The 57,671-nt window shown below is 71.9% G+C and carries 43 protein-coding genes and 4 pseudogenes (1 of these 47 running past the window's edge); 27 read left to right on the top strand and 20 right to left on the bottom strand.

Features of this window, described 5'->3' with window-relative positions:
• Positions 1-558, bottom strand: partial view of a GNAT family N-acetyltransferase gene (locus ABD946_RS19525; RefSeq protein WP_345285289.1) — the 5' portion only. 219 nt of this gene lie to the left of the window's left edge; 558 of the gene's 777 nt are visible here — the first part of the coding sequence; its start codon is at positions 556-558; its stop codon lies off the left edge, out of view.
• A 257-nt stretch (positions 559-815) separates the two neighbouring features.
• On the opposite strand from ABD946_RS19525, the pseudogene kdpB (ABD946_RS19520) reads away from it, so the two are divergent.
• The 10 genes and pseudogenes from kdpB (ABD946_RS19520) (at position 816) to ABD946_RS19475 (ending at position 14,402) form a co-directional block, all read left to right on the top strand.
• Positions 816-2,949 (top strand): annotated as a pseudogene (gene kdpB / locus ABD946_RS19520) (potassium-transporting ATPase subunit KdpB).
• A gap of 124 nt (positions 2,950-3,073) precedes the next feature.
• Entirely contained in the window at positions 3,074-3,616 is a 543-nt protein-coding gene (locus ABD946_RS19515; RefSeq protein WP_345285287.1) for a universal stress protein, read from the top strand.
• Positions 3,580-3,972 carry a hypothetical protein gene (locus ABD946_RS19510; RefSeq protein WP_345285285.1) on the top strand — a complete coding sequence of 131 codons (393 nt, stop codon included), beginning with the start codon at positions 3,580-3,582 and terminating at the stop codon, positions 3,970-3,972. The genes ABD946_RS19515 and ABD946_RS19510 overlap by 37 nt, the downstream gene beginning before the upstream one ends.
• Before the next feature lie 243 nt (positions 3,973-4,215).
• Positions 4,216-6,199 (top strand): annotated as a pseudogene (locus ABD946_RS19505) (APC family permease).
• A 331-nt stretch (positions 6,200-6,530) separates the two neighbouring features.
• Positions 6,531-6,620: a K(+)-transporting ATPase subunit F gene (gene kdpF / locus ABD946_RS19500; RefSeq protein ID WP_345285283.1), complete on the top strand. Its 90-nt coding sequence runs from the start codon at positions 6,531-6,533 to the stop codon at positions 6,618-6,620.
• 2 nt (positions 6,621-6,622) lie between these two features.
• Positions 6,623-8,284: a potassium-transporting ATPase subunit KdpA gene (gene kdpA / locus ABD946_RS19495; protein ID WP_345285281.1), complete on the top strand. Its 1,662-nt coding sequence runs from the start codon at positions 6,623-6,625 to the stop codon at positions 8,282-8,284.
• Positions 8,284-10,395: a potassium-transporting ATPase subunit KdpB gene (kdpB, locus tag ABD946_RS19490; protein ID WP_345285279.1), complete on the top strand. Its 2,112-nt coding sequence runs from the start codon at positions 8,284-8,286 to the stop codon at positions 10,393-10,395. Before kdpA ends, kdpB (ABD946_RS19490) begins: the two co-directional genes overlap by 1 nt.
• 20 nt (positions 10,396-10,415) lie before the next feature.
• Entirely contained in the window at positions 10,416-11,066 is a 651-nt protein-coding gene (kdpC, locus tag ABD946_RS19485; protein WP_345285277.1) for a K(+)-transporting ATPase subunit C, read from the top strand.
• Between the two features lie 115 nt (positions 11,067-11,181).
• On the top strand, positions 11,182-13,734 hold the full coding sequence (locus ABD946_RS19480) for an ATP-binding protein (protein ID WP_345285275.1): 2,553 nt from the start codon (positions 11,182-11,184) through the stop codon (positions 13,732-13,734).
• Entirely contained in the window at positions 13,731-14,402 is a 672-nt protein-coding gene (locus tag ABD946_RS19475) for a response regulator (RefSeq protein WP_345285273.1), read from the top strand. Before ABD946_RS19480 ends, ABD946_RS19475 begins: the two co-directional genes overlap by 4 nt.
• Here the strand turns inward: ABD946_RS19475 and ABD946_RS19470 are convergent.
• From ABD946_RS19470 to ABD946_RS19450, 5 genes are all read right to left on the bottom strand, one after another.
• Positions 14,390-14,554 carry a hypothetical protein gene (locus ABD946_RS19470; protein ID WP_345285271.1) on the bottom strand — a complete coding sequence of 55 codons (165 nt, stop codon included), beginning with the start codon at positions 14,552-14,554 and terminating at the stop codon, positions 14,390-14,392. The two genes, ABD946_RS19475 and ABD946_RS19470, sit on opposite strands and share 13 nt — an antisense overlap.
• Positions 14,555-14,642: 88 nt before the next feature.
• Positions 14,643-15,596 (bottom strand): helix-turn-helix domain-containing protein, encoded by a 954-nt coding sequence (locus ABD946_RS19465; RefSeq protein ID WP_345285269.1) that lies wholly within the window; start codon positions 15,594-15,596, stop codon positions 14,643-14,645.
• A 50-nt stretch (positions 15,597-15,646) separates the two neighbouring features.
• Positions 15,647-16,267 carry a hypothetical protein gene (locus tag ABD946_RS19460; RefSeq protein ID WP_345285267.1) on the bottom strand — a complete coding sequence of 207 codons (621 nt, stop codon included), beginning with the start codon at positions 16,265-16,267 and terminating at the stop codon, positions 15,647-15,649.
• Between the two features lie 240 nt (positions 16,268-16,507).
• On the bottom strand, positions 16,508-16,681 hold the full coding sequence (locus ABD946_RS19455) for a hypothetical protein (RefSeq protein ID WP_345285265.1): 174 nt from the start codon (positions 16,679-16,681) through the stop codon (positions 16,508-16,510).
• Positions 16,682-16,689: 8 nt separating this feature from the next.
• Entirely contained in the window at positions 16,690-17,133 is a 444-nt protein-coding gene (locus tag ABD946_RS19450) for a hypothetical protein (protein ID WP_345285263.1), read from the bottom strand.
• Between the two features lie 10 nt (positions 17,134-17,143).
• Between ABD946_RS19450 and ABD946_RS19445 the strand changes: the two genes are divergently transcribed.
• Together ABD946_RS19445 and ABD946_RS19440 are read left to right on the top strand one after the other, a co-directional pair.
• On the top strand, positions 17,144-17,347 hold the full coding sequence (locus tag ABD946_RS19445; RefSeq protein WP_345285261.1) for a hypothetical protein: 204 nt from the start codon (positions 17,144-17,146) through the stop codon (positions 17,345-17,347).
• Between the two features lie 479 nt (positions 17,348-17,826).
• Positions 17,827-19,155 (top strand): thioester domain-containing protein, encoded by a 1,329-nt coding sequence (locus ABD946_RS19440; protein ID WP_345285259.1) that lies wholly within the window; start codon positions 17,827-17,829, stop codon positions 19,153-19,155.
• Positions 19,156-19,220: 65 nt separating this feature from the next.
• Here ABD946_RS19440 and ABD946_RS19435 read toward each other — a convergent pair whose 3' ends face one another.
• Positions 19,221-20,048: an aldo/keto reductase gene (locus ABD946_RS19435; protein ID WP_345285257.1), complete on the bottom strand. Its 828-nt coding sequence runs from the start codon at positions 20,046-20,048 to the stop codon at positions 19,221-19,223.
• A 255-nt stretch (positions 20,049-20,303) separates the two neighbouring features.
• On the opposite strand from ABD946_RS19435, the pseudogene ABD946_RS42805 reads away from it, so the two are divergent.
• Together ABD946_RS42805 and ABD946_RS19425 are read left to right on the top strand one after the other, a co-directional pair.
• Positions 20,304-20,830 (top strand): annotated as a pseudogene (locus ABD946_RS42805) (MmyB family transcriptional regulator).
• Positions 20,831-20,929: 99 nt separating this feature from the next.
• Positions 20,930-22,639: a sensor histidine kinase gene (locus tag ABD946_RS19425; RefSeq protein ID WP_345285253.1), complete on the top strand. Its 1,710-nt coding sequence runs from the start codon at positions 20,930-20,932 to the stop codon at positions 22,637-22,639.
• A gap of 37 nt (positions 22,640-22,676) precedes the next feature.
• Here ABD946_RS19425 and ABD946_RS19420 read toward each other — a convergent pair whose 3' ends face one another.
• From ABD946_RS19420 to ABD946_RS19405, 4 genes are all read right to left on the bottom strand, one after another.
• On the bottom strand, positions 22,677-23,093 hold the full coding sequence (locus tag ABD946_RS19420; RefSeq protein ID WP_345285251.1) for a pyridoxamine 5'-phosphate oxidase family protein: 417 nt from the start codon (positions 23,091-23,093) through the stop codon (positions 22,677-22,679).
• A gap of 109 nt (positions 23,094-23,202) precedes the next feature.
• Positions 23,203-23,898 (bottom strand): response regulator, encoded by a 696-nt coding sequence (locus tag ABD946_RS19415; protein WP_345285249.1) that lies wholly within the window; start codon positions 23,896-23,898, stop codon positions 23,203-23,205.
• Positions 23,899-24,000: 102 nt separating this feature from the next.
• Positions 24,001-24,993 carry an Acg family FMN-binding oxidoreductase gene (locus ABD946_RS19410; protein WP_345285247.1) on the bottom strand — a complete coding sequence of 331 codons (993 nt, stop codon included), beginning with the start codon at positions 24,991-24,993 and terminating at the stop codon, positions 24,001-24,003.
• 85 nt (positions 24,994-25,078) lie between these two features.
• Complete coding sequence (locus ABD946_RS19405; RefSeq protein WP_345285245.1) at positions 25,079-25,726, bottom strand: Rv1733c family protein; 648 nt, start codon at positions 25,724-25,726, stop codon at positions 25,079-25,081.
• A 274-nt stretch (positions 25,727-26,000) separates the two neighbouring features.
• Between ABD946_RS19405 and ABD946_RS19400 the strand changes: the two genes are divergently transcribed.
• Positions 26,001-26,783 (top strand): ribosome hibernation promotion factor, encoded by a 783-nt coding sequence (locus tag ABD946_RS19400; protein ID WP_345285243.1) that lies wholly within the window; start codon positions 26,001-26,003, stop codon positions 26,781-26,783.
• 149 nt (positions 26,784-26,932) lie between these two features.
• On the opposite strand, the gene ABD946_RS19395 is transcribed toward ABD946_RS19400, so the two are convergent.
• The gene (locus ABD946_RS19395; protein ID WP_345285241.1) at positions 26,933-28,444 is read right to left on the bottom strand and encodes a pyridoxal phosphate-dependent decarboxylase family protein; all 1,512 of its coding nucleotides are present in this window, start codon (positions 28,442-28,444) and stop codon (positions 26,933-26,935) included.
• Between the two features lie 129 nt (positions 28,445-28,573).
• Positions 28,574-29,446 carry a universal stress protein gene (locus ABD946_RS19390; RefSeq protein WP_345285239.1) on the bottom strand — a complete coding sequence of 291 codons (873 nt, stop codon included), beginning with the start codon at positions 29,444-29,446 and terminating at the stop codon, positions 28,574-28,576.
• Between the two features lie 243 nt (positions 29,447-29,689).
• Between ABD946_RS19390 and ABD946_RS19385 the strand changes: the two genes are divergently transcribed.
• The 9 genes from ABD946_RS19385 (at position 29,690) to ABD946_RS19345 (ending at position 44,411) form a co-directional block, all read left to right on the top strand.
• Positions 29,690-32,074, top strand: a complete 2,385-nt coding sequence (locus ABD946_RS19385) for a phosphoketolase family protein (RefSeq protein WP_345285237.1) — start codon at positions 29,690-29,692, stop codon at positions 32,072-32,074.
• A 34-nt stretch (positions 32,075-32,108) separates the two neighbouring features.
• On the top strand, positions 32,109-32,924 hold the full coding sequence (locus ABD946_RS19380; protein WP_345285235.1) for a universal stress protein: 816 nt from the start codon (positions 32,109-32,111) through the stop codon (positions 32,922-32,924).
• 272 nt (positions 32,925-33,196) lie between these two features.
• Positions 33,197-34,366, top strand: a complete 1,170-nt coding sequence (locus ABD946_RS19375) for a ThiF family adenylyltransferase (protein WP_345285232.1) — start codon at positions 33,197-33,199, stop codon at positions 34,364-34,366.
• The gene (locus ABD946_RS19370) at positions 34,363-34,965 is read left to right on the top strand and encodes a GNAT family N-acetyltransferase (RefSeq protein WP_345285230.1); all 603 of its coding nucleotides are present in this window, start codon (positions 34,363-34,365) and stop codon (positions 34,963-34,965) included. The genes ABD946_RS19375 and ABD946_RS19370 overlap by 4 nt, the downstream gene beginning before the upstream one ends.
• Before the next feature lie 524 nt (positions 34,966-35,489).
• On the top strand, positions 35,490-36,341 hold the full coding sequence (locus ABD946_RS19365; protein ID WP_345285228.1) for a universal stress protein: 852 nt from the start codon (positions 35,490-35,492) through the stop codon (positions 36,339-36,341).
• A 168-nt stretch (positions 36,342-36,509) separates the two neighbouring features.
• Positions 36,510-39,164, top strand: a complete 2,655-nt coding sequence (gene adhE, locus ABD946_RS19360) for a bifunctional acetaldehyde-CoA/alcohol dehydrogenase (RefSeq protein WP_345285226.1) — start codon at positions 36,510-36,512, stop codon at positions 39,162-39,164.
• Positions 39,165-39,258: 94 nt separating this feature from the next.
• The gene (gene pflB / locus ABD946_RS19355; RefSeq protein WP_345285223.1) at positions 39,259-41,544 is read left to right on the top strand and encodes a formate C-acetyltransferase; all 2,286 of its coding nucleotides are present in this window, start codon (positions 39,259-39,261) and stop codon (positions 41,542-41,544) included.
• Positions 41,545-41,559: 15 nt separating this feature from the next.
• A complete protein-coding gene (pflA, locus tag ABD946_RS19350; RefSeq protein ID WP_345285221.1) occupies positions 41,560-42,339 on the top strand; it encodes a pyruvate formate-lyase-activating protein in 780 nt (259 codons plus the stop codon).
• A gap of 203 nt (positions 42,340-42,542) precedes the next feature.
• A complete protein-coding gene (locus ABD946_RS19345) occupies positions 42,543-44,411 on the top strand; it encodes a PAS domain S-box protein (protein ID WP_425558661.1) in 1,869 nt (622 codons plus the stop codon).
• 45 nt (positions 44,412-44,456) lie between these two features.
• On the opposite strand, the gene ABD946_RS19340 is transcribed toward ABD946_RS19345, so the two are convergent.
• Both ABD946_RS19340 and ABD946_RS19335 read right to left on the bottom strand, forming a co-directional pair.
• A complete protein-coding gene (locus ABD946_RS19340; RefSeq protein ID WP_345285217.1) occupies positions 44,457-45,470 on the bottom strand; it encodes a zinc-dependent alcohol dehydrogenase in 1,014 nt (337 codons plus the stop codon).
• Positions 45,471-45,654: 184 nt separating this feature from the next.
• Positions 45,655-46,269 carry a hypothetical protein gene (locus ABD946_RS19335; RefSeq protein WP_345285215.1) on the bottom strand — a complete coding sequence of 205 codons (615 nt, stop codon included), beginning with the start codon at positions 46,267-46,269 and terminating at the stop codon, positions 45,655-45,657.
• Between the two features lie 208 nt (positions 46,270-46,477).
• Between ABD946_RS19335 and ABD946_RS19330 the strand changes: the two genes are divergently transcribed.
• Together ABD946_RS19330 and ABD946_RS19325 are read left to right on the top strand one after the other, a co-directional pair.
• Positions 46,478-47,149 carry a CBS domain-containing protein gene (locus ABD946_RS19330; protein WP_345285213.1) on the top strand — a complete coding sequence of 224 codons (672 nt, stop codon included), beginning with the start codon at positions 46,478-46,480 and terminating at the stop codon, positions 47,147-47,149.
• Between the two features lie 75 nt (positions 47,150-47,224).
• Entirely contained in the window at positions 47,225-47,929 is a 705-nt protein-coding gene (locus tag ABD946_RS19325) for a universal stress protein (protein WP_345285211.1), read from the top strand.
• On the opposite strand, the gene ABD946_RS19320 is transcribed toward ABD946_RS19325, so the two are convergent.
• Together ABD946_RS19320 and ABD946_RS19315 are read right to left on the bottom strand one after the other, a co-directional pair.
• Positions 47,880-48,581 carry a helix-turn-helix domain-containing protein gene (locus tag ABD946_RS19320; RefSeq protein ID WP_345285210.1) on the bottom strand — a complete coding sequence of 234 codons (702 nt, stop codon included), beginning with the start codon at positions 48,579-48,581 and terminating at the stop codon, positions 47,880-47,882. The two genes, ABD946_RS19325 and ABD946_RS19320, sit on opposite strands and share 50 nt — an antisense overlap.
• Positions 48,582-48,610: 29 nt before the next feature.
• Positions 48,611-49,654 (bottom strand): zinc-dependent alcohol dehydrogenase family protein, encoded by a 1,044-nt coding sequence (locus ABD946_RS19315; RefSeq protein WP_345285208.1) that lies wholly within the window; start codon positions 49,652-49,654, stop codon positions 48,611-48,613.
• Positions 49,655-49,894: 240 nt separating this feature from the next.
• Between ABD946_RS19315 and ABD946_RS19310 the strand changes: the two genes are divergently transcribed.
• Complete coding sequence (locus ABD946_RS19310) at positions 49,895-51,583, top strand: sensor histidine kinase (RefSeq protein WP_345285206.1); 1,689 nt, start codon at positions 49,895-49,897, stop codon at positions 51,581-51,583.
• Between the two features lie 7 nt (positions 51,584-51,590).
• Here ABD946_RS19310 and ABD946_RS19305 read toward each other — a convergent pair whose 3' ends face one another.
• From ABD946_RS19305 to ABD946_RS19295, 3 genes and pseudogenes are all read right to left on the bottom strand, one after another.
• Entirely contained in the window at positions 51,591-52,586 is a 996-nt protein-coding gene (locus tag ABD946_RS19305; RefSeq protein ID WP_345285205.1) for an Acg family FMN-binding oxidoreductase, read from the bottom strand.
• Between the two features lie 9 nt (positions 52,587-52,595).
• Positions 52,596-52,889, bottom strand: coding sequence for an SHOCT domain-containing protein (locus tag ABD946_RS19300; protein ID WP_345285203.1), 294 nt, complete (start codon positions 52,887-52,889; stop codon positions 52,596-52,598).
• A gap of 111 nt (positions 52,890-53,000) precedes the next feature.
• Positions 53,001-53,609, bottom strand: a pseudogene (locus ABD946_RS19295) (LuxR C-terminal-related transcriptional regulator).
• Positions 53,610-57,671 lie beyond the last annotated feature (4,062 nt).

Below are 57,671 nucleotides of genomic sequence, written 5' to 3'. Positions count from 1 at the left end.
GTCGCGGCCGACCAGGTAGCCGCAGGCGAGCGCGGCCAGGAAGGGGCCGACGAACGCGCCCCAGGCGAATCCGCCCGCCGCCAGGGCACCGTGGCCGCCCCAGGTCTGCGCCGCCCAGTGCGGGGTGGCCGGGTGCCGTCCGGGGGAGGAGCAGCGGACCGCGAAGCGGTCCAGGTACGCGGAGTCGCCCGGCTCCAACGGGCGGACCCAGTCGGCGACGTGAGGCGGTACCGGACGGGGCGGGCGGGTGTGGACGTAGACGGTGCGCACCCACGGGGTGACGGTGGTGAAGATCCGTCCGAGCAGCGGCAGGAAGTGGTCCGGAGCGGTGAACTGCCCCCGCCCGAACCGGCCCAGGAACGCCGGGTCGAGTCGTCCGGGATCTCCCCGCAGGAGCCGCTCGGGGCCGCAGTGCACCAGCACCGTCCGGGGAGCAGCCGGATCGTCCGTCCACCAGCCGCCGTGGCCGGTGCGGGCGACATGGGCGGCGATTGCCGCCGTTCCGGGTTCTTCGACGAGGAGGTGGGTGGCGGGCAGGAGGGAGGTCGAGGTGGGCATCGCCCCAGTGGGCCACCGAAGTGGGCCGGCCGGGGAATCGGTTGACGAAACCCTGGTGGCGGCCCGGGGCGTCCTGACGGATCCCTGATCCCGCGCCGCGCACCTGGCGGATTCCGGTGCCAGGGTCGCGTCAAGGATTCCTGGTGGTCCGTCAAGAAGCTGTCAGTGGGGGAGCAGTCCCATGCTGCCGGGCGGTTGGCTGGGCGCGCCCACACCGGTCCTCGCTACCGGTCATCCGCCTGCCGAAGGTTCGCCGCATGCCTCCCCTGGCTCCTGAGAAGGACCCCGTCACCGTTCCGAAGCCACACGTACCGACGGCCCGTCAGCACCGCGCCGCCAGTGGGCTGTTCGATCCCAAGCACCTGGTCGCCGCCTTCCCCGAGGCGCTGCGCAAGCTGCACCCCCGGGTGATGGTGAAGAACCCGGTGATGTTCGTGGTCGAGGTCGGCTCCGCGCTGACGACGCTGTCGGCCCTCTTGTCGCCCAGCGTCTTCGCCTGGCTGATCAGCGCCTGGCTGTGGCTGACGGTGGTGTTCGCCAACCTCGCGGAGGCGGTCGCCGAGGGCCGGGGGCAAGGCGCAGGCCGCTTCGCTGCGCAAGGCCCGCACCGGCACCACCGCCCGTCGGCTGGAGCACTGGCGGGTCGGGGAGCGGAACCTCCGTGAGGAGCTGGTGCCGGCCGAGCAGCTGGTGCCGCAGGACTTCGTGGTGGTCGAGGCGGGGGAGACGATCCCGGGCGACGGTGACGTGGTGGACGGTGTCGCCGCGGTCGACGAGTCCGCGATCACGGGGGAGTCGGCCCCGGTGATCCGGGAGTCGGGTGGGGACCGCAGCGCGGTCACCGGTGGCACCAAGGTGCTCTCGGACCGGATCGTCGTGCGGATCACCTCCCGGCCTGGCCTGACCTTCATCGACCGGATGATTGCTCTTGTGGAGGGCGCCGAGCGGCGCAAGACCCCGAACGAGATCGCCCTGAACCTGCTGCTGGCCTCGCTCACCGTGGTGTTCATCCTCAGCGTGGTCACCCTCCAGCCGATGGCCGTCTACGCAGGCGCCGAACAGAGCACCACCGTCCTGGTGGCCCTGCTGGTCGCGCTGATCCCGACCACCATCGGCGCGCTGCTGTCGGCGATCGGCATCGCCGGCATGGACCGCCTGGTGCAGCGCAACGTGCTGTCGATGTCCGGGCGTGCGGTGGAGGCGGCCGGGGACGTGGACGTGCTACTGCTCGACAAGACCGGCACCATCACCTTCGGCAACCGCCAGGCGGTGCGTTTCGTCGCCCTGGAAGGGGTGGCGGGCGGTCAACTGGCCGAAGCCGCCCAGCTGTCCAGCCTGGCTGACGAGACGCCGGAGGGTCGCTCGATCGTGGTACTGGCCAAGGAGCACTACGGGCTGCGCGAGCGCGCGCCCGGCGAGCTCGGCCGGATGGACTTCGTGCCGTTCAGCGCGCAGACCCGGATGAGCGGCGTCGACCTCAACTGGCCGGACGGCATCGGCATCCTGGTGCGCAAGGGCGCCGCGGCGGCGGTGGCGACCTGGGTGCACGAGCGCGGCGGCCAGGTGCCGCAGCAGGCCTTCGACATCGTCCGGGTGATCTCCGCCGGCGGCGGGACCCCGCTGCTGGTCGCGGTCCACGACCGGCACGGCGCAAGGGTGTTGGGCGTCGTCCAGCTCAAGGACATCGTCAAGGACGGTATCCGGCAGCGCTTCGAGGAGCTGCGGCGGATGGGCATCCGCACCGTGATGGTGACCGGTGACAACCCGCTGACCGCCAAGGCGATCGCGGAGGAGGCGGGCGTGGACGACTTCCTCGCCGAGGCCACTCCCGAGGACAAGCTCGCCCTCATCCGGCAGGAGCAGGAGGGCGGCAAGCTGGTCGCGATGACCGGCGACGGCACCAACGACGCCCCCGCGCTGGCCCAGGCCGACGTGGGCGTGGCGATGAACACCGGCACCTCTGCCGCGAAGGAGGCCGGCAACATGGTGGACCTGGACTCCAACCCCACCAAGCTGATCGAGATCGTCACGATCGGCAAGCAACTCCTCATCACCCGAGGGGCGTTGACCACCTTCTCGATCGCCAACGACGTGGCCAAGTACTTCGCGATCATCCCCGCGATGTTCGCCGCCGCCTACCCGGGCCTGGGGCACCTCAACATCATGGGGCTGCACAGCCCGCAGTCCGCGATCACCTCGGCGATCATCTTCAACGCCCTGATCATCGTCGCCCTCATCCCGCTCGCGCTGCGCGGTGTGCGCTACCGGCCCGCCTCGGCTTCCGACCTGCTCGGCCGCAACCTGCGGCTCTACGGCCTCGGGGGCCTGGTCCTGCCCTTCCTCGGCATCAAGCTCATCGACCTGCTGGTGCAGTTCGTCCCCGGTCTGTGAACGGGCCGTCAGGGACGCGTTGGGAACCGGGCTCAGGCCGTCAGGGAAGTGTCAACGGGCGGCCCCGGCAGGCGTGAGGGGGCTTGGCTGTTGCCACCAAGCGCAACGCACGAGGACGGACACGATGGACGGGTACAGCATCGACGGGCAGCGCAAGCAGCGGATCGTCGTCGGTGTCAGCGGATCGCTCGGCAGCCTGGCTGCACTCCACCGGGCGGCGGCCGAGGCCCGCCGCACCGACCGCGAACTGCTGGCCGTCCTCGCCTGGCTCCCGCAGGGCGGCGAGCACGGTTACCGCCTCGCACCGTGCCCGCCCCTGCTGCAGGTGTGGGAGGAGCGGGCCGCCGCGCGCCTGACCGAGGCCCTCGACGCCGCCTTCGGCGGCGCGCCCACTGTCCGGCTGACCTCCCATGCCCTGCGCGGCGAGACCGGCCAGGTCCTGGTCCGGGTCGCGGACCGCCCTGACGACCTGCTCGTGGTCGGCACGGGCACCGGCGGCTGGCTGCGGCGAGGACTGCGGCCCTCGGTGACGGCCTACTGCATCAAGCGCGCCACCTGCCCGGTGCTCACCGTGCCCAAGCCCGGATCCCCGGCGCGGTCACCCGCCAGCGCTCCCTGGTGGTCGTCCCGGTGCACGCCATCACCCGGCTCACCCGGGACGCGCTGAGCGCCGCCCTCTCCCTCGGCGACGAGGTACTCGCCGTCACCGTGGTGCACACCGTGCCGGATGCCGAGGACCGGCAGAGTGCCGAGGCCCTGCGCCGCGACTGGGAACTCTGGCACCCGGGTGTCCCGTTGGTGGAGGTCTCCGACGCCCACCGCCGCCTGGGCCGCCCGCTGATCGACTTCGTCAACCAGCTCGGCACCGAGCACGTCTACGACCGGATCACCGTGCTGATCCCCGAGGTCGAGCCCACCCGCCTGTGGGAGCGGGCCCTGCAGAACCAGCGCGGCGCGGTCATCGACCGGGCGCTGCGCCGCCACACCGACGCCGCCGTGTGCCGGCTCCGGCTGCGGATGTAGGCCGAACCGGCGGTGATATCAGCCGGTTCAGGCTGAATCCAGCGATCCGCCTCAGGTATCTTGACGATCCCTTAACGACCGTCTTTACGCGCCCCTAGCGGTAGTGGAGACCCCTCTGACCTGCTTAAATGCCGGATTGGAGGGGCTTCTCGCGTGGTTTTTGGGGATTCCGCCCCGCGTCCTACTCTCGCCCCTGTGTTCAATCTGCCCCAGGCGCTGAAGCGCCTCGTGATCGGCAAGGCCATGCGCAGCGAGGAGCTGGGCGAGACGCTGCTGCCCAAGCGGCTGGCACTGCCGATCTTCGCCTCGGACCCGCTCTCCTCGGTCGCCTACGCGACCCAGGAGATCCTGCTGGTGCTGACCGTCGGCGGGACCGCCTTCCTCTACCTCACCCCGTGGATCGCGGCCGCGGTCGTCGGGCTGATGGTGGTCGTGGTGCTGTCGTACCGTCAGGTCGTCCACGCCTACCCGAGCGGCGGCGGCTCCTACGAGGTGGCCTCGCGCAACCTCGGCCCGAACGCCGGGCTGGTGGTGGCCGCCTCGCTGCTGGTCGACTACGTGATGACGGTGGCCGTCTCGGTCGCCTCGGGCGTGGACAACATCATCTCGGCCTTCCCGGGCCTGGACGAGCACCGGGTCTTCCTGGCGGTCGGCTTCGTCGCGCTGCTCACCGCGATGAACCTGCGCGGTGTGCGCGAGTCCGGCAAGGCCTTCGCCGCCCCCACCTACCTGTTCATCGGCGCCATGCTGCTGATGATCGCCACCGGCCTGGTCCGGCTGGCCTTCGGGGACGCGCCGGTGGCGGCCAGCGCCGGGTACGGGATCACACCCGAACACGGCAAGGACGCGCTGGCCGGGATAGCCCTGCTGCTGCTCGGCCTGCGGGCCTTCGCCTCCGGCTGCACGGCGCTGACCGGCGTGGAGGCGATCTCCAACGGCGTGCCCGCCTTCCGCGCCCCGAAGTCGAGGAACGCCGCCACCACCATGGCCGCCATGGGCATCATCGCCGTGGTGATGTTCACCGGTGTGACGGCGCTGGCGCTGATCGCCAAGGTCCACATCGCCGAGGACGCCTGCCAGTTGACCGGCTTCGCGGACTGCGCCACCGAGCCCCAGCAGACCGTGATCGCCCCAGCTCGCGGCCGCCACCTTCGGCGGGGACGACTCGGTCCTGTTCTACCTGGTCCAGGCCGTCACCGCCCTGGTCCTGATCCTGGCGGCGAACACCGCCTTCAACGGCTTCCCGCTGCTGGCCTCGATCCTGGCCGAACACCGCTACCTGCCCCGCCAGATGCACACCCGCGGCGACCGCCTCGCCTTCTCCAACGGCATCATCGCGCTCGCCCTGGTGGCCGGCGGACTGCTCTGGCTCTACGACGCCGACGTCACCAGCCTCATCCACCTCTACATCCTCGGCGTCTTCACCTCCTTCACCCTCTCCCAGACCGGCATGGTGCGTCATTGGAACCGCGTCCTGGCCGGCGAGAGCGACCCGGCCGTCCGGGCCGGCGCCCGGCGCGCCCGGGTGATCAACGCCCTCGGGGCCGTGGTCACCGGGCTGGTGCTGGTGATCGTGCTGGCCACCAAGTTCACCCAGGGCGCCTGGCTGGCCGTCCTGGCCGCCGCCGCGCTCTGGATGATGATGCGCGGCATCCGCCGCCACTACGACAGCGTGGCGGCCGAGCTGACGGTCGAGGACCCGCGGGCGGAGTCGGGGCGGCCCTCCAAGGTGCACGCCATCGTGCTGGTCTCCAAGCTGCACAAGCCCACCCTGCGCGCCCTCAGCTACGCACAGGCCTTCCGGCCGGACACCCTGGAAGCGCTGACGGTGGAGGTGGAGAAGGAGTCCACCGACGAACTGCGAGCCCAGTGGGACGCGTTCGGCATCGAGGTGCCGCTGAAGGCGCTCAACTCGCCGTACCGGGAGATCACCAAGCCGGTGACCGCCTACGTCCGCTCGGTCCGCCGGACCAGTCCCCGGGACGCCGTGGCGGTCTTCATCCCCGAGTACGTGGTCGGCCACTGGTGGGAGACCCTGCTGCACAACCAGTCCGCCCTCTGGCTGAAGAGCCGCCTGCTCTTCACCCCCGGCGTCATGGTCATCAGCGTCCCCTGGCAACTCTCCTCCGCCCCGCGGGCCGACCGCCCGGCTCGCCGGGCACCCGGCTCCGTCCGCCGAGGCGAACCGGCCAAGGCCGAGGACGTCCAAGCGTCGGAGAAGATCTGACACACCGTCGGGCCCCGGGACAGGCAGCGCCGTCCCGGGGCCCGACACGTTCCGGCCAAGGGCCGGTCTCGTCTGTATGAAGCGGATATCAAGAGCGCGTCAATGTAGCCGATTCATCCGTATGGAGGGCGTCAGGGCGCCTTAACCCGCGCAGACCGGCTGGTTTGCTGTGCGAGCCGGTCTGCCACCGGTGCCGTGAGGAGCCGATCAGGCCATCCGCGGCCAGGTCCTGAACCACTCTGGTGGAGCCCATGTCCGATCTGATCTACGTCGGTGTCACGGTCGCCGTGTTCGCCGTCATCGCCCTCATCGCACGGGGGGTGGAGAAGCTGTGAGCGCCGAGAACATCGCTGGTCTCATCGTCGCCGTCGCGCTCGTCGGCTACCTCATCGTGGCGTTGATCTACCCGGAGAAGTTCTGACCATGAGCTCCACTCTCGCGGGCTGGTTGCAGGCCCTCGCCCTCGTCGGCGCACTGGCCCTGTGCCACCGCCCCCTTGGCGACTACATCGCCAAGCTCCTCACCACCGCCAAGCACCTCAGAGTCGAACGCGGCATCTACAAGGTGATCGGCGTCGACCCGGAGGCGGACCAGCGCTGGCCCGTCTACCTGCGCTCGGTGCTGGCCTTCTCGGCCGTCTCGGTGCTCTTCCTCTATGCCCTGATCCGCCTTCAGACGCACCTGCTCCTCAGCCTCGGGGTCCCCGAGATGGAGGCGCACCAGGCCTGGAACACCGCGATCTCCTTCACCACCAACACCAACTGGCAGTCCTACAGCGGCGAGTCCGCGATGGGCCACCTGGTGCAGATGGCCGGCCTCGCGGTGCAGAACTTCGTCTCCGCCGCCGTCGGCATCGCCGTCGTCGCCACCCTGATCCGCGGCTTCACGCGGAACAAGACCGACCGCGTCGGCAACTTCTGGGTCGACCTCACCCGGATCAACCTGCGCCTGCTGCTGCCGCTCGCCTTCGTGTTCGCCCTCGTCCTGGTCGCCAACGGCGTGGTGCAGAACTTCCACGGCTTCCACGACGTGGCCGCCCTGACCGGGGGTCAGCAGTCGGTCCCGGGTGGGCCGGTGGCCTCGCAGGAGGTCATCAAGGAGCTGGGCACCAACGGCGGCGGCTTCTTCAACGCCAACTCCGCCCACCCGTTCGAGAACCCGAACGGCTTCAGCAACCTGCTGGAGGTCTTCCTGCTGCTGCTGATCCCCTTCGCCCTGCCGCGCACCTTCGGCAGGATGGTCGGCGACAACCGTCAGGGCTACGCGATCCTCTCGGTGATGGCGATCTTCTGGATCGCCTCCACCGCGCTGATCACCTTCTTCGAGTTCCAGCACTCCGGCCTCGCCTCGCAGGCCGCCGGCGCCGGGATGGAGGGCAAGGAGCAGCGCTTCGGCATAGCGGCCAGCTCGTTGTTCGCCGCCTCCACCACGCTGACCTCGACCGGTGCGGTGAACTCCTTCCACGACTCGTACTCGCCGTTCGGCGGCGGTCTGACGATCTTCAACATGATGCTCGGTGAGATCGCGCCCGGCGGTACCGGTTCCGGCCTGTACGGGATGCTGATCCTGGCGATCGTGGCGGTCTTCGTGGCGGGTCTGATGGTCGGGCGCACCCCCGAGTACCTGGGCAAGAAGCTCGGCGGGCGGGAGATGAAGTTCGCCTCCCTCTACATCCTCACCACCCCGACCCTGGTGCTGGTCGGCACCGGTGTCGCGATGGCCCTGCCCGACCAGCGCGCCGGGATGCTCAACTCCGGGGCGCACGGCTTCTCCGAGGTGCTGTACGCCTTCACCTCGGCTTCGAACAACAACGGCTCGGCGTTCGCGGGCATCACCGTGAACACCACCTGGTACGACACCGCGCTCGGTCTGTGCATGGTGCTCGGCCGGTTCCTGCCGATGGTGTTCGTGCTGGCCCTGGCCGGTGCGCTGGCCAAGCAGCAGCCCGTCCCCGCCACCCCGGGCACCCTGCCCACCCACAAGCCGCTGTTCGTGGGCCTGCTGTCGGGCGTCGTCCTGATCGTCGTCGGCCTCACCTACTTCCCGGCCCTGGCTCTCGGGCCGATCGCGGAAGGTCTCCACTGATGTCGTCCACCCTTACCCCCACTCCCGCTCCGGCCGGGCAGCCGCAGGCTCCGCACAGAGTCTCCGCCGGTCTGCTCGACCCGAAGCTGATCGCCGCCTCGCTGCCGGACGCGGTGAAGAAGCTCGACCCGCGCGTCATGGTCAAGAACCCGGTCATGTTCGTGGTCGAGGTCGGTTCGGTGGTCACCACCGTCGCCGCGATCGCGGACCCGTCCGTCTTCGCCTGGGCCATCACCGTCTGGCTCTGGCTCACCACCATCTTCGCCAACCTCGCAGAGGCCGTCGCCGAGGGCCGGGGCAAGGCCCAGGCCGACACCCTGCGCCGCACCAAGACCGAGACCATGGCCCGACGCCTCGTCAACTGGCCGGGGAGCCAGGCCGAGGAGGAGGTGCCCGGCACCGCGCTCCAGCTCGGCGACCACGTGGTGGTCGAGGCCGGGCAGGTGATCCCGGGCGACGGCGACGTGGTCGAGGGCGTCGCCAGCGTGGACGAGTCGGCCATCACCGGCGAGTCCGCCCCCGTGATCCGCGAGTCGGGCGGTGACCGTTCCGCGGTGACCGGCGGCACCAAGGTGCTCTCCGACCGGATCGTGGTGAAGATCGCCTCGGAGCCCGGCAAGTCGTTCATCGACCGGATGATCGCGCTGGTCGAGGGTGCCGCCCGGCAGAAGACGCCGAACGAGATCGCGCTCAACATCCTGCTGGCCTCGCTGACGATCGTCTTCCTGATCGCGGTGGTCACCCTGCAGCCGATGGCCACCTACGCGGGCGCCCCGCAGTCGATGATCGTGTTGGTGGCCCTGGTGGTCGCCCTGATCCCGACCACCATCGGCGCGCTGCTCTCCGCGATCGGCATCGCCGGCATGGACCGGCTGGTGCAGCGGAACGTGCTGGCAATGTCAGGGCGGGCCGTCGAGGCTGCAGGCGACGTCAACACCCTGCTGCTCGACAAGACCGGCACCATCACCCTCGGCAACCGCCAGGCCGCCGAGTTCCTCTCCGCCACCGGGGTCTCCACGGACGAGCTGGCCGACGCGGCCCAGCTCTCCTCGCTGGCGGACGAGACCCCCGAAGGCCGCTCCATCGTGGTGCTCGCCAAGACCGACTACGGCCTGCGGGCCCGCGCCCAGGGCGAGTTGACCCACGCCACCTGGGTCCCGTTCACCGCCCAGACCCGGATGTCGGGTGTCGACCTCGACGAGGCCGACGGCGTCCACTCGGTGCGCAAGGGCGCCTCCGGCTCCGTCGCCCAGTGGGTGACCGACAACGGCGGCACCGTCGGCACCGACGTGACCGACCTCGTCCAGCAGATCTCGGCCGCAGGTGGCACCCCGCTGCTGGTCGCGTCCAGGATCGGCTCCGCCCCTGCTCGCGCCCTGGGGGTCATCCACCTCAAGGACGTGGTCAAGGAGGGCATGCGGGAGCGCTTCGACGAGCTGCGCCGGATGGGCATCAAGACCATCATGATCACCGGCGACAACCCGCTGACCGCCAAGGCGATCGCGGAGGAGGCGGGCGTGGACGACTTCCTCGCCGAGGCCACCCCCGAGGACAAGATGGCGCTGATCAAGAAGGAGCAGGCGGGCGGCAAGCTGGTCGCGATGACCGGCGACGGCACCAACGACGCCCCCGCGCTGGCCCAGGCCGACGTCGGCGTCGCGATGAACACCGGCACCATGGCGGCCAAGGAGGCCGGCAACATGGTGGACCTGGACTCCAACCCCACCAAGCTGATCGAGATCGTCGAGATCGGCAAGCAACTCCTCATCACCCGCGGCTCGTTGACCACCTTCTCGATCGCCAACGACGTGGCCAAGTACTTCGCGATCATCCCCGCGATGTTCGCCACCGTCTACCCCGGCCTCGACAAGCTCAACATCATGGACCTGCACAGCCCGCAGTCCGCCATCACCTCGGCCATCATCTTCAACGCCCTGGTCATCATCGGGCTCATCCCGCTGGCCCTGCGCGGCGTCAAGTACCGCCCCTCCGACGCTAGTTCGCTGCTGCGCCGGAACATCGGGATCTACGGCCTCGGCGGTCTGGTGGTGCCGTTCATCGGCATCAAGCTGATCGACCTGGTCGTCCAGTTCATCCCCGGCCTGAGCTGAAAACGGAGGAAAGAGCAATCATGTCCAAGCCCCTGCCCGCCTCCGTGCGCAACCACTGGACCGCGCTGCGGATGCTGCTGGTGATGACCGTGATCCTCGGCATCGCCTACCCGCTGGCCGTCACCGGCATCAGCCAACTCGCCTTCGCCGACAAGGCGAACGGATCGATCGTCAAGTCGGACGGGAAGGAGGTCGGCTCCAGCCTGCTGGGCCAGACCTTCGACCTCCCCAAGAAGGCCGCCCCTTCTGATTCGACCACGGGCGATGACGCGGACGAGGCCGCCCAGCCGGACCCGAAGTGGTTCCAGCCCCGCCCCGCCGCCTACCCCTACGACCCGAAGAGCTCCGGCGCCTCCAACCTCGGCCCCAACAGCGACAAGCTGCTCAAGGACATCGAGGACCGCCGCGCCGCGGTCGCCGCCTTCGACGGCGTCGACCCGTCCACCGTCCCGGTGGACGCGCTGACCACCTCGGGCTCCGGCCTCGACCCGCACATCTCCAAGGCCTACGCCCAGCAGCAGGTGGCCCGGGTCGCCAAGGAGCGCAAGCTCTCCGCGGACACCCTGAACAAGCTGATCGACAAGTACACCGAGGGCCCCACTCTCGGCTTCCTCGGCCAGGAGGGCGTCAACGTCGTCCTGCTCAACAAGGCGATCAGCGAGCAGAAGTGACCCCATCTCAGAGTTCTGACTAGCCGAACCGGCCCGGACGCGGGGAGTACACCCGCGTCCGGGCCGGTTCGCCCGCGTTCCCCGACCGTCGACCTCGCAGGAAAGAGCAGCGCCCATGCCCCGCGACCTCACTCCCGGCACCGCGCACCGACGCGGCCGGCTGAGGGTCTACCTCGGTTCCGCCCCCGGTGTCGGCAAGACGTACCGGATGCTGGACGAGGCCCGCAGACGCCAGGAACGCGGTGCGGACGTGGTGGTGGGCTACATCGAGTGCCACGGCCGGCGGCACACCGAGAACATGCTGCAGGGCCTGGACGTCATGCCCAGGGTCCAACGGACATACCGGGGAACCGAGTTCACCGAGATGGACCTCGACGCCGTACTGGAGCGCGGCCCTTCGGTGGTGTTGGTGGACGAGCTCGCCCACACCAACATCCCCGGCGGGCGGCACGCCAAGCGCTGGGAGGACGTCGAGGAGATCCTCGCCGCCGGGATCGACGTCATCACCACCGTCAACGTCCAGCACCTCGAATCCCTCAACGATGTCGTCCAGAAGATCACCGGCATCCCCCAGCGGGAGACCGTCCCGGACGAGGTGGTGCGCCGGGCGGACCAGATCGAGCTGGTCGACATGGCCCCGCAGGCGCTGCGCCGCCGGATGGCCCACGGCAACGTCTACAAGGCCGAGAAGGTGGACGCCGCGCTCTCCAACTACTTCCGGGTCGGCAACCTCACCGCCCTTCGGGAGCTCGCCCTGCTCTGGGTGGCCGGGCGGGTCGACGAGGGCCTGCGCGACTATCGCGCGACCCACAACATCGACCGGGTCTGGGAGACCCGCGAGCGCGTCGTCGTGGCCCTGACCGGCGGCCCCGAAGGGCAGACGCTGATCCGGCGCGCCGCCCGGATCGCCGACCGCACCGCCGGGGGTGAGCTGCTGGCCGTGCACATCTCCCGCAGCGACGGCCTGGCCGGTGCCTCACCGGGTGCGCTGGCCGAACAGCGCCACCTGGTGGAGACCCTGGGCGGCAGCTACCACGTGGTGGTCGGCGACGACATCCCCACCGCGCTGCTGGCCTTCGCCCGGGCCCACGACGCCACCCAGCTGGTGCTGGGCACCAGCCGCCGCGGCCGGGTCAACCGCTTCCTCACCGGCCCCGGTATCGGCGAGACCACCGTGGACGCCTCCGAGGACATCGACGTCCACATGGTCACCCACGAGTTCAGCGGGCGCGGCCGGCTGCCTTCGCTCGGCCGACGCCACTCCCACCGGCGCACGGTGGCCGGCTACACCGCGGGACTCGTCCTGCCGGTCCTGCTCACCGTTCTGCTCTCGTACACCTCGCTGAACCTCACCACCGACGCGCTGATCTTCCAACTCGGCGTGGTGGCGGTCGCGTTGCTCGGCGGGGCGGTCTCCGCCCTGCTCGCCTCGGTGGTCGCCTCCCTGCTGCTGAACTACTACTTCATCCCACCCGTCCACACCTTCACCATCACCGAACCCAACAACGTCATCGCCCTCGCGGTCTTCGCCGCCGTGGCCCTCACCGTCTCCACCGTGGTCGACCGCGCCGCCCGCCTCACCACCCGCGCCGCCCGCGCCACCGCCGAGGCCGAGACCCTCTCCACCCTGGCCGGCAGCGTGCTGCGCGGCGCCGACGCGCTGCCCGCCCTGCTGGAGAAGTGCCGCACCGCCTTCGGCATGGACACCGTCGCCCTGCTCGAGCGCACCACCGGTGACGTCCTGGCACGCAGCGACTCCCACAGCCAACCGGCCGAGGGCAGCGAGACGACCGAAGTCCCGGTCGCCGAAAGTGCCCTGCTCGTCCTGACGGGCCGTCGGCTGCCCGCCGCCGACCAGCGCGTCCTCACCGCCTTCGCCGCCCACGTCGGCGCCGCCCTGGAGCGCGACCGCCTCGCCACCGCCGCCGCCGAGGTCGAACCCATCAAGGCCGCCGACAAGATGCGCACCGCCCTGCTCGCCGCCGTCAGCCACGACCTGCGCACCCCGCTCGCCGCCGCCCTCGCCTCGGTCGGCTCACTGCGCAGCCCCGACGTCGAGTTCTCCGAGGAGGACACCGCCGAACTCCTCGCCACCGCCGACGAATCCCTCCTCAAGCTGACCCGCCTGGTCGACAACCTGCTCGACATGAGCCGCCTCCAGGCCGGCGCCCTCACCCTGCACCTCGCCCCCACCCACCTCGACGAGGTCCTCCCGCGCGCCGTCGACTCCCTCGCCGACCCCGACGCCCCCGTCCAACCCTGGGGTCTCACCGACGCTCCGCCCGTGCTCGCCGACCCCCCGCTGCTGGAGCGCGTGCTGGCCAACGTCATCACCAACGCCCTGCGCCACAACGCCCCCGGCGCCCCCGTCCTGGTCACCGCCTCCACCCACGCCGGACGGGTCGAGATCCGCGTCGTCGACCGCGGCCCCGGCATCCCGCCCGAGGACCGCGACCGCGTCTTCCTCCCCTTCCAACGCCTCGGCGACACCGACAACACCACCGGCACCGGCCTCGGCCTCGCCCTCTCCCGCGGCCTCGCCGAGGCGATGAACGGCACCCTCGACGTCGAGGACACCCCCGGCGGCGGCACCACCATGCTGCTCACCCTCCCCGCCGCCGGACCCGAATCCGACCCTGACACCGATCCGCAGGAGGCGGCACCGTGAGCCAGATCCTGGTCGTCGACGACGAACCTCAGATCCTGCGCGCACTGAAGATCAACCTGCACGCCCGCCGGTACGCGGTCCGCACCGCCGCGACCGGTGCGGAGGCCCTCGACCTGGCGGGGCGTCAGATGCCGGAAGCGGTCCTGCTCGACCTCGGCCTGCCCGACATCGACGGCATCGACATCATCCGCGGCCTGCGGGCCGGAAGCACGGTGCCGATCATCGTGCTCTCCGGCCGGGCCGACCCCGCCGAGAAGGTCCGCGCCCTGGACGCGGGCGCCGACGACTACCTCACCAAACCCTTCGTCATGGACGAGCTCCTCGCCCGGCTGCGCGCGGTGATGCGCCGCCCTGCCATCGGACAGCCACCCAGGGCCACCGTGGGCACCCACGTGGTCGATGTCGCGGCGGCGACCGTCACCGGCCCCGAAGGGCCCGTCCGGCTCACCCCGACCGAGTGGAAGATCCTGACCATCCTGCTGGCCAGGCCGGGCCGCCTGGTCCCCGGCCGGGAGATCCTGCGCGAGGTCTGGGGCCCCGACCAGGAACACCGCTCGAACTACCTGCGGGTCTACTTCGCGGGCCTGCGCCAGAAGCTGGAGCCCGACCCCGCCCGCCCCCGCCACCTGGTCACCGAACCGGGCATCGGTTACCGCTACGAACCCTGAACGCCCGGAGGTCGAGGCCTGGTGGCGAAGGCGGAGGGGGCGGAGACGCTTCGGCTGCGGGTGAGGCCGTGGGGGTAGGAGTCGCGCAGTGCGCGGTCGACGGTGGTCGCGAGCTCGACGTCGAGGGCGAGCAGGGCTCGGCTCCGCTGCACGCCGACGTCGGCCGGCGGGCCCGGCTGGGTGACGTCGGCGATCAGCAGCGGGACCTTGAGGCTGGTGGCGAGCGCAGACCGGCCGGGATCAGATCCAGCCCTGTTCGCGGGCCTTCAGAGCGGCCTGGAAGCGGCTGTCCGTTCCCAGACGGCGCATCAGGTCCGCGATGCGGCTGCGGTAGGTGCGGACCGAGATGCCGAGGGCCCGTGCTCCGGTTTCGTCCTTGCCGGCGCCGGCCATGGTCCGCAGCACGTCGCGGTCGGTGGCGGTCGGCCGTGGCGCCAGCAGGGGACGAGCGCACTCCCAGTGCTGTTCGAAGAGGTCCAGCAGCTGTGCCACCAGGCCGGGGTGACGCACGATCAGGGCGGCGGCGGTGATGTCGCGCGGGTCGGCGGCGACCAGGGCGGTGGTCCGGTCGAAGAGCACGATCCGGCCCAGCGGGCGGTCGGTGGCGCGCACCGCCGCGCCCAGTCCGGTGAGGTCGCCGGCGTGGGCGCGGACCCGCTCGTCGTCGAGTGCCGCGGTGTGCAGGACGGTGCGCATCCGCAGGCCGCGGCGGAGGTGTCTGCGGTTGGAAGCACTGACGGTGTCGAGGGCGGCGGTGATGATCGGCCCGGGGTGGGTGGTCAGGCACTCGTCGTGGGCGGAGAAGGCGAGGGCGTCGATGCGGTCCAGGATCTGCTCGAGGCCCTCGATGCGCTCGACGTCACGTTCGGGAGCGCGCCGGTCCGGCAGGAGGCTCCCCATCAGCGAATGTGCTGCGGCGATCTGCCGGATCTGGGACTGCAGTCGCACGAGGCGGCGCTGGCTGAGGTGGTCGAAGACGGTGTGCGGATCGGTGCCGTGGAAGGTGTCCTGGCCTCGGCGGGTCACCACGCCGAGGTGCTGGAGTCGTTCCAGCACCTGGTGGGCGGTGTCGAGGGGGAGACTGCAGGCGGACGCGACCTCGGGCGCCGCGATGCCGGGAGCGCGGAGCAGTGTGCGGTAGACGCGCTCGTCGTGGGCGTGCAGGCCCAGGACCGCGAGGGCGTTGTCGTTCATCGGCTGTTCCAGGATGGGCTGGCGAGGGGCGTCGGCTGTGGCGGTGGGATTCAGGTCCCCGGCAGGTGGGCGAAGAGCACGGGTGCGGCGAGGACGGCTGTCGTCGCCGCGATCGTCAGAGGCAGGGCCAGGGCGGCCGCGCGCAGCCGCTCGGTTCGGGCACGGCCGCTCTGGAGGGCGGTGGCGGCGGCGCAGCCGAGGCCGAGCGCGAGGGCGAAGGAGGGTTCCTGGCGGTGCAGGGCGGGTTCGGCGAGGAAGAGGGCGGAAGCGGCGGCGGTGGTCGCGGTGGTGCGGGCGGGGGTGGTGGCGGCGCGGGCGGCGGTGGCGGCGAGGGCTCCCGCGGCGGCGGCCAGCACGATGAGCCAGACCACGGCAGGCCAGGAGAGGGTGCTCCGCCCGGTCAGGGTGTCCGGTGCGAGGTAGCAGGTGGCGGCGGTGGCCAGGCAGCGGGCGCCGAAGGCCGCGCCGGTGCCCCGCGCGGCACGGTGGTTTCGTGCGGTGAGGCCGACGAGCAGCAGCCACATCATGCACCACGGTGCGAGGGGCCTGGTGATGGGGCCTAGGTGGGACAGGGTTTGGGAGAGGAAGCCGATCGTCGCGAAGGTGGCCGGGCCCGAGACGAGCCAGCGGCCGGCGGGCGGCTCGGCCGCAGTGGTGTGGCCTGCGGTCATCGGGGTGAGCCGACCGCTGCGGACGGAGTGTGATCGGGAGCGACGCAGGGGCACGGGGGGCTCCGGGGCGGGAGGGTGCGAGTGGAAGGAGGGCGCCGGCCGGGTCCGCAGCCCGGTGGCTGCGCGCCCGGGTCCGGCTGACGGGAGGGCGGTCAGTGGCCGGTCGGCGACCGCCCTCCCGTCACCTGGCACCCGCCGGACGGGGCGGGTGCCAGGAACTGTGGTGCGGGTGTGAGGGGTTCAGTCGCCGAGGGCCAACCAGCACAGGGTGGCGACGCCGAGGGCCGTGTTGACGGCGATGAGCGCGGCCGTCCACGCCGTGCCCGAACGGCCCTCGCCCTCGCGTCGGGTGACGATCGATCCGGTCACCACCACGATGTCCAGTACGGCCAAGCAGGCCAGGAGCTCTCGCATGCCGGGGCTCAGCAGATGTAGGTGGAGACGAGGGCGGAGACACCGGAGCCCACCGCGAGTGCGGAGGACAGCGCTCCTGCGGCTTCGGCGGAGATCGCGATGCCGACCACCGTGATGCCGCCGGCCAGTGCCGCCGCTCCGAAGACCGCCGCTCCGATGGCGGACACGGCGGACATGGCCGCGACGTGGCAGAACCCGCGCGGCTCGGGGCCGGTGTCGCCCCGCAGGACCAGGGTGCCGTCGACGTTGTCCAGGTACACCGTGACCCCGGCCGACGCGTGGACCAGGGTGGACCGGCCCGGTTCCAGCCGGTCGCGGGCCGCTTCGACGGCAGCCAGTATCTGCTGGGTGACGGCTCGCTGAGTGGGGTCGGCCTGGGCCACGGCAATGGTTTCGGGATCGCGGTGGGGCGCGGTGGCGGCCGAGGCGGTGCCGGCGGCGGCCAGAAGCATGGAGCAGGCGATGGTCGCGGCGACCGTGACCGAGAACGGCCGGGACAATCGAGAATTCATTTCTTCCCTCCGATGGGTTATTTCCGGTTCAGGCGGCGAGGAGCAGGCCCCGGACGGGGCGATTCAAATCTATCCGCCACCGCAGGGCAAACCGGTCGGATTTGGTGCAGGTTCCTGCGCGCCTCGCTGCATCTTCCTGAATTGCGACCGGTGATTGCCGTGGCCCTGGTGCATGCGAATGGCCCGGGGCGTGCGTGCCTAGCGGAATTCCAGGAGTCACTCGGCCTGCTTCGCCTTCTTGGGCCGCCGACGCCGGGCCGGCGCGGCGGCCTCCACCGGAGTGGCGCCGCGCTGACGCGCCAAGGCGATCTTGCCTCCGGGACTTTGGCACACATGACGGCAATGCGAAAGCGGCCTTTCCGGTGTCCGTGGAAATCAGGACCTAAGTCCCGCGACCTCGGACCGTTGGTCCTTCTTCCGAGGGTCGGCATTCGGCTGCTGGTGTTGAATCCACCCCCCATAGGTCATCTCTATGGGGGGATAGGCCGGTAATGCCTACCCGGGCAGATCCACGGAGTGAAGGGTGAGGTCGGAAAGAAATGCTGTTCCGTGAAGACCGGGGCCGGCAGGCCCCTCATGTAGGAGACGACCTCGCAAGTGAAGTGGAAATGCACAAACCGAACGGCCACCGTTGTGCTCGCGACCGGGTTGCTGGCCGGAGGCGGCTTCGCACCAGCAGCGGCCACCGCGGCGGACGGTCGCCCGAAGGGGCCGACCGAGGCGGCGGCAGGAACCCTCATCACGACCGTCGAGCTCACCGAGAACGACTACATCCGCCTCAGTGGCGAGAAGGACGACGGCGCACCCGGTGGCCTGGTGAAGGTGACCACCTCGGACGGCAGCACGTTCCTCGTGTACTGCCTCGACGCCAGGAGCGATCTGCGAACGGGATCGCTCTACCGGGAGACGGCCCCGTCCGCCGTGCCCACGCTGAAGGGCAACTCCGATGCGGGGAAGGTCAACTGGATCCTCCAGCACGGCTATCCGAACGTCACCGAGGGCGAGCTCGGCGAGCTGGTCGGCGGCACGCTGTCCAAGAACGCGGCGGCCGGCGCGACCCAGGCCGCCATCTGGCGCATCACCAACCACGTCACGGGCGTGCCGTGGGACTCCGCGGGGGCCGAACTCGCCGACTACCTGGCCTCCCACGCCGTCGACGCTCCGGAACCGGCGGCCCCGCTCTCCCTCGCCCCCGACACCGTGACCGGAAGGGCCGGGGAGGTGCTCGGCCCGATGGTGATCGCCTCCACCGGCGACGAGGTCCACGCCTCCCTCGACCCGGCCGCAGTCAAGGCCGGCGCCGCACTGACCGACCGGACGGGCAGGGTCCTCTCCGACGGCGAGGGCCGACTGACCCACCCCGCCGGCAACGGTGAGCAGCTGTTCGTGAAGGCCCCGGCCGACGCCGAGGCGGGCCGGGCAGGCATCACGGCAACAGCCTCCGTCCCGGCGACCAAGGGGCGAGCACTGGTCAGCCCCGACAGCCAGGACCTCCTCCTGGTACGCGGTGCCGGCCGGATCCCCGTCACCGCGACCGCGGAGGCGGGGTGGACCGCGAACGACGCCACACCACCGCCCTCCGAGAGCCCCGAAGAACCCGGCACCCCGGAGGACCCCGGCAACCCCGAGGAACCCGGCGGCAGCGGACCGGAACAGCCCGGGGGCGGAGCGAAGCCGGAACAACCGGGCAGCGATGGATCCGGATCGGTGCCGTCCCCCACCCCCACTGCGTCCGGCTCCTCCGAAATCCCCAAGCCCGACGAGACACCGAGCCGCGAAACCGACACCAAGCCGACCGGAACGACAACCGGACCGGCCGGGCCCAGCGGTACTCCCGTGGCTGACGGCGAACTCGCCCACACCGGCGCGAGTGCCGTCACCGCCGCCGCCTCGGCGGCCGTTGCTCTCGGCGTCGGCACAGCCCTGGTCCTGATCGGCCTGGCCCGGCGACGGCGCCACTGACCGCCCCGGCGCGCATGCGCCCGGTTCACACCTGAGTTGCCTGGTCAGGGCATTGCCCAGGGCCTTCACCCAAGCCGGTACGTTCGGTCCCCCGTCAAGGTGACGGGAGACCGAACGCCTGCGTGGTGGTCGAAGAACAGGGTCCGGCCGGTGTCGAGGGTCGCGATCTGCTTCATCTGCCCGTCGGTGAGCTCGAAGTCGAAGACGTCGATGTTCTGCGCCATCCGGCCGGGGTCGACGGACTTGGGGATGGTGACGATGTCGCGCTGGATCAGCCAGCGCAGCACCACCTGCGCGACCGACTTGCCGTGCGCCACGCCGATCGCGGCGAGCACGGGGTGGACGAACAGGTCGTTCCTGCCTTCGGCGAAGCCGCCCCACGCCTGGTGCTGCACCCGGTGCTCGCGCATCAGGGCGTGGTCCGCGTCGCGCTGGTAGAAGGGGTGGGTCTCGATCTGGTTGACCTGCGGGGCGGTCTCGTTGTTGAGGATCAGGTCCAGGAGGCGGTCGGGGTGGAAGTTGGCGACGCCGATCGCCCGGGTCAGGCCCTCGCGCTGGGCCGTCTCCATGGCGCGCCACTGGCCGTAGACGTCGCCGTAGGGCTGGTGCATCAGGTACAGGTCGACGTGGTCCAGGCCGAGCTTGGCCAGGGAGGTGTCCAGGGCGCGGCGGGTGTTGTCCTGGGCGGGGGAGTCCTGGACCCACAGCTTGGTGGTGATGAACAGGTCCCTGCGGTCGATACCGCTGTTCTTGATCGCGTGGCCGACGGCTTCCTCGTTGCCGTAGGCGGCGGCGGTGTCCAGCAGCCGGTAGCCGGCCGCGAGGGCGTCGGTGACGGCCTGCTCGGTCCGGTCGGCAGGGATCTGGTAGACGCCGAAGCCGAGGACCGGCATCCGGACGCCGTTGTTCAGGGTGACGTGCTGAACGGTGGTGATCCCTCTTCGTTCGAGTGCGTGGTGAGTCCGTCCGGCCGGGGCCCGGGGAAGGGCGCTCCCAGCGTGGCCCGCATCCGTGGCCGCCGCCCGGTGGCGACGAGGCCCGAGCGGTCGGGATGCTGCTTCCGGGCGGTGGGCCCGCACTCCGGGGCCGCAGCGCCGTCCCGGCCCGCCCGCCAACCCGTCCGCCCCGGGCTGCACAACCTCGTCGAGATGATCAGCGGCGTCCCCGCCCACCTCCGCAACGCCCGCCTCGACCTCCTGCCCGCCAACACCCTCGCCCGCGCCCTGTTCGCCCCCGTCTTCGACAGCCCCGCCCGCCCGGCGAACGCCGCCCGCTTCACCTTCCTCGACCCCGGCGCCACCGCGTCCTACCCCGACTGGGACACCGTCGCCGACCAGAACGTCGCCACCCTGCGCGCCGAAGCCGGCCGTACCCCCACGACAAGGCCCTCTCCGACCTGATCGGCGAACTCTCCACCCGCGGTGGCGACGCCTTTCGCCGGCGGTGGGCCCGCCACGACGTCCGCCACCACCGCGCCGGCGCCAAGCGCATCCACCACCCCCTCGTCGGCGACCTCACCTTCAGCTACGAGACCACCCGGCTCACCGCCGACGACGGCCTCCACCTCATCCTCTGCGCCGTCCCACCCGGCAGCCGGGACGCGGAAGCCCTTGACCTCCTCGCCAGCTGGAGCACTCCAGCACCGACACCCTCCAGCACCACCAGATCCGGGTGAGCGTGACGACGGTGGCCGCCCCCGGCGACAGCTCGCCGGCCGTCGTGGGCAGTCGGTGTCTGGAAGAATCGTGCGGCCGGTGACGACGAGGAGGCACGTGTGGGGGACGATCTGCGGCCGCGGATTCCACAACTGCGGCTGGACGAACTGCTCGAGGAGTTGCAGGCGCGGATCGACGCGGCCCGCGGGACCAGGGACCGGGTGCACAGCCTCTTGGAAGCCGTGTTGTCGGTCGGCCGGGAGCTGGACCTCACCCAGGCGTTGCGGCGGATCGTGGAGGCCGCCGCCCTGCTGGTGAACGCCCGCTATGCGGCCCTGGGGATCATCAGTCCGGACGGGGAGCGGCTCTCGGAGTTCCTGACCGTCGGCATGTCGGCCGAGGAGGTGGCCGCGATCGGCCCCCACCCGACCGGGAAGGGGCTGCTGGGTGAGCTGATCAGCCACCCGGAGGCGCTGCGGCTGGGTGATCTGTCGCAGCATCAGGCGTCCTACGGGTTCCCGGCGAACCATCCGCCGATGAAGACCTTCCTCGGCGTGCCGGTCCGGGTCCGGGAGAAGGTGTTCGGGAACCTCTACCTGACCGACAAGCGGGGCGGCGAGGAGTTCGACGCCGACGACGAGTCGGTGATCGCGACGCTGGCCGTGGCGGCGGGGGTGGCGATCGACAACGCGCGGCTGTACGAGGAGGCGCAGCGCCAGCAGCAGTGGCTCAGCGCGAGTGCGGAGATCACCCGCAGTCTGCTGTCGGGCAGTCCGCGCACCCAGGTGGTGGAGTTGATCGCGCAGCGGGCCCGGGAGATCACCGGTGCGGAGCTGGCGGACATCGTCCTGCCGGAGGCCGACGGGGAGACGCTGAGGGTCGAACTCGCGCTGGGCGGGGACGTGGGGAAGAGGACCGGCCTGGTCGTGCCGCGGGAGGGCACGCTCTCCGGTGCGGCGCTCACGCAGGGGGCTCCGGTCAGCACCTTCGACGTCGTCGCCGATCCGCGCCTGGTGGACGATCCGCGGCGGACGGAGCGGTTGGGCCCGGCCGTCGCGGTCCCGCTGGGGCGGACCGGAGGGCACATCGACGGTGTCCTGGTGTTGGCGCGCCGTGCTGGGGAGGCGGCGTTCACCGAGCAGGAGACCGGACCGCTGCTGGGTTTCGCGGACCAGGCCGCGCTCGGGCTGGAGTTGGCGTCCCGCCGCCGGGACGCCGAGCAGTTGGCGATGCTGGAGGACCGGGACCGGATCGCCCGGGACCTGCACGACCTGGCGATCCAGCGGTTGTTCGCCACCGGAATGACCCTGCAGAGCGCGGCGCGCTTCATCGACCATCCCGGGGCGTCGGACCGGGTGATGCGCGCGGTGGGGGACCTGGACGAGACGATCAAGATCATTCGCTCGACGATCTTCGGACTGCGGGCCCGGGAGGACAGGGCGGAAGGCGGTCTGCGGGCCCGGGCGGTGAAGGTGGTCGAGGAGGCTCAGGCGGCACTGGGGTTCGCGCCCCGGCTGAGCATGGAAGGTCTGCTGGACACCGATGTCCCCACGGCTGTGGCCGACCACGTGGTGGCGGTCCTGGGCGAGGCGTTGAGCAACGCCGTACGGCACGCGAACGCCGGACGGGTCGAGGTGGTGCTGCAGGCGACGGGTACGCAGGTCGTGCTCACGGTGCAGGACGACGGCGTGGGGATTCCCGAGCAGGGAAGGCGCAGCGGCCTCCGGAACCTCGCGGAGCGGGCCGAGGGCTTGGGCGGCACGCTCGAGCTCGCCGTTCCGCCGGGCGGAGGCGCGAGGTTGGTGTGGTCGGCACCGCTCGGTGGTTGAACAGCCCTACAAAACAGCGGAGTCAAGGAGGTCGGCCTCACCTGGCGCAGCTCGGTGAGGCAGCCAGGAGGCGTCCGGTCACCAGCTCCGCGTGGATCAGGACGGTGACCTGTTCGTGCTGCCGGGCCGGGGCGAGGTCGTCCGGTGCCGGGCCGTCGGTGACCTCGGCCCTGCCGAGCACGGTGACGGTCCAGCCGCTGCCGTCCGACTGGCGGACCTCGCCGGCCTCGAAGGCCACCAGGGAGCCGGAGATGGCGCGGACCAGATCGGACCCGGCGGCGGCGCGCAGCAACACACCGCCGCCGCCGAGGCGGTAGCGGGTCGGCAGCACGGCGGGCAGGGCACCGACCGTGTAGACGACTCGGCCGACGGCCGCCGTGTCGAGCAGGCGCAGGCACTCCGCCTCGTCGAGCGGCACGGGATCGGCTGGTGCTGGGATCTGATCGGGCTTCATGTCATCGATGTTCGCTCGGGGCGGCCCCCCTGGTGAGGGGCCGATGGTCCCCGAGGGTCCGCCGGACGGTCCCGGAGCGGATGGGCGGTACGCGTACGTACCCGGCTGCTCAGCCGGGGCGGCCGGCCGGGTGCCGGTCCGCGCCGAGTGCCTGGGTGGCGATGACGGCTGCCTGCACGCGGCGTTCCACCCCGAGCTTGGCGAGCAGCCGGGAGATGTGGTTCTTGACGGTCTTCTCCGCGAGGTAGAGCCGCTCCCCGATCTGACGGTTGGTCAGGCCCTCGCCGATCAGTGCGAGGATCTCGTGCTCGCGGCCGGTGAGTTCGGGGAACGCCGACACCTGAGGGGTGCTGTCACCGCGCATGCGGGCCATCAGCCGCGTGGTGGCCCCGGGGTCGAGCATGGACTGCCCGGAAGCGACGGTGCGGACGGCGGACACCAGGTCGGTGCCGCTGATCTGCTTGAGGACGTACCCGGCGGCACCTGCCATGATCGAGTCGAGCAGGGCCTCCTCGTCGTCGAAGGAGGTCAGCATCAGGCACGCCAGGCCCGGCATCCGCGAGCGCAGTTCCCGGCAGACCGTCACGCCGTCACCGTCGGGCAGCCGCATGTCCAGTACGGCGACGTCGGGGCGGAGCGCGGGGACGCGGGCGATCGCCTGCTCCGCGGTGGCGGCCTCGCCGACCACCACGAGATCGGGCTCCGAGTCCAGCAGGTCGTGCACCCCTCGGCGGACGACCTCGTGGTCGTCGAGGAGGAACACCTTGACCGGGGCGCCCGCCGTGGCTTCCGCGCTGTCCGCCATCACGTCTCCGCATTCGTGGACCCGCCGGCCCGGCGGGTCGGTCCTGGAACCTGACGGGGAGTCTGACGGACGGACAGCGGCCACCGGTAGGGCCGGACGGCCCTATTCTCCGCCCGAGGGCGCACCGTCGATCAGTGCGGTGGTCCGCAGGCGCGGGGTGGGGAAGCCCGTGGGCCCGTAGCCGATGCGCAGCAGCATCTGGGGCGCGCACCGGTCGGGGTGGCCGGCGGTCATCAGGGCACGGAGGTCCGGCCACTCCAGCGCCTGGTGCAGCATCGAGGCGCGCAAGCCGTGGAGGGTGAGCAGCAGGAGCACGTGCTGCAGGGCCTGACCGGCGCGAAGCCAGTCCGCACGGAGGTCGTGACGGGTGGTCAGCAGGAGGAGCCGGGGCTCGGGTTCGAACGGGGCCCGGTCCCGGGACGGCCGGTCCCGGGGGTCGCCGAAGGACCGCATCGGGAGCAGTCCGGCGGCGTCCAGCGGCCCGGACGCGTAGGCGGGGACCCCGAGGGCGTCGCCCGGGCGGGCGGCCCGGGCCAGGGTCTCCGCCGTGCGGCCGGGGTCGAGGGCGTTGCGGGTGTCGGCCGCTGCGGTGAGACGGAGCAGCCGGGCGCTCTCGGCCGGGGCCGGCCGGTGGAGCTCCGCGCCGTCCAGCCGGGCGGCCTCGGCGAGTTCGTCGATGACGCTCTCGGGCACCGGCGTCGGGGAGAACGGCAGCCGGCAGCTGCGGCGGCGCCAGATCGCCCGGTAGAGGTCGGGGTGGCGCAGCAGGCCGAGGCGCGGGCGACCGGCGAGGCGCACCGTGGCCAGCTGACCGGGGGCGTCCGGGCGGGGCAGCAGCCTGACGACGGGCTCCCGGCCCAGGTGGACCGCGGCCGCTCTGAGGTTGCAGAGTGCGGCGCCGACCGACACGTGCAGCGCCCGGGTGTCGGGATCGGTGAGCGGAAGGGCACGGTGCGGGACCGCGTGGACCGTGAGCGTGCCGGTGCCCGGGGCGAGGCTGAACCGCCAGGGCTGGGTGTTGTGGATCGACGGGGCCGCCGCAGCCGCGGTGACGAGGAGGTGCTCCGTGGTGCAGGCGGTGAGCGTTGACGTCATGGACGTGGTGCCTTCCTGCCGAGGTGCGGTGGGCGGACGGTACGGGCGGAGCAGCACGTGGTGGTCGGTGTCCGGTGACGGGGGATCAGCCGAGCCTCGGGTCAGGGGAGCCGGGACTGCCGGAGGAGCGCCCGGTCCAGCTCGGCTCCAGGCGCGCCCAGGCGTTCTGCCACTCCGCGGCCGCGGCACGGGCCAGGCGGTGCAGCCGGACGGCGAGGCCGGAGGCGATCAGGACCGACAGGGCCCCCAGGGTGAACAGACCGACGCAGACGGCCTGGCCGGCGGTGTCGGCCGCGCTGGCCGGCGCTGGGGAGACCCGGCCGGTGTCGCTGACCCAGATGCGGGTGGTGGTGCCCGATTTGGTGGGGCGGGCGAGTTCGATCGTGCCGGTCCGGTCCTGGCCGCTCGGATCGGTCCAGGCGGCCTCGGCCTGGTAGCCGGCGCTGCTCAGGGTGGTGCCCCGACCGGTGCGACGAGCCGTGGTGAGCACCACCGCGTCGACGCGGTGCAGGCCGGCCGCCGCGACGGTGGCCTCCCGCTGGGCGGAGTCGAGCTCGACCAGGGCGGCCGCGGTGCCCGACAGGACGGCCACGGCGAGGCCGAGCGCTCCGAGCAGCAGGGCACGGCTGCGGGCCCGGTCCAGGGAGCGGCAGAGCGCGTTGTGCTCGAGGCCGAGGGCCCGGCGCAGGTGGCGGCGCCACGCTCGGACGGCGGTGCGGGGAGTGGCGGACATGATGGGCTGCTCCTTCGAGGGTGGTGGGTCCGGTGCGGGGCGGCGGCCGCCCGAGTCGTTCCCTCACCCTTCCGGCCGCCGGCCCGGGGGACATAGGGACTGACGGGACCGCACCCGAGGCCGGTGGTCCCGGGTCGGACGGCTTCGGCGCCACCGTCGGCCCGGCCCAGAACGTCGGAACTCCGGGCCACAGGGCCCGACTTGAGGGACCTTCGGCCCTCGGTGCGTCCGGTGGCCACACGGCAGGCTGGTCCCGACCAGGAAGGAACCCCTGATGAACCGTCTGCAGAGCCCGCCCGTCGACCTCCAACTGGAGACCAGGGGCGAGGTGTCGCTCGGCGCACCCGCCTATGCGAAGGCCAAGGTGCTGGCCGTGCTCGAGCGGCTCGACACCCCGGTGCTCGCGGTGAGGGTGAAGCTCACCCAGGAGGCCAACCACGCGATCCTCAAGCCGGCCCTGGCCCAGGCCGTCGTCGACCTCAACGGCCGCCCGGTCCGGGCCCACGTGGCGGCCGCGACGATGCGGGAGGCCGTCGACCTGCTGCAGGAGCGCCTCACCAGCCGGCTCACCCGGATCCGGAAGCACGGGGACCGTCACCGGTCCGGCGTGCCGGCCGGGTCGGAGGACTGGGACGGAGGCCGTGAGCACCGCCCGCAGCGGCGGGGGCGCCCGCCCCGGGAGCGGCGCATCGTGCGGCACAAGTCCTACAGTCTGCCCCGTCAGACGGCCTGGGCGGCGGTGTTCGAGATGGAGACGATGGACTACGACTTCCACCTGTTCACCGAGAAGTCGGCGGGTCGGGAGAGCGTGGTCTTCCACGACGAGCACACCGGCGCCCTCCATCTCGCCTGCGCCGGACCGGCGCCGGAGCCGCGCGAGCCGGGCCTGACCACCAGCACGGCCGAGGTACCGGAACTCGCGGTGGCCGATGCGGTCTCGCGGCTCGACCTCACCGGCGTCTCGTTCCTGTTCTTCACCGACACCGCCACCGGGCGCGGCAACGTCCTGTACCACCGCTACGACGGCCACTACGGCCTCATCACTCCTGCGACGTAGGGGTCGCAGGTCCGCCCGGGACGGCTGTGGGGGCACGTCCGGGCGAGCGGCGCGGAGCCGGGGACGGGTGGGGCCGTCCCCGGCTCCGCGCCGCTCCGTCTCCCTCGGGGCACGGCCGGAGTCGGTGCTTCGAACGGGGCGCCGGCCGGTCAGCCGGTCCGGAGGTGGTCGGCGGCGGCCTGGACCTCCCGGAGCAGGGTGTCCACGTCGTCGGTGGTGGTGAGGTAGTTGCAGACGCAGGCGCGCAGGACCGTTTCTCCTTCGTGGCCGACGGTGGCGAGGTAGGCGTGGCCGCGTGCCTGGACGTGTGCGGCCACGGCCGTGTGCAGGTCCGCCCGCGAATCCGCAGAGCCCGTACCGGAGTTGACGGCCAGGCGGAAGCAGACCACGGGCAGCGGGCCGCCGGCGCACAGTTCCAGTGCGGGGTGCTCCTGGACGCGTCGGCGCAGGTAGTGGGCGAGGTCCTGGTAGTGCTGGAGGAGGGCGATCACGCCGGAGCGGCCGAGTTGGCGCAGGGTGGCCCAGAGGGTGAGGGCGCGGGTGCCGGGCCGGGTGAGTTCGATCGTGTAGTCGGACATCCAGGGCCAGTCCTGGTCGCCGTCGAGGTAGGAGGCGCGGAAGCCGAACGCGTCGCGCAGCAGGGAGGGCTCGGTGACGAGGGCGGCGCCGCAGCCGACGGGGACGGACAGCGTCTTGTGCGGGTCGACGGTGAGTGAGTCGAGGTCGGCGACACCTCGGTAGAGGGGCGCCAGTTCGGGGACGAGGGCGCCGAGCCCGCCCCAGGCGCCGTCGGCGTGGTGCCACAGGCCTCGGCCGCGGCACACCCGGGTGATCGCCTCGATCGGGTCGACGGCGCCGCTGGCGGTGCTGCCGAGGTTGGACACGACGCAGAACGGCAGCAGGCCGCTCGCGCGGTCGGAGTCGACCATCGCCCGCAGGGCTTCGACGTCCATCCGCCGCTCCGCCGTGGTGGGCACCGCACGCAGCCGCCACGGCGGCAGACCGATCACGGCGGCGGCCTTCGCGACCGACATGTGGGCCTGGTCGCTGTGATAGACCGTCAGACGCGCGTGGGCCTGGTCGTGGGCGGGGCCGTCGGTGGCGCCGTGGCGGCGGAGGAACCAGGCGCGGGCGGCACTCAGGCAGAGGAGGTTGGCCATCGAGCCGCCGCTGGTCAGCACTCCGCCGGTGGTCGGTGCTATGCCGGCCAGCGAGGCGAGGTCACGCACCACGCCGCGTTCGAGGTCCATCAGGGCGTGCTCGCCCATGCCGCAGGTCGCGTTGACCGCGGTGGCCAGCAGTTCGGCGATCACCCCGGCCGGGGACGGCGGTGAGTTGATCCAGGCGAAGAAGGCCGGATGGCCGTTGCCGGTCGGGTACGGGGCGATCGCCCGGTCGACGAACTCCAGCAGGGCGCCGAGGTCCTGGCCCTCGTCCGGCAGTGCTCCGGCGGCCAGGGCCTGCCGGTGCGCCGCCGGGAGGGGCCGGGCCACCGGCTGCTGCGGGATCTGCCCGAGGTAGTCGGCGACCCAGCCGGCGGCGGCCGCCAGTTCGTCACGGAACACCTTCGGGTGCACGGCCAGCGGCCCGGTGCCGCCACCGGGCCCCGGCCGGTCCGAGGACGGGCGGGGCGGGCGGCTGGTCTTCGGTGGTGTCGGCATCGGGTGGTCGCGCTCTCGCTCGGGAAGTCGGCCGGACGGCCGTGTTCCTGAACGACTGCCGCCCCCGTCGGTCACGGTCCCGGCCCGGCCCGAGTCCGCCGACCCGGGCCGGCGGACCCGGCAGCAGGCTCAGTCGTGCGGCACGACGGCGACCGGCGCCTCGGCGTGGTGGAGGACGGCGTGGGCGATCGGTCCGAGCCTCATCCCGACCTCGTGGCGGCGCCGGCGCCGTCCGACCACCACCAGGGCGGCACCGGCCGACACGTCCACCAGGACCGACGAACCGGTCCCGATCCGGCAGTCCTCGACCACGGTCACCTCCGGGTACTTCTCGCGCCGGCCGGCCAGGGCCTCCGCGAGCAGCTCGGCCTCGATCGCGCGGAACTGCTCCGCCTCGGCCATCGGGGGCACCCAGCCGGCGTAGCCCCAGACCGGGGGCGGCGTCCAGCCGTGCACCGCCCGCAGAGTGGCTCCGAGCCGGGCGGCCTGCTGGAACGCGAAGTCGACGACCTCGTCCGAGGGGGAGCGGGTGTCGACGCCGAGCACCACCTCCGTGCGGTCGGGACGGCCCGTGCCCTCGGCACCGGTGGCGCGGACCAGCACCGTGGGCACCTCGCAGCGGGCGGCGACGGCGAGGCCGAAGGAGCCGACCAGCAGGCCCCGGAACCCGCCGAGGCCGCGCGAGCCGAGCACCAGCAGCTCGGCCGCGGTCGCCGCCTCGACCAGGGCGTCGGTCGGCTCCCCGTCACCGACCAGCTCGGCACGCACCTCCAGACCGGGGTGGGCGGCCAAGACCTCCTGGCGGGCGTCCTCGAGCATCCGCCGGGTGAGGCCGCGCACGTCCGTGGGCCGGACCTGGTCCGCGTGGACGTCGTCGAGCCAGGTCTGCGCGTGGACCAGCCGCAGGCCGACCCTCCGGCGGGCGGCCTCGTCGGCCGCCCACCGGGCGGCCGCGGTGCTCTCCGGGGAGCCGTCGACACCGGCGAGCAGGTACTGCGTCATGGGAACCGTCCCGGGGGAGTGGATGGTGGCGCCGGCCGGTTCGGCCCGGGGCGCCGGGTGCTCCACCAGACTCCGCCGTCCGGCGTGCGGCGGGTTAGGGCCGAGCAGTCCCGGGAGCAGGGCCGCAGGTCCCGGATCGCACCGCTCGTCCGGGGCCCGGTCGGCCCTGTTCCGGACCGTGCCCGGAGCGTGACGATGAGTCAGGAACCGGCAATGCCCGACGAATCCTAGGAGAGCGCCGCCATGCCCGCCGCCCCCTGCCCGCCTTCCGCACCGCTGTCCGACCAGGAGCTCCGCTCGCTCGACGCGCACTGGAGGGCGGCCAACTACCTCGCGGTCGGCCAGATCTACCTGCTGGCCAACCCCCTGCTCAGCGCGCCGTTGACGCCCGGTCAGATCAAGCCCAGGCTGCTCGGCCACTGGGGCACCTCGCCCGGCCTCAACCTCGTCTACACCCACCTCAACCGGGTGATCAGGCAGCGTGACCTGGACGCCGTCTGCGTCTGGGGCCCGGGACACGGTGGTCCTGCCGTGCTCGCCAACTCCTGGCTGGAGGGCAGCTACACCGACACCTACCCGAGCATCACCCGTGACGCCGACGGCATGGCCGCACTGTTCCGGCAGTTCTCCTTCCCCGGCGGCGTCCCCAGCCACGTGGCCCCCGAGACGCCCGGCTCGATCCACGAGGGCGGCGAGCTCGGCTACGCGCTCTCCCACGCCTACGGCGCGGCGCTGGACAACCCCGGCCTGCTGGTCGCCTGCGTGATCGGCGACGGAGAGGCGGAGACCGGACCGCTGGCGGCCTCCTGGCACGGCAACAAGTTCCTCGACCCGGCGCACGACGGCGCCGCGCTGCCGGTCCTGCACCTCAACGGGTACAAGATCGCCAACCCCTCGCTGCTCGCCCGCCTGCCCGAGGCCGAGCTCGACGCCCTGCTCCGCGGCTACGGCCACGAGCCGCTGTACGTCGGCGGCGAGGACCCGTTGACGGTCCACCAGGACCTGGCCGCTGCCCTGGACACCGCCCTCGACCGGATCGCCGCGGCCCAGCGCGCCGCCCGCGAGGACGGCGTCCGCGACCGCCCGGTCTGGCCGATGATCGTGCTGCGCACCCCCAAGGGCTGGACCGGCCCCGGCGAGGTGGACGGCGTACCCGTCGAGGGCACCTGGCGTGCCCACCAGGTCCCGCTGGACCAGGTCCGGGACGACCCCGCCCACCTGGCGCAGCTGGAGGCCTGGCTGCGCTCCTACCGCCCCGAGGAGCTCTTCGACCGGGACGGCCGCCCCACCGAACAGGTGCTGGCCTGCATACCCGAGGGCACCCGCCGGCTGGGCGCCAACCCGCACGCCAACGGCGGGCTGCTGCTGCGCGACCTGCCGCTGCCGCCCCTGGAGCGCTACGCGGTGCCGGTCGACAAGCCCGGTACGACCCTGCACGAACCCACCCGGGTACTGGGCGACCTGCTGGAGCGGCTGATGGCGGACACGGCGCAGCGCAGGGACTTCCGGCTGGTCGGCCCGGACGAGACCGCCTCCAACCGCCTCCAGGCGGTCTACGGAGCCACCGGCAAGGCCTGGCAGGCAGCCCTCCTGCCCACGGACGAGCACCTCGCCCACGACGGCCGGGTGATGGAGATCCTCTCCGAACACACCTGCCAGGGCTGGCTGGAGGGCTACCTGCTGACCGGCCGTCACGGCCTCTTCTCCTGCTACGAGGCCTTCGTCCACATCGTCGACTCGATGGTGAACCAGCACGTCAAGTGGCTGCGCACCACCCGCCGCATCCCCTGGCGGGCCCCGGTCGCCTCGCTCAACTACCTGCTCACCTCGCACGTCTGGCGCCAGGACCACAACGGCTTCTCGCACCAGGACCCCGGCTTCGTCGACCACGTCCTCAACAAGAGCCCCGAGGCCGTGCGGGTCCACTTCCCGCCGGACACCAACACCCTGCTCGTCGTGGCCGACCAGGTGCTGCGCAGCCGCGACCGGGTCAACGTGATCGTGGCCGGCAAGCAGCCCGGCTTCGACTGGCTCTCCCTGGAGGAGGCCCGGGCCCACTGCGCGCGCGGAGCGGGCATCTGGGAGTGGTCCGGCACCGACGACGGGATCCGGGAGCCGGACGTGGTGCTCGCCTGCGCCGGGGACGTCCCCACCCAGGAGGTGGTCGCCGCCGCCGATCTGCTGCGCCGTCACCTGCCGGACCTGCGGGTGCGGGTGGTGAACGTGGTGGACCTGGTCCGGCTGATGCCCGCGGAGGAGCACCCGCACGGGATGCCGGACCGGGAGTTCGACGCCCTGTTCACCCGGGACCGGCCGGTGGTGTTCGCGTACCACGGCTACCCGTGGCTGATCCACCGCCTGGCCTACCGCCGCGCCGTCCACCCGTACCTGCACGTGCGGGGCTACAAGGAGTCCGGCACCACCACCACGCCCTTCGACATGGTGGTCCGCAACGACCTCGACCGCTACCGCCTGGTGATGGACGTCATCGACCACACTCCCGGCCTCGCCGCCCGCGCCGCGGCCCTGCGCCAGCAGATGGCCGACACCCGTACCCGGCACCACGGTTGGATCCGCGCCCACGGCACCGACCTGCCCGAGGTCACCGACTGGAGCCGGCAGACCTGACACCCGATCAGCCGACAACGAGGAGCTGAGCACCATGGACCTGCCCGTCGCCGTGGGAGTGGACACCTCCGCGGCCAGCCTGGCGGCCGCGCACTGGGCCGCGGAGGAAGCGGCCCTCCGGGACCGGCCGTTGCGCGTCCTGCACGCGCTGCCCCTGATGCCGCACCTGCTCCCCAGCGGCACCGCCCGCTCACCGTTCGAGGGGAGCGCCCTGCTCCACGCCGTCCGGCACGTCCTGGCGGTGCGGCACCCCCAGCTGCGCACCCGCACCGACGAGGTCCACGACGTCGCCACCGCGGCGCTGGTGGCGGCCTCCGAGGACGCCGAACTCCTGGTCCTCGCCGTGCGCGGCGACGGCGGCTTCCCCGGACTGCGGGTCGGATCCACCGCCCTGCACGTCGCCGCGAGGGCCGCCTGCCCGACCGTCCTGGTCCCCGCCGAGGAGGCGGACGCGGGCCTGCGGGACCGGATCGTCGTCGCCGTCGACGCCCGCCGCCCGCACGGTGCGGCGCTCGACTTCGCCTTCGACACCGCCCGCCGGCACGGCCTGCCGCTGCGCATCCTGCACGCCTTCCCGGCGACGGGGGTGCCCGGATGGGACGGACGGGCGAGGGAAGCGGACCTGCTGGCAGCGGCCCTCGGACCGTGGCGGGACTCCCACCCGGAGGTCGAGGTCACCGAGGTCGCCGAACCCGCAGGCCCGGGGCTGCTGTTGGTCGAGGCCTCGGCCAAGGCCCGGTTGCTGGTGCTCGGGCGACGACCCGCGGCCTCGCCGGGGCGGATCGGCCCCGTCGCGCACGCCGTACTGCACCATGCCGTCTGCCCGGTCGCCCTGGTGCCGGGCACCTGAGGCCGTGCGTCGGGACGTCGGGCTCCGTCCACCGTCTTCGAACGGTGGCTCGACCGGGCCGCCGGCGTTGCCGGCACTTGGGAGCAGGCGGTTCTGACTGATCGGCAGGTGATTGCGGCCCGTTGCCTCATGCACGCGCCCGGTCCTCGCTCACGGGTACGACCCGGATCACCCGATCGGACAGATCTTCCCGTGTACGGAGTGATTGGTATGCTGCCGGGCGGGTGAAGGCGCCACGGCTGACGATCTTGGCGTTGCTAGCGTCAGCCGACGTGACACACACCCCCTCTCCCTCCCTCGCCCGCGCCACGATCGGCGGTCCGCTGCACCCGGACGACCCCGCCGAATCGTTCCGTCCCGTCCTGCTCGATCCGGCCTCGGCGGACCACGTCGGCGTGCTGAAGGAGCTGTTGGAATCCCCGGCGCTGCGCGAGGTCCACGACCGGGTCGACGAGCAGTTGGTCGAGCTGGTCCGCTGCCTGAACCCCGGAGAATCGTTTCCGCCTGCTGTGCTGGAGCGCGCCCTGGACGAGGCCCGCGGCGGCCTGCTGCCCGACGAGTACGGGACCTGGGCCTGGTACCCGTGGTCTGGCCGCCTGGTACGGGTCCTGCCCGAGGCCGCGTTCCGGCTGGTGCGCACCGACCGCAACCGCGACAAGATCACCCGCGAGGAGCAGCAGCACCTGCTCAGCCGCCGGATCGGGGTGATCGGCCTGTCGGTGGGCTCCAGCGCGGCGTTGACCTGTGCGATGGAGGGTGTCGGGGGCTCGTTCCGGCTGGCCGACTTCGACCGGCTCAGCCTGTCCAACCTCAACCGGTTGCGCGCCGGGGTGCACGAGATCGGCCTGGAGAAGACGGTCATCTGCGCGCGGCGGATGTACGAGCTCGACCCCTACCTCGACATCACCGTCCACCGGTACGGAGTGACCGAGGAGAGCATCGAGGAGTTCTTCGCCCCGGGCGAGGACGGGGAGCGCGGGGTGGACCTCCTGGTCGAGGAGTGCGACACCCCCTGGGTGAAGACCGCGGCCCGCGAGCACGCGCGGCGCCGGCGGGTGCCCGTGCTGATGGACGCCAACGACCGCGGTCTGCTGGACGTCGAACGCTTCGACCTGGAGCCCGGCCGGCCGCTCTTCCACGGCCGGGCCGGGGATGTGACGGCCGCGGACGTGGCGGCGATGGACCCCGCCCAGCAGCTGAGCTTCCTGCTGCAGGTCGTCGACCGGGACCGGCTGAGCCCGGCGATGACCGACGCCCTCACCCGGATCGGCAGCAGCCTCTCCAGCTGGCCGCAGCTGGCCAGCGGCGTCATGCTCGGCGGGGCCCTGGTCACCGACACCGCCCGCCGCATCCTGCTCGGCCGGCCCGTACCGTCGGGGCGTTCCTATGTCGACCTCGAAGCCCTGATCCCCGCGCCGAAGCGGAAGGAGCCGGCGCTGTGAGCCGGGTACCGGACCTGCGCGGCGAGCACCTGCGCCTTCGCGAACTGCGCCCCGCCGACTACCCCGTCCACGAGCGGATCGTCACCAGCCGCATGCTCACCCGCTACCTCGGCACCGACCGGATGGACACCGGACAGGCCCGGGACGCCTTCGCCTCCGCCCTCGCCCAGCCCCTCACCCGTCCCCGCCGCAAGTACACCCTCGCGGTCTGCGCGCCCGAGGACGACACCATGCTCGGCACGGCGGGCCTGCTGATCGAGGACTACGGCAGCAACGCCATGCTGACCGGCGTCGTCCTGATCCCCGGGTCGCCCGTCGTCGGCCACGCCCACGAGACCGGCCGGCTCCTGATGGCCTACGGCTTCGGCCCGCTGGGCCTGCACCGCATCTGGGCCGGGCACCGCACCGACCACGACCACATGCCGCCGGTGATGCACGCGGCGGGACTGACCCGCGAGGCGACGCTGCACCAGCTCTTCCGGACCCAGAGCTGCTGGCACGACGTCAGCACCTACACCGCCCTCGCCCCCGACTGGAAGCGCCAGGCCACCCCCGGCGAGCTCGCCATCCTCGACGCACCGGCCCCGGCCGCCGTCTGACACCGCACTCCGGAACCACGCTTCGGTGGGGCCGCCCTGGTGCCGGCCGAGTCGCAGCCGTTCGGCTCGGCCGGCACCAGGCGGTCGCCTCGCTGCCGGTGCGGGCGGTTCGTCGGAGGGGGCGTCGCGCCCTCGTCCTCACGTTCGTCCGCACCGGATCGGCCGGGGCGGGGCCGCAGTTGGTGGCGTAACCGAGCCACCGCGGTTCCCGGTCCTGCCCTCCGCCGGCAGAAGTCCGTCCGCGAGGACCCGCCCGTCGGTGAGCAGCACGGTTCTGCGGTGCCCCTACAACCGGTGCGCCGCACTCGGAATCGGCGCGTGCGCTGGGTCGCCCGTGCCGTGCTGCACCACGCCGCCCGCCCGGTCGCCCTGCGGTCCGGACGGGTGAGCCGTAGCCGGGACCTTCGGGACCGCGTCGGGGCTGATCGGCCCTGGGCCGGGCCGGTGAGGCGGCGGGAGAGTGTCGGAAGGCGACGGCCGCGCGAATCCGCGTCGCGGCCGGCCTTGATGACGGAGGTTCAGCCGTGAAGCGCTTCGTGGTGGTGGGGATCGACGGCTCCGTGCAGAGCGAGTCGGCGGCGCACTGGGCCGCCGAGGAGGCCCTGCAGAGCGGACGGGCCCTGCGCATGGTCCATGTCGCACCGGGCGAGCGCGGTGGGCTCGCGCCGGAGGACGCTCCGGAGGAGCGGCTGCCGGCCCCGGTGGCCGCGATCCGGGACCGGGTGGTGGCCGCGCGGCCGGGAGTGGACGCCTCCTGCGATCGGACCACCGGGAACCCCGCGTACGTCCTGGCCGCCGCAGGGGAGCGGGCGGGGCTGCTCGTCGTCGGCTCGCGGGGGTTGGGCGGGGTCGTCGGTCGGCTCGTCGGCTCGGTCGGGCTCCGCGTGGCGGCCCACGCCCGCTGCCCCGTCGTCCTGGTCAGGGACGGGGACGCCGGGACTCAGGGCGAGGTCGTGGTGGGAGTGCAGGGTGACCGGCCCTGTGACGCGGTGCTCGCCTTCGCCTTCGACCAGGCGGCCCGGCGGGGAGCCGCCCTGCGGGCGGTGGAGGCCCGGACCCTCGCCTCCGGGCCGTACCTGACGGAGGCTCAGGTGGAGCAGGCGGACATCCAGGAGGGGCTGGCGGCCGACCGGCTGGTGCACCTCGAGGACGCCCTGGGCCGCTGGCGGGAGAAGTTCCCCGGGGTCACCGCCCGGGCCGAGGTGGTGGTCGGCGGCGCGGCCGACGTCCTGGTGGCCGCCGCGCACGGCGCCGCCCTGCTGGTGCTGGGCCGACGGTCGCCCGCGCACCCCATGGCCGCCCCTCGCCTGGGGTCGGTGGCGCACGCCGTCCTGCACCACGCCCACGGCGCGGTCGCCGTGGTGCCGCACGACTGAGGACCCGGAGCGACCGGCACCGGCCGTGCCGAGGACAGGGGACCTTCGGCCCGAAGGACTACCCCGAACGGCCGACCGACGGAGGCCCGGACGGCGGGAAGCTGTGTGCCGGGTGCCAACGACAACAGAGCGCGCGACCCCGCGCGAAGACCTGAGAGGTGGTCCGCGATGTCCCGTCGCCCACAGACCGTGAGTCGCACCGAGTCGACCGAGACCCCTGCCCCGTCCGAGGCCGCGGCAGCGGTCGACATCCTGGTGACCCGTGGTCAGGAGGCCCTGCGGGAGTACGCGGGCTTCACCCAGGAGCAGGTCGACCACATCGTCAAGAAGGCTTCGCTGGCCGCGCTGGCGGCGCACACCCGGCTGGCGGTGATGGCGGTGGAGGAGACCGGGCGCGGGGTGTTCGAGGACAAGGCCGTGAAGAACATCTTCGCGTGCGAGCACGTCACCCATTCGATGGCGGACATGAAGACCGTCGGGGTGGTGCGTCGGGACGAGATCGACGGGATCGTGGAGATCGCCGAGCCGGTCGGCGTGGTCGCCGGTGTCACGCCCGTCACCAACCCGACGTCGACCACCATCTTCAAGGCGCTGGTGGCGCTGAAGACCCGCAACCCGATCGTCTTCGGCTTCCACCCCTCGGCGCAGGGCTGTTCCGCCGAGGCGGCCCGGATCGTCCGGGACGCGGCGGTCGCGGCGGGGGCTCCGGCGCACTGCGTGCAGTGGATCGAGCAGCCGTCGATGGAGGCCACCGGCGCGCTGATGAACCACCCGGGGGTGGCGACCATCCTGGCCACCGGCGGGAACGCGATGGTGAAGGCGGCCTACTCCTGCGGCAAGCCGGCCCTCGGGGTCGGGGCGGGGAACGTGCCCGCGTACATCGAGAGGAGCGCGGACCTCAAGCGGGCCGTCAACGACGTGGTGGTCTCCAAGTCCTTCGACAACGGCATGATCTGCGCCTCCGAGCAGGCGGTGATCCTGGATGTCGAGATCCGTGACGCTGCGATCCAGGAGTTCCGCAGACTGAAGGCCCATCTCGCCACTGGTGAGGAGAAGATCCTGCTGGAGCGGCACCTGTTCGGCGTCGGTGAGGACCGCAACTGCGCGGGGGCCAAGCTGAACGCCGCAGTGGTGGGTCGCTCCGCCGCGCAGATCGCCGATGCAGCCGGGTTCTCGGTTCCCGCCGACACCTCCGTCATCCTGGTGGAAGCGGAACACGTCGGGCCGGACGAGCCGTTGACGCGCGAGAAGCTCTGCCCGGTGCTCGCGGTGCTCACCGCCGATTCGCGTTCACGTGGGGTCGAACTCGCCGTTGCCATGGTGGAGTTCCACGGGCTGGGCCACTCGGCGGCCGTGCACACCGAGGACGAGGCCTTCGCCGAGGAGTTCGGACACGCCGTCAAGGCCTGCCGGGTGATCTGGAACGCGCCCAGTTCGCAGGGCGGGATCGGCGACGTCTACAACGCCTTCATGCCCTCGCTGACCCTGGGCTGCGGCAGTTACGGGGCCAACTCGGTCTCCGGGAACGTGACCGCGCTGAACCTCGTGAACATCAAGCGGATCGGGCGGCGCAACACCAACATGCAGTGGTTCAAGATCCCGCCGAAGGTCTTCTTCGAGCGCAACTCCGTCAAGTACCTGGCCGACATGCGCGGTGCCCGCAAGGTGGTCATCGTGACCGACCGGACCATGGTGGAGATCGGGCACGTGGAGCGGGTGCGGAGCGTCCTGGCCCGCCGCTCCGAGCCGGTCGAGGTGCGGGTGATCGACTTCGTCGAGCCGAACCCGAGCATCGACACGGTGGAGAAGGGCGCCGAGCTGATGCGCGGCTTCCGGCCGGACACCATCATCGCGCTGGGCGGCGGCTCGCCGATGGACGCGGCCAAGGTGATGTGGCTGATGTACGAGCACCCCGAGACGGTCTTCGCGGACCTGAAGGAGAAGTTCTTCGACATCCGCAAGCGCGCCTTCACCTTCCCCGACCTGGGTGAGAGGGCCAAGCTGGTCTGCATCCCGACCACCTCGGGCACCGGTTCGGAGGTCACCCCGTTCGCGGTGATCACCGACTCGGCCACCGGCCAGAAGTACCCGCTGGCGGACTACGCGCTGACCCCGAGCGTGGCCATCTGCGACCCGGCGCTCACCACGAACCTGCCGAAGGACGTGACCGCCGACTCCGGCTTCGACGCGCTGACGCACTGCATCGAGACCTACGTCTCGGTCTACGCCAACGACTTCACCGACGGGCTGGCCCTGCAGGGCATCAAGCTGATCTTCGAGAACCTGGAGCGGGCCGTCACCGACGGCCCGAACAGCCCGGTGGCCCGGGAGAAGATGCACAACGCCGGGACCATCGCCGGGATGGCCTTCGGCTCGGCCTTCCTCGGCGTGGTGCACGCGATGGCGCACACCCTGGGCGCCACCTTCCACGTCGCGCACGGCCGGACCAACGCGATCCTGCTGCCGCAGGTGATCCGCTACAACGGCGCGGCCCCGGCCAAGGTGACCAGCTGGCCCAAGTACCGGAGCTACGTGGCCCCGGAGCGCTTCCAGGCGATCGCCCAGCTGCTCGGCCTGCCGGCCGCGAGCCCGGAGCAGGGCGTGGAGTCGCTGGCCAGGGCGGTCGAGGAGCTGCGGGCCAAGGTCGGCATCCCGGACTCCTTCAAGGGCGCGGGAGTTGACGAGACCTCGTTCCTGGAGGCCCTGCCGCAGCAGGCGATGTACGCCTACGAGGACCAGTGCGCCCCGGCTAACCCGCGGATGCCGATGATCGCCGACATGCAGCAGCTGATGCGGCAGGCCTACTACGGCCACCAGAACTGACGCCGGCCATCGCTGACGGACCGTCACAGGACCGACCGGCAGCGCCCGCAGTGCCGCAGCGATGCCCACGAGACACAGAGAGAGGGACACCGTCATGACCATCGAGCAGGAGCAGACAGCTGGTCGAAGTGCCTGGGAGGGCTTCAAGGGCGGGCTGTGGCGGGACGCCATCGACGTCCGTGACTTCATCCAGCAGAACTACACCCCCTACCTGGGCGACAGCTCCTTCCTGGCCGGGCCCACCGAGCGCACCACCGCCGTGTGGAAGGCCATCACGGACAAGTTCCCCGAGGAGCGCGCCAAGGGCGTCTACGACGTCGCGTACGACATCCCCTCGACCATCACCGCGCACGCCCCCGGCTACATCGACCGGGACAAGGACCTGATCGTCGGCCTGCAGACCGACGCCCCGCTGAAGCGGGCGATCATGCCCAACGGCGGCTGGCGGATGGTGGCCGGCGCCCTGGAGACGTACGGCTACCCGGTCGACCCCGGGCTGGAGAAGGTCTTCACCGAGTACCGCAAGACCCACAACGCCGGGGTCTTCGACGCCTACACCCCCGCCATCCGGGCCGCCCGCAAGGCCGGCATCGTCACCGGGCTCCCCGACGCCTACGGCCGCGGCCGGATCATCGGCGACTACCGCCGGGTCGCGCTCTACGGCGTCAACCGGCTGATCGAGGCCAAGCTGGCCGAGAAGGCCGAGCTGGACGCCGCCCCGACCGAGGCGGCGCTGCTGGAGGAGACCATCCGCGAGCGCGAGGAGCTCTCCGAGCAGATCCGCTCGCTGGGCGAGCTCAAGCAGATGGCGGCGGGCTACGGCTACGACATCTCGGGGCCGGCCACCAGCGGCCGCGAGGCGATCCAGTGGCTGTACTTCGCCTACCTGGCGGCGGTGAAGGAGCAGAACGGCGCGGCGATGTCGCTGGGGCGCACCTCCACCTTCGTCGACGTCTACCTCCAGCGGGACATCGAGAACGGGGTGTTGACGGAGGAGCAGGCCCAGGAGCTGGTGGACGACTTCATCGTCAAGCTGCGGATCGTCCGCTTCCTGCGCACCCCCGAGTACGACGAGCTGTTCTCCGGGGACCCGACCTGGGTGACCGAGTCGATCGGCGGCGTCGGCGAGGACGGCCGCCCGCTGGTGACCAGGACCTCGTTCCGCTACCTGCAGACCCTCTACAACCTCGGCCCGGCCCCCGAGCCGAACATGACGGTCTTCTGGTCACCGCAACTCCCCCAGGGCTTCAAGGAGTTCTGCGCCCAGGTGTCGATCGACACCTCCAGCGTGCAGTACGAGTCGGACGAGCTGATGCGCCCGCGCTTCGGCGACGACACCGCCATCGCCTGCTGCGTCTCGGCCATGGCGGTCGGCAAGCAGATGCAGTTCTTCGGCGCCCGGGTGAACCTCGCCAAGACCCTGCTGTACGCGGTCAACGGCGGCCGGGACGAGAAGTCCGGCGCCCAGGTCGGCCCGGCCAGCGGCCCGCTGCGTTCGATTGAGCAGGGGGCCTCCGAAGTCCTCGACTACGACGAGGTGATGGCCCGCTTCGACCAGCAGATGGAGTGGCTGGCCGAGACCTACGTCCACGCCCTCAACGTCATCCACTACATGCACGACCGCTACGCCTACGAGCGGATCGAGATGGCGCTGCACGACCGCGCGATCCGCCGCACCATGGCCTGCGGCATCGCCGGCCTCTCGGTGGCCGCCGACTCGCTCTCGGCCATCAAGCACGCCAAGGTCACCCCCGTCCGGGACGAGAGCGGCCTGGTCACCGACTACCTGATCGACGGCGAGTACCCGGCCTACGGCAACAACGACGACCGGGTGGACTCCATCGCGGTCTGGCTGGTCGAGGAGTTCATGAAGAAGGTGCGCAAGCACCCGACCTACCGCAGCGCCGAGCACACCCAGTCGGTGCTGACCATCACCTCCAACGTGGTCTACGGCAAGAAGACCGGCAACACCCCCGACGGCCGCCGGGCCGGCGAGCCGTTCTCCCCGGGCGCCAACCCGATGAACGGCCGGGACGCCCACGGCTACGTCGCCAGCGCCCTCTCCGTCGCCAAGCTGCCCTACGAGCACGCCGAGGACGGCATCTCGCTGACCAACACCGTCACCCCCGACGCGCTCGGCCGCACCCCCCAGGAGCGGGTGCGCAACCTCGCGGGCGTCCTCGACGGCTACATGGCCTCCAACGGCTTCCACATGAACGTCAACGTGCTCAACCGCGACACGCTGCTGGACGCCATGGAGCACCCGGAGAACTACCCGCAGCTGACCATCCGGGTGAGCGGATACGCCGTCAACTTCGTCCGGCTGACCCGCGAACAGCAGCTCGACGTACTCAACCGCACCTTCCACGGCTCGCTCTAGGCAGGAGATCCCGTCATGGCCGTCACCCTCGGAACCGAGATCCCCGTCGGCGCGCTCACCGGTGCGCTCACCGGCTCGGTGCACTCCTGGGACCTCTCCACCGGTGTGGACGGCCCGGGCACCCGGTTCGTCACCTTCCTGGCCGGGTGCCCGCTGACCTGCCTCTACTGCCACAACCCCGACACCATGAAGATGCGCAACGGCAGGCGCACCACCGCCGACGCGGTGGTGGCCGAGGCCGCGAAGTACACCACCTTCATCCGCGCCTCCGGCGGCGGCGCCACCATCAGCGGCGGCGAGCCGCTGCTCCAACCCGCCTTCGCCGGCGAGCTGTTCCACCGCTACAAGCACGAACTCGGCCTGCACACCGCCCTGGACACCTCCGGCTTCCTCGGCACCCGGGCCACCGACAAACTGCTGGCCGACGTCGACCTGGTCCTGCTGGACATCAAGTCCTGGGACCGCGAGCTCTACCGCAAGGTCACCGGACGGCCGTTGGAGCCCACCCTGGACTTCGCCCGGCGCCTCGCCGACCTCGGCAAGGAGGTCTGGGTCCGCTTCGTGCTGGTGCCCGGGCTGACCGACCCGGCCGACAACGTCGAAGGCGTGGCCGCCTTCGCCGCCTCGCTGGGCAACGTCACCCGGGTGGACGTGCTGCCCTTCCACAAGCTGGGGGCGGCCAAGTACGAGGCCCTGGGCCAGGACTTCGCGCTGGCCGGCACCCCCTCGCCGACCCCCGAGCAGGTGGCCGCCGCCCGCGGCGTCTTCACCCGCCACGGCCTCAACGCCGTCTGACGGCACCACAATCAGGAAACGACGGAAAAGCGCTGAAACGATCCACTCTGTACCGGTTCTCGAATACGCGTCCAGGCGGGCCGAAGCCTTCGGTACGGTCACGAGGCATGGTCACCCCTCACACTCACCGATCCGGCGATCCCACGGAACGAGGTGGCGCGGACGCGGTGACGATCCCCCCGCAGGCCGCCTCCGACCGGGACATGGACGAACTGCGCGCCGCGGAGCAGCGGTTCAGGGGCCTGCTGGAGTCCGCCCCGGACGCCATGGTCATCGTGGACGACTGCGGGGTGATCCGGCTGGTGAACGCGCAGACCGAGGCGCTGTTCGGCTACCGCAGGGAGGAGCTCCTCGGCCGGCCGGTGGAGGCCCTGCTGCCCGAGCGGTTCCGAGCCCACCACCCGCGGCACCGCAGTGGATACGCCGTCACCCGGCGGACGCGGCCGATGGGTTCGGGGCTCGACCTGTACGGGTTGCGCCGGGACGGCACCGAGTTCCCGGTCGAGATCAGCCTCAGCCCCTTGGAAACCGGCGACGGCCTGCTGGTCTCGGCGGCCATCCGGGACGTCAGTGACCGCAAGGCGGCGGAGGCCAGGATCAGCGAACTGGCCGCCTTGGTGGAGTCCTCGCAGGACGCGATCATCACCTCCACCCTGGACGGCCGGATCACCTACTGGAACGCCGCGGCACAGCGCCTGTACGGCTACGACCAGGACGAGGTGATCGGCAGTCACATGGGGGTACTGGCACCCGCGGACCGCAAGGAGGAGGTGACCGCCCTGCTGGAGCGGCTCGCCCGGGGCCAGCGGGTGGAGAACCACGAATCGCTCCGGCTGGCCGCCTCCGGGCGGCTGCTGGACGTGGACATCACCCTCTGGCCCACCCGGGACCAGTACGGTGCGATCTGCGGTGCGTCCGCGATCGTCCGTGACGTCGCCGACCGCAAACGGGCCGAGCTCGAGCTGACCAGGCTGTACCAGCAGCAGCGCCACATCGCGCTCACCCTGCAGCGAAGCCTGATGGGCCAGTCGCCCGACATCCCCGGGATGCGCACGGCCAGTCGCTACCTGGCCTCGACCGAGGGAGCGGGTGTCGGCGGCGACTGGTTCGACCTCGTGCCGCTCGGGGCGGGGCGCATCGGCATCATCGTCGGCGACGTCATGGGACGAGGGCTGGAGGCCGCTGCGGTCATGGGGCAACTGCGTTCTGCGGCCCATGCGTTGGCCAAGACGGGCATGCCGCCGCGGCAGCTGATGCAGGCACTGGACGCGGTGGTCGCCGACCTGCCGGACCAGCTGGTCACCTGCTGCTACCTGGTGATCGACCCGACCGCCGGCGAGGTGTCGATCTGCTCCGCGGGCCATCTGCCGGCCTTGGTGGTCCTGCCGGACAACACGGTCCGCGAACTCGCCGCCCCGGTCAGCGTCCCGCTCGGAGTGGGCGACGTCCCGCACCAGCAGGCGACGATGACCGTCCCGCCCGGCTCGACCCTCGTCCTGTACACGGACGGTCTGGTGGAGACCCCCGAGAGCGATCTCGGCTTCCAGATCTCCGCGTTGGGCCATGAGCTGGAGCGTTCCTTCATCCGCACCCCCGACCTGGAGGTGGTGGCCGACCGGGTCCTCCGGGTGATGCTGCCCGGGACGGACCGGTACGCGGACGACGTGACCCTGCTCCTCGCCCAGCTGCCCGCGCCGCCGCTGGCCACCGCCGCCCTGGAACTGCCCGCGCTCCCGACCTCCGCCTCCCTCGGCCGCCGGTTCCTGCGGGCCACCCTCCGGGAGTGGTCCTGCTCCGAGGCCGAGGACGCGGCCTGTCTGCTCGGATCCGAGCTCATCGCCAACGCGGTCAGACACGCCGAGGGACCGATCGGGGTGCGCCTGCACCGTACGGCCAGGGAGTTGACGGTGGAGGTCGCGGACACCAGCCCCTCCCTGCCGGTTCCTCGCCTGGCCGAGAGCACCAGTGAGGACGGCCGCGGCCTGTCGCTGGTGGAGTCCTTCGCCAGCGGATGGGGCGCCCGTCCGACCGCCACCGGGAAGACGGTCTGGTTCACCTTGGCGATCGACTGAGCCCGGGCCGACGCGGAGGGCTCGGTGACCTCGGGCGGAGCCCGGTCACCGCAGATCGAAGACGAGGCGTGCGGAGACCTTGCCGGCCAGGACCTCCTGGACGGCCGTGTTGATGTCCTCCAGCCGTCGGCTCTCCCGGACCACCCGGGTGCGGCCGAGGGAGTGCAGCCGGAACACCTCGGCGAGGTCCTGGCGGGTCCCGACGATCGAGCCGACCACCTTGGTGCCGTTCAGAACCGTGTCGAACACCGGGAGTTCGAGCACCCCCTCGGCGGGCAGGGCCACCAGGACCAGGGTGCCGCCCCGGCGCAGCGAGCCGTAGGCGGCACGGAAGCTGTCGTTGCTGACGGCCAGTGCGATCGCCGCATCGACGCCGCCCAGTGCCTGTACCCCGGCCGCGACGTCGGTGGTCCTGGCGTCGATCACATGGTCGGCGCCGAGCTCGCGCGCCAGGGCAAGTTTGTCGTCGGTGACGTCCACCGCCACCGTCTCCGCGCCGGCCAGCCGGGCGTACTGCAGGGCCAGATGACCCAGACCGCCGATGCCGGAGACCAGCACCCGGGTGCCGGGCCGGGCACCGGCGACCTTGACGGCCTTGTAGGTGGTGACACCCGCACAGGTGAGGGGCGCGGCGTCCAGCGGGTCGACGCCGTCCGGGACGGGGACCACGTAGTCCCCGTGGGCGAGGGCGTACTCGGTGTGGCTGCCGTCGACGGAGTAGCCGGTGTTGTGCTGGGCGAGGCAGAGGGTCTCCCAGCCGGAGACGCAGTGGTCGCAGCGGCCGCAGGCCTCGGCGAGCCAGGGGAGGGCGACGCGGTCGCCGACCCTGACGTGACGGACCGAGGCGCCGGCGGCGTCGACGAGACCGACCCCCTCGTGGCCCGGGACGAACGGCAGCACGGGTCGGACCGGCCAGTCCCCGTGAGCGGCGTGGATGTCGGTGTGGCACAGACCGCTCGCCTCGATCCGGACCCGCACCTGGTGTGCGGCGGGTGTCGGCAGGGGGAGGTCCTCGACGGTGATCGGCCCGGTGAACTCCCGGACCACGGCGGTCTTCATGGTGGTCTCCTCATGCTCTGCGGTGACGGGCCGGGATCCGCCCGGCCCTGTCCTCTGTCATCCCAGCAACCCCCGGAGCTCGTCGCGAGGGCCGAACGGGGTACGGCTCCGGGCCGGACGGCCGTGTGCCTCCCGAGGCAGCACCGGATCGAGGTGCTGCGCTCCGCGAGGCGAGGCGAGGCGCTCAGCGGAGCCAGGCGTGCTCCCGGACGATCGGCAGGTCGGCCCAGCGGCTGCCCACGCCCCAGGTGCCCCCCGCACCCGTCGCGGCGAGGGCGATCAGGAGCAGGGCGTAGACCAGGTGGTAGTCCATGACCGGGTTGGTCGAGCCGCTGGCCGCACCGTCGACCAGGTGACGGGCGGGCGGCCACTCGGCGGCCCACATCAGCACCATCAGCAGGGTGCCGCTGCCGGCGGCGATCCGCAGGGCGAAGCCGCCGATCAGTGCGACACCGATGCCGAGCAGGCCGAGCATGAACAGCCAGTCCGCCCAGGTCTGGCCGGCCAGGTGCCGGAAGGCGGACCGGAGCGGACCGGCGGAGACGTGGCTGAGGAAGCCCTTGGTGGGGGAGCCGCCGTTGATCCAGGACCGCGTGCCGGGGGTGGCGTAGCCCCAGCCGAAGGCCTTGTCGAGGAAGGCCCAGAGGAAGACGAACCCGAGCCCGATGCGCGCGGAGGCGAGGACGCGCGCGGCCGTGGCGGTGGCGGTGCCCACCGCCACCCGGGGCGCGTGTGCGGTGTGCCGAAGCCTGGCGCCGAGCCGGGCGATGCGGGACGCGGGGGCGTGGTGGACGGCCATGGTGTGCTCTCCTCGGTCAACTCAGCTGTGTGAGTGGGATGTTGTCCGATCCTCAGCCCGGCTCCGCTCGATCGGTGAGGTGCTGAAGGTCCCGGGACGGTGGCCCTCTCGGCCCTTCGCCCTTGCGCGTCGGACCTGGATGGTTGAGGCATCCGCCCTGCAACGGCCGCTCCGGTCCCGCGCAGACCGCACGAGAGGAAGACCGACGATGCGACACCGGATCGTGGGAGAACTGATGACCTCCGCCGTCGTCCACGTACGGCCGGACACCGGCTTCAAGGCGATCGCCGTCCTCCTCGCCGAGCACGACATCACCTCCGTACCGGTCGTCGACGACCAGGACCGGCCGCTCGGCCTGGTCTCCGAGGCGGACCTGCTCGTCAACGAGGCCGCGGAGGAGGACCCGTCCGGCCTGCTGCTCACTCCCCGCCTCCAGCCCCGCGACGAACTCAAGAGCCGGGCCACCACCGCCGAGGGGCTGATGACCAGCCCGGCCGTGTGCGCCCGCCCGGAGTGGACGGTGGTGCAGGCGGCCCGGGTGATGCAGGGCAAGGGCCTCAAGCGCCTCCCGGTGGTGGACGAGGCGGGCCGCCTGGTGGGCATCGTCAGCCGCAGCGATCTGCTGCGCGTCTTCCTGCGCCAGGACCGGGCGATCCGCGAGGAGATCCGGACCGAGATCCTGGCCGGTGTGCTGGGCCTCCCCCTGGACGCCCTCGACGTCAAGGTGGAGGAGGGCGAGGTGACCCTCGGCGGCACCGTCGACCACCGGAGTCAACTGCCGGTCGTGGAACGGCTGTGCCGCGGTGTCGACGGTGTGGTCGGGGTCGTCAGCTATCTCGCAGTCCGCGCCGACGAGACCTGTACCGCGCACGCGGGCTGACCCGGCCCGGCCGGTCGGCCCGGACGCTCTGGCGCAGCCGGGGCCGACCGCAAGGGCAGGACGGAGGATCAGACCATGTCACTTCCGGTGCTGGTGGGGGTCGACGGCTCCCCGCAGAGCGAGGCCGCGGTCCGGTGGGCCGCACGAGAGGCGGGCCGTCGACGGGCTCTGCTGCACCTGGTGCACGTGGCGCCCGCACCCCTGGAGGACGGAGCGCCCCAGACGGACGAGTGGTCCCGGGCGGCGGCCGCTCTGCCGGCGGCCCGAGCCCGGCTGCACCACCTGGTGGGTGACCCCGTACGGATGCTCGCCGGACTGACCCGGCGCGCCGGGATCGTGGTGCTGGGCACGGGCAGGTCGTACGGCCTGCCGGGGCGGCCGGTCGGCTCCGTCGGCCCGCGGGTCGCCGCCCGCGCGTCGTGCCCGGTGGTCCTGGTCCCGGCGCCGTTCGGGGCGCTGTGGGGTGCGGGCGGGGTGGTGCTCGGGATCGACGTCGACCGGGTGAGCCCGACGGTGGCCGAGTTCGCCTTCGGACCGACCGCGTCACGGGGAGCGGTCCTCCGGGCACTGGAAGCCTGGACACCGTTCACCGCGCGGTTCCTGACGGGGCCACAGGTGTCCTGGGCCGAGACCGGACGCCTGCTGAGCGCGGCGGAGCGGGCCCGGCTCCGGGACGCCGCGGGCCCTTGGCGGGGCAGGTACCCGCAGGTCCGGGTCGCGAGCCGCCGGCTCAGTCGAGGTGGCCGTCTGCGTCGACCGTGCCGATCCGGCGGCCGGTGACCGTGCCGGGACGGATCCGGATCCACAGGTCCCGGCTGCCGCCGGCCCACGGCTCGACTCCCGGGCCGGCGGACAGCAGGGCTACCTCCGCCGGGTCCTCGACCGGTTCGGCGGTGCCGGTGAGGAGCACGCTCCATCCGGTGCCGTCGAGGTCGTCGATCCGGTCCACCTGGAAGGACAGTGCGGTGCCCGGCACAGGTGCCGCACCACCGTGCGGGCTGGTGCGGTAGACCACCGATCCGGTGTCGACGGCGTAGTTGACGGGGAGCACGGCCGGGCCGGCCGCGCCGGGCAGGGCGACGCGTCCGATGCCTCCGGCGCCGATCAGCGCCCAACACTGACGGAGGGTCAGGCGGACCAGGGCCGGATGTGCCGGGGCCCGGCCCTGGCCGGGGGGCGGACGGTCCGGTCCTTCGAGCAGCTCTCGGGGGCTCAGGCCCAGCGCGGCAGAGATCCTCTGCAGGCTCTCGGGGTCGAACCCGGCGTCCGTCGTGAGAACGAGCCGGAGGTAGGCCGGCGCCACCCCGGCCCGTCGGCACAGTGCCCCGTCGGTGAGGCCGAGCAGGTGCTGCCGCTCGGCGATGCGGCGCCCCACCGCGGCCGGGTCGACCGGCGACGTGGCGGGTGTGCTCGGGAGGGGTGGGCGTCTCACGGTGTCCTCCTGGTGACGAGCGGTCAGGATCAGGTGCGGAAGAGGGCGACCTTCAGGGCGCCGCTGGTGTCGGGGTCGGCGAAGACGTCGTAGGCGTCCTGCATCTCGTCGAGCCCGAAGCGGTGGGTGACCAGACCGTCGGTGTCCAGGCGGCCCTCGGCGAGCAGGTCGAGCAGCAGCGGGGTGCTGCGGGTGTCGACCAGGCCGGTGGTGATGGTGAGGTTCCGGATCCAGAGCTCCTCCAGGTGGAGGACGGCCGGTCGGCCGTGGACCCCGACGTTGGCCACCCGGCCACCCGGCCGGACCGCGCGGGTGCACAGCTCGAAGGTCTCCGGGATCCCGACGGCCTCGATCGCCACGTCGGCTCCCAGGGAGTCGGGGCCGAGTGCGCGCAGCGCGGCGGCGTCGACCTCCCGGGCGTCCAGGACGGTGTCGGCGCCGGCCCGCTTCGCGGCGTCGAGCCGGGTCCGTGCCAGGTCGACGGCGATGACCTCGCGCGGGCTGAACAGGCGCGCGGTGGTGATGGCGGCGAGCCCGATCGGTCCCGCGCCGACCACCACGACGGTGTCGCCGGGCCGGACCCGGCCGTTGGTGACGCCGACCTCGTAGGCGGTGGGGAGGATGTCGGCGAGCAGCAGGGCCGCCTCGTCGGTGACGCCCTCGGGCAGCTTGTGCAGGGAGTTGTCGGCGAACGGGGTGCGGACGTACTCGGCCTGGGTGCCGTCGACCAGGTGGCCGAGGACCCAGCCCCCGCCGCCGGTGCACTGGCCGTACACGGCCGCCCGGCAGTACCGGCAGCGGCCGCAGGCGGAGATGCAGGAGACCAGCACCCGGTCCCCGGGGGCGACGGTGCGCACCCCGGGGCCGGTCTCCACCACGGTGCCGACGGCCTCGTGACCGAGCACCCGGCCCTCGGCGACCTCGGGCACGTCGCCCTTGAGGATGTGCAGATCGGTGCCGCATATGGTCACGGCGTCCACCCGGACCACGGCGTCCTCCGGTTCCCGGACGACTGGGTCCGGGACCTCTCCCCAGGTCCGCCGGCCCGGTCCGTGGTAGGTCAGTGCCTTCATGGTCGCGTTCACCCCTCGTGGAGTTCCGGCCGGGTCGCTGCCCCTGTCCCTTCCAGGGTTGCCGGTGGGCGAGGGGGTGCCCAGGGCCGGGTGGGCCGGGTCCTGGGCCGGATGGCCCTGTCGGCTGACGATGATCCGAAGCGGTGCGGGACCGGGCCGCCTAGGGTGGGAGGAGGCCCGCGTAACGCCGCTAGTGCCCTGGAGGACCCGGTGGGCGAAGCAGCAGCAGGAGAGGACCCGGTGCCGCTGCCGCAGCTGCGACTGGACGATCTGCTGGACGAGCTCCAGGTCCGGCTGGACGCGGCCAGGGGGACCAGGGACCGGGTGCACAGCCTGCTGGAGGCGGTGCTCGCGGTCGGCCGGGACCTGGAGTTGACCCAGGCGCTGCGGCACATCGTGGAGGCCGCGGTGACTCTGGTCGACGCCGAGTACGGGGCGTTGGGGGTGATCGGTGACGATCGACGGCTCTCGCAGTTCATTCCGGTCGGGGTGACGGAGCAGCAGATCGAGCGGATCGGTCCGCTGCCCTCGGGCCACGGCCTGCTGGGGGAGCTGATCCGCCACCCGGTGCCGCTGCGGCTGGCGAACATCGCCGACCACCCAGCCTCGTCCGGGTTCCCGTCCGGTCATCCGCCGATGCGCAGTTTCGTCGGGGTGCCGATCCGGATCAGGGACAAGGTGTTCGGGAACCTGTACCTGGCCGAGAAGCGGGACGGGGGCGAGTTCGACGCGGAGGACGAGGCGGTGCTGGCCACCCTCGCCGTGGCGGCCGGAGTGGCGATCGACAACGCCCGGCTCTACGCCCAGGCCCGGCTGCGGGAGCGGTGGTTGGCGGCCGGCGCCGAGGTGACGCGGAGCCTGCTGTCGGGCAGCTCCGAGCAGGAGGTGCTGGACCTGTTGGTGGCGCGGGCGGCGGAGGTGGCGGGGGCGGACCTGGCGGTGGTCGCTGCGCCGGTGACGGGCTCGGACGAGCTGGAGGTGCGGATCGCCGTCGGAATCGGGGAGCGGCAGCATCGTGGTCTGGTGGTGCCCTTGGAGGGTTCGTTCGTCGGGGCGGCGGCCCGCACCGGTGGGCTGGTGGTGAGCGCTGACGTCCGCAAGGATCCCCGGATCACGGCGGGACCGCCCCGCTGGGACGGGCTCGGGCCCGCGGTGGCGGTGCCGATCGGCACGGCGGAGCACGGTCTGCGGGGTGTGCTGATGCTGGCGCGGGCGGCGGGTGCGCCGCTGTTCGAGGAGGACGAGTCGGGCCCGCTGCTGGGATTCGCCGGCCAGGCGGCGGTGGCGATGGAGTTGGCGGAGCGTCGGCGGGACGCCGAGCAACTGGCGATGCTGGAGGAGCGCGACCGGATCGCCCGGGACCTGCACGACCTGGCCATCCAGCGGCTGTTCGCCACCGGGATGACCTTGCAGGGGGCGACTCGGTTCATCGACCACCCGGAGGCAACCGACCGGGTGCTGCGCGCGATCGACGACCTGGACGAGACGTCGAAGACGATCCGTGCAGCCATCTTCGGCCTGCGGGCGAAGGAGGCGGGACCGGCAGCCAGAGGGGTACGGGCGAGGGTGGTCGAGGTGGTCGAGCGGGCAGCGGAGGTCCTGGGATTCGCACCGGGCCTGCGGATGACCGGCCTGTTGGACGTGACGGTTCCGGCGCAGGTCGCCGACGAAATGCTCGCGGTGCTGGAAGAGGCGCTGTCGAACGCTGCCCGGCACGCGCGAGCGACCGGAGTGGAGGTGACGGTGGAGGCCGGGGAGGAGCTGGTGCTCACGGTGACGGACAACGGCTGCGGCCTGCCGGCCGGCGGGCGGCGCAGCGGTCTGGCCAACCTGGCCGACCGGGCCGCCGCACTCGGTGGGAGCTTCGAGGCCCGCGCGCTCGCCGAGGGGGGAACGGAGCTGCTCTGGCGGGTGCCGCTGGGGGATTGAGAGGCTGTCAGCTGCCGGGCTCCAGCACATCGGTGGCCGGGAGGCGGGGCGTCGGCGTGCCTTCGGGTCCGTAGCCGAGCCGGATCAGCATCTGGACGTGCTCGGGCCCCTGCCCGGGATCGCGGGCCGCCCAACGCAGCCTCGGCCACTCCATCGCCTGGTGCAGCAGTGAGGCGCGGACCTGGTGGACGGTCGCCGCCAGCAGGACGTGTTCCAGCGCCAGGCCGGCGCGCAGCCAGTGCACGGGCTGGTCGCCCCTGGTGGTCAGCACCGCCAGGCGGGGGTCGGTCTCGAAGGCGACGGGTGGCAGGTGTCCGTCGGGGCGGAGCGCGGAGAAGTCCCGCATGGGGAGGTGCCCGGTCCGGTCCTGCGGCCCGAGTGCCGCGACGGGGATGCCGTAGGAGGCGGCTTCAGGCCCTCGGATCCACGCGCGGCTCTCGCTGCTGTGCTGGGGGTCGGTGGTGTTGTGGCGTTCGGCCTCGGCGGTCAGTGTGAGCAGCCGGTCGGTCTCGGCCCGGTCCGGGAACCGGAGGACCGCCCCTTCGGCGCGGGCGGCGCGAGCCAGCTGGTCCAGGACCGCGGGTGGGACGGGTTCCGCGGTGAACGGCGTGCGGATGGTGTGCCGGTGCCAGATCGCCTCGAACAGTGCGGCGGTGGCGGGCAGGGCGGCGGGTGAGCGGCGGTCCAGTTCGACGGAGGCCAGCAGGTCGCGGTCGGAGGAGTCGGGCAGCAGCCGCACCTGCGGCGCCCAGCCCAGGTGGCGGGCGGCGACGCGGAGGTTGAGGACGGCGGCGCCGACGGAGATGTGCAGGGCCTGGCCCGCCGGGTCGGTGACCGGCAGCAAGCGCTCCCGCTGGGCGCGTACGTCGAGGGTCGAGGACTCGGGCCGCAGCCGGAACCGCCAGGGCTGGCTGTTGTGGACGGACGGCGCGGCCACCGCGGCGGAGATCAGCTTCTCCAGGGTGGCGGCGTCCAGGGCCGGGGTGTGGGCGGGGGCGGACATGACGGCCTCTCAGGTGCGCTCGGAGCCGGAACCGGGGCGCTGCTCCTGACGGAGCGTCTCCAGGCGGTGGCGGTACTCGTCGGTGTCGATCTCGCCCTTGGCGTAGCGTTCGGCGAGCAGCTGCTCCGGGTCCGGCGGGGCCGTGTGGGTGGGCAGGGCGCCGGGGTGCTGCTGCGGGGTGCGGTCGAGTCGGCGGACCAGGGCGAGGCCGACGACGATGATCAGCCCCAAGACGAGCACCATGCTGACGGTCATCAGGCCGATTGCCCAGCCGTTCATGCCGTGGTCGTTCCAGTACCTCATGGCGGGCTCCGAAGGCGGGTGGGACGGGAGCTGGTGCTCTCACCCCCACTGTCCGCCGGGTGCTGTTCCCGCAGCTTGGGCCGGTCGGCCCTGATTCCCGGGCCGAGGGGGTCAGTGCGGGCGGCCCGGGTGCTGGTCGGGCTCGGCGTGGGCGGCCAGGACGGCGGCCTGGAGCCGGCGCTCGACGCCCAGCTTGGCGAGCAGGCGCGAGACGTGGTTCTTGACGGTCTTCTCGGCGAGGTAGAGCTCCTTGCCGATCTCCCGGTTGGTCTTCCCTTCCCCCACGAGGACGAGGATCTCGCGCTCACGGGGCGTCAACTGGGCCAGGGCGACGTCGGGTTCGCCCTCGTCGTGGTGGCGCAGGCTCTCCATGAGCTTGCGAGTGGTGGCCGGGTCGAGCATCGACTGGCCGGAGGCGACCGTCCGCACCGCCTGCACCAGGTCGGCGCCCTTGACCTGCTTGAGGACGTACCCGGCGGCCCCGCCATGATCGCGTCCAGCAGCGCGTCGTCGTCGTCGAAGGACGTGAGCATCAGGCACACCAGCCGAACACCCGGTCGCCGCAGCTCACGGCAGACGCTCACTCCCGTCGCCGGTCGGGCAGCCGCACGTCCAGCACACCGGCCACGTCCGGCAGCAGCGCGGGCACCCGGCCAGCGCCTGGGCGCAGCTGTCGGCCTCCCCGACCACCTCGATGTCCGGCTCGGCCTCCAGCAGCATCCCTACGGGCCCCGCGTCGGTACCACCTCGTGTTTGCGTCCGCTAGGAAGCATCCGCACGGGACGTGTCGGACTCACGGTCTCGGTGGACGTACCATCGCTGCTACTCTCTCGGATCAGCGCCTTGGATCCGCTGGCCTCGATTCTGTGCGAGCACTCCGTGCTCGCCTGCAGCGGACACGCGCCGAGCCGTGCTGGGACGGGCCGTGCGTGTGGCAGCAGGATGGGGCGACTAGTACATCGGTCCAGCGCACGCGCGAGTTCGCATCGCGGTACTTCGCTTCTGGCGGGTGCTGTGGCTGGGAACCGCGACGTGCGGGGTCGTCGATGACCCGGCCCGTGGTGACCGGCGAGTGCCGCGCAAAGAGCGTCTCGGTAAGCGGAGAGACGCGCCTGATCTCGGCGTCTGACCGCCCGTTACCGTCGCTTCCTCTCGACTCACAACTCTCTTATAGCTTATACGTCAGTCTCTTTGTCTATATTCCTCTGTACTTCTCTCTCTGTTTTAGACATATTAACTCATGTTCGCGAAACCAGCCGCTCGGCGCACGGAACTGCTCGGACGGGCCATTTCGACGACCGCATGGGTCGTCGCGTCACCGACGAGTGTTGCTCTGAACTGGTCGTAGGCCGTGCCGGCCGACGGTATTCTCGCGGGGGGAAGCGCGTGGTGGCCTGCTGGAGCACAGCCCGGCCACTGCCTGCTTCCTCGGCGTCAGCGGGGCCCATAGGGTCGCCCGAGGTCGTACGGCTCAGCGAGGACACGTGTCCATGAGGATCGTCCCCGGACCTGCGGGGGCAGGACGCCCGGGTTGAGGCGGGATACGGCGAGGTCCGGCCGCCACCGTGGCGCATCAGGCTCTGCTTGGTGGCGGGGGGGGCAGGGTGCTTGCGCATGACCGTCCTCCGTTTTCGTCCGGGTTGCAGCTGTGTAGGACCGAGCACCCCTCGCTCCCGCGGCGGGGGCCAGGGCCGACGGCACTGCCCTGTGGGCCGTTGCCGGCCCATCGCACTGGCCTGCTACGGAGGCGTGAACCGGGTCGGCCGCCCCCTGCGCTGTTCGTGGGGGGGGGAGACGATCGGTGGGGACAAGCGGGACGATTCCCGCGCACCCGGTCGAGCGGGGCGTGACGAGGAGGGGGGTGAGCGCGCAATGTCTCGGGGATGGCGGATCATCTGCCCGGCCCTCCGCCCCCCCCCCCCCCCAAAGCCGAGGGACTCGGGGGGGGGGGGGGGAAAGGCGGAGGGAGAGGAGGGGGGGGGGGTGGGGCCCGACCTCGTCCGCCGCTGGACCGGTGCGGACCCCGTCGGGCCGTCCACTGGAGAAAGCCATGTACGGTGGAACACAGCTGCCGGAGCAGCCGCTGCTCGCGCGTGATCATGGTGTCGCCAGGAGCTGGGCGCTCCTAAGGCACGACGGCGCGCCGCTCGCCGGAGGGATGGGTGCCGGGCGGTCCGTGCCGCGGTGTTGTCCACGCGCATGCCACCGCGGTCTGGAGTGCACGAGCTTGGCCGGATCTTGTACGAGCGATGGCTGGCGCGCCGTGCCGGTCGGACGGATCCGGACGTGGCGGTGTGCGCTCCAGCGCGAAAGCGGGCCGAGTGACTTGCGCCGGGCGGTCGTGCTTCGCCGTGCAGCAGGGAGACCTATCTCGAACGGAAACCGGGGGTCGCCGTGCGGCCACTTCTGCGACGCGTGGCGCTGGTTGGCTGCTGGGGTTCGCCTCGGCGGTGTTACCGACCGGGGCGAATTCGGAACTACCGGGAGCGCCTGGGCTGTCGTCCGGACCTCGCTGTGGGGGGGCGCTGTCCGTGTCCGTGGTGGTGCGGGTTGATGGGTCCCGCCCCGAAGAAAGAAAACAGACGAGAAATGGGCGGGTAGAAAGGCCGGGGGTGATGGTCGACCTACGGACCGCGAGAGACGGCTAGGTCCGCGAGGTGTCGTGAGTGATGCGGCGTGTGGGCTGGGCGAGACGGTGGTCAAGGGCGGGCAGGTCGATCAGGGCGAGCACATGTGGTGGTTGCATAGACCGTGGCCCTGAGACGACCCTGGGCGACTGAACCCGTGGCTGGACAGACCTGCGGTCGGCGCAAGCGTACAGAGCCAAGGTGTTCGCCGACGTAACGCCTCACCCAGGTTCGTGGACCCGTCCGCCGCGCGAGCGGGCGGGCGGTTGCTGGACGAAACTAGCTAGGTCCGCAGACTCGCCGAGTGGAGCGGTGTCGGTAAGGGATGCGGTGCCTACGGGGTGCCCTATGGACCTGGAGTGGGCCAAGGGACGGGCCGGCACCGGAGATCATGGTTCGATCGACGTGCAAACAGGCAAGAGACCCGTATGAGGCGGCGTGCAGTCCCGCCGAGAACGTAGGTGCACTGGGTACTGCCGCGCTACGCGGGGGGGAGAGCTAGACCGTGGCGACGGGGCGATCCGGCTGGGTGTACGGGGGTCGCTGATGTCGCGAGGGGGGCGCTGTGGATAAGGCCGGACCGGTGTCCCTACTGGACAGCCCGGTGAGCTGGACGTTTCCCGGTGCCGGCGCGGGCTGGGTGCACGGAGATTCACCGACCCGAGTGGAACCGCTGTATGAAACGCGCCTCCGGGGGGCGAGTCGTCACGGACCACGGGCGGGCGCCGACCTGCTGCACGGCGGCGATCATCCGTCAGAGAACCGTGAGCTCGCTTACCCGACTGGTGGGGACATCGGCCGGGCCGACCATCGGTATCTGACGGGGACGGTCAGGAGGTGAGGTCTCCTGCGCGTAAGGCGCCGAAGGCCATGGGTCTACGCAGGCGCGTACGACTTCGAGTAGACGGAGACCGACCCGTGGCTCGCTGCCGGCCACGCCAGTACCAAGTGACGGTGCAAAAAAATCAACCTGGCCGAGCCCGGCCGCAGCCTTCCGCGGGGGTTGGCAGCTGCCCGCGCGACGTCGTCGGGGCTGGGCCGTTGAGGGTTCATGGTGGCCCACCAGGGTGCGGTGCACCCGAGTGTGGCACTGTGCACACGAGCGGCTACACGGGCCGGGGACCGCCGCCGGGTGTCACCGCTCTCGACAGTGGTACGGCAGGACCGCACCGAGTCTTCCGTGACCGCCTCGCCCAGGCATCGCCGGATCCCGCGGTCGCGCTGCGCCGACCCGGTGGGTGGTGCGCACCACAGAACTTCGAGACGCAAGCAGAGTAGGCCATGCTCAGTCATACGGTGGTCAGTGCCGTTCGGAGCCGGTCGGAGGCCAGACGCCGAGTAGATGCGGAGCTGGCGGGGGATCGCAGCCGTACCGATAGAACTGTGAAACGAGCGCTTACCAAACCGGGGGGGCTTCGCCGTTGGGGTGCCGGGCGCTGTGCGCCGGTCCGGGGACGGGACTGGGCCGACCAACGTCGTGGTGATGATCCCGTTCATGCCGGCACACGGTCCTGGCAGGAGGCCGACCCGTGTCGCTCGCGGTGAAGGCCTGACAACGGGGCTGACCCGTGTGGTCGACAATCGGTCGTTCGGGTGGTACGTGATGGCCGAAGATCCCGCCACATCCTGCTCGCCAGAGCGTTTCGCCGAGCGCTTCGAAGACGGCTTCTCCATGCGGCGCTAACCGACGCGGGCACCGAGCTTCAAACCGCCGTCGGTCGTCGGACACGTGCGAGCCTTAGGTCCGTGACGCTGGACTCGCGCACGACGGTCGGTTCGAACGGCAGATCCGCAGTCGACGAGGAGATAAAAGGACCTCGAGTCGCTATAGCCTTCACACAGCCCGCACACACACATACGGGGGGAGGAACTCTGATCATCCACCCTTTGCATCACGTCGTCCGGCCCTGCATCCGTCGTGCCCTCTTGCGTCTCACGCCCCAGCTAACGTCCCCTCAGGTCACCGCGTGTCCTGGATCGAGGCCAGGGCAGCAGCGTGCGTCTCCGTGACCCCCGGCAAATCTTCGCCGCTGTCAGCAACTTGGCCTCCGCGGAGTCCTCAGCGTGCCTGAACGTGGCGGCCCCCTGAGCGCCGGGCCGCGCCGGACATGTGTGCCGCCGTCGAGATCGGGTTACGGCGTGTTCAAGGGGCGAG

It is taken from the genome of Kitasatospora albolonga, assembly GCF_039535905.1.
Lineage (GTDB): Bacteria > Actinomycetota > Actinomycetes > Streptomycetales > Streptomycetaceae > Kitasatospora > Kitasatospora albolonga.
The sequence above is the reverse complement of the archived record's forward strand: the minus strand, read 5'-3'. Positions and strand labels throughout refer to the sequence as shown.

Bases quoted from the DNA above. Each gene is read 5' to 3' on its own strand.
- adhE (WP_345285226.1), top strand. From the start codon at position 36,510: ATGTCCCGTCGCCCACAGACCGTGAGTCGCACCGAGTCGACCGAGACC.
- ABD946_RS19395 (WP_345285241.1), bottom strand. From the start codon at position 28,444: ATGCCGACACCACCGAAGACCAGCCGCCCGCCCCGCCCGTCCTCGGAC.
- ABD946_RS19515 (WP_345285287.1), top strand. From the start codon at position 3,074: ATGGACGGGTACAGCATCGACGGGCAGCGCAAGCAGCGGATCGTCGTC.
- ABD946_RS19435 (WP_345285257.1), bottom strand. From the start codon at position 20,048: ATGCCGGTCCTCGGCTTCGGCGTCTACCAGATCCCTGCCGACCGGACC.
- pflB (WP_345285223.1), top strand. From the start codon at position 39,259: ATGACCATCGAGCAGGAGCAGACAGCTGGTCGAAGTGCCTGGGAGGGC.
- ABD946_RS19315 (WP_345285208.1), bottom strand. From the start codon at position 49,654: ATGAAGGCACTGACCTACCACGGACCGGGCCGGCGGACCTGGGGAGAG.
- ABD946_RS19465 (WP_345285269.1), bottom strand. From the start codon at position 15,596: ATGAACGACAACGCCCTCGCGGTCCTGGGCCTGCACGCCCACGACGAG.
- ABD946_RS19415 (WP_345285249.1), bottom strand. From the start codon at position 23,898: ATGGCGGACAGCGCGGAAGCCACGGCGGGCGCCCCGGTCAAGGTGTTC.
- ABD946_RS19335 (WP_345285215.1), bottom strand. From the start codon at position 46,269: ATGGCCGTCCACCACGCCCCCGCGTCCCGCATCGCCCGGCTCGGCGCC.
- ABD946_RS19400 (WP_345285243.1), top strand. From the start codon at position 26,001: ATGAACCGTCTGCAGAGCCCGCCCGTCGACCTCCAACTGGAGACCAGG.
- kdpC (WP_345285277.1), top strand. From the start codon at position 10,416: ATGTCCAAGCCCCTGCCCGCCTCCGTGCGCAACCACTGGACCGCGCTG.
- ABD946_RS19390 (WP_345285239.1), bottom strand. From the start codon at position 29,446: ATGACGCAGTACCTGCTCGCCGGTGTCGACGGCTCCCCGGAGAGCACC.
- ABD946_RS19340 (WP_345285217.1), bottom strand. From the start codon at position 45,470: ATGAAGACCGCCGTGGTCCGGGAGTTCACCGGGCCGATCACCGTCGAG.
- ABD946_RS19455 (WP_345285265.1), bottom strand. From the start codon at position 16,681: ATGCGAGAGCTCCTGGCCTGCTTGGCCGTACTGGACATCGTGGTGGTG.
- kdpB (WP_345285279.1), top strand. From the start codon at position 8,284: ATGTCGTCCACCCTTACCCCCACTCCCGCTCCGGCCGGGCAGCCGCAG.
- ABD946_RS19405 (WP_345285245.1), bottom strand. From the start codon at position 25,726: ATGTCCGCCACTCCCCGCACCGCCGTCCGAGCGTGGCGCCGCCACCTG.
- ABD946_RS19305 (WP_345285205.1), bottom strand. From the start codon at position 52,586: ATGTCCGCCCCCGCCCACACCCCGGCCCTGGACGCCGCCACCCTGGAG.
- ABD946_RS19445 (WP_345285261.1), top strand. From the start codon at position 17,144: ATGGTCGCGGCGACCGTGACCGAGAACGGCCGGGACAATCGAGAATTC.
- ABD946_RS19385 (WP_345285237.1), top strand. From the start codon at position 29,690: ATGCCCGCCGCCCCCTGCCCGCCTTCCGCACCGCTGTCCGACCAGGAG.
- ABD946_RS19345 (WP_425558661.1), top strand. From the start codon at position 42,543: ATGGACGAACTGCGCGCCGCGGAGCAGCGGTTCAGGGGCCTGCTGGAG.
- ABD946_RS19480 (WP_345285275.1), top strand. From the start codon at position 11,182: ATGCCCCGCGACCTCACTCCCGGCACCGCGCACCGACGCGGCCGGCTG.
- ABD946_RS19325 (WP_345285211.1), top strand. From the start codon at position 47,225: ATGTCACTTCCGGTGCTGGTGGGGGTCGACGGCTCCCCGCAGAGCGAG.
- ABD946_RS19410 (WP_345285247.1), bottom strand. From the start codon at position 24,993: ATGACGTCAACGCTCACCGCCTGCACCACGGAGCACCTCCTCGTCACC.
- ABD946_RS19300 (WP_345285203.1), bottom strand. From the start codon at position 52,889: ATGAGGTACTGGAACGACCACGGCATGAACGGCTGGGCAATCGGCCTG.
- ABD946_RS19330 (WP_345285213.1), top strand. From the start codon at position 46,478: ATGCGACACCGGATCGTGGGAGAACTGATGACCTCCGCCGTCGTCCAC.
- ABD946_RS19420 (WP_345285251.1), bottom strand. From the start codon at position 23,093: ATGAAGCCCGATCAGATCCCAGCACCAGCCGATCCCGTGCCGCTCGAC.
- ABD946_RS19380 (WP_345285235.1), top strand. From the start codon at position 32,109: ATGGACCTGCCCGTCGCCGTGGGAGTGGACACCTCCGCGGCCAGCCTG.
- kdpA (WP_345285281.1), top strand. From the start codon at position 6,623: ATGAGCTCCACTCTCGCGGGCTGGTTGCAGGCCCTCGCCCTCGTCGGC.
- ABD946_RS19460 (WP_345285267.1), bottom strand. From the start codon at position 16,267: ATGACCGCAGGCCACACCACTGCGGCCGAGCCGCCCGCCGGCCGCTGG.
- pflA (WP_345285221.1), top strand. From the start codon at position 41,560: ATGGCCGTCACCCTCGGAACCGAGATCCCCGTCGGCGCGCTCACCGGT.
- ABD946_RS19450 (WP_345285263.1), bottom strand. From the start codon at position 17,133: ATGCTTCTGGCCGCCGCCGGCACCGCCTCGGCCGCCACCGCGCCCCAC.